Annotated in this window: 42 protein-coding genes and 1 tRNA gene; 30 read left to right on the forward strand and 13 right to left on the reverse strand. The window is 72.3% G+C overall.

The window, feature by feature from the left end:
• Positions 1–141: 141 nt before the first annotated feature.
• On the reverse strand, positions 142–846 hold the full coding sequence (locus tag ACFYMP_RS23865; RefSeq protein WP_388861207.1) for a DUF5324 family protein: 705 nt from the start codon (positions 844–846) through the stop codon (positions 142–144).
• Between the two features lie 372 nt (positions 847–1,218).
• Here ACFYMP_RS23865 and ACFYMP_RS23870 point away from each other — a divergent pair, with 372 nt between their 5' ends.
• Positions 1,219–1,746 carry a peptidylprolyl isomerase gene (locus ACFYMP_RS23870; RefSeq protein ID WP_388861210.1) on the forward strand — a complete coding sequence of 176 codons (528 nt, stop codon included), beginning with the start codon at positions 1,219–1,221 and terminating at the stop codon, positions 1,744–1,746.
• Positions 1,747–1,960: 214 nt separating this feature from the next.
• On the forward strand, positions 1,961–2,938 hold the full coding sequence (locus tag ACFYMP_RS23875) for a rhomboid family intramembrane serine protease (protein ID WP_388861213.1): 978 nt from the start codon (positions 1,961–1,963) through the stop codon (positions 2,936–2,938).
• A 470-nt stretch (positions 2,939–3,408) separates the two neighbouring features.
• On the opposite strand, the gene crgA is transcribed toward ACFYMP_RS23875, so the two are convergent.
• On the reverse strand, positions 3,409–3,666 hold the full coding sequence (gene crgA, locus ACFYMP_RS23880) for a cell division protein CrgA (protein ID WP_388861216.1): 258 nt from the start codon (positions 3,664–3,666) through the stop codon (positions 3,409–3,411).
• Between the two features lie 155 nt (positions 3,667–3,821).
• Between crgA and ACFYMP_RS23885 the strand changes: the two genes are divergently transcribed.
• From ACFYMP_RS23885 to ACFYMP_RS23905, 5 genes are all read left to right on the forward strand, one after another.
• Positions 3,822–4,604 carry a DUF881 domain-containing protein gene (locus tag ACFYMP_RS23885; protein ID WP_388861219.1) on the forward strand — a complete coding sequence of 261 codons (783 nt, stop codon included), beginning with the start codon at positions 3,822–3,824 and terminating at the stop codon, positions 4,602–4,604.
• A 179-nt stretch (positions 4,605–4,783) separates the two neighbouring features.
• Entirely contained in the window at positions 4,784–4,960 is a 177-nt protein-coding gene (locus ACFYMP_RS23890) for a hypothetical protein (RefSeq protein WP_363145290.1), read from the forward strand.
• The gene (locus ACFYMP_RS23895; protein WP_388861222.1) at positions 4,957–5,613 is read left to right on the forward strand and encodes an aminodeoxychorismate/anthranilate synthase component II; all 657 of its coding nucleotides are present in this window, start codon (positions 4,957–4,959) and stop codon (positions 5,611–5,613) included. Before ACFYMP_RS23890 ends, ACFYMP_RS23895 begins: the two co-directional genes overlap by 4 nt.
• On the forward strand, positions 5,544–6,614 hold the full coding sequence (locus ACFYMP_RS23900) for a class E sortase (protein WP_388861329.1): 1,071 nt from the start codon (positions 5,544–5,546) through the stop codon (positions 6,612–6,614). Before ACFYMP_RS23895 ends, ACFYMP_RS23900 begins: the two co-directional genes overlap by 70 nt.
• 30 nt (positions 6,615–6,644) lie before the next feature.
• A complete protein-coding gene (locus ACFYMP_RS23905; RefSeq protein WP_388861225.1) occupies positions 6,645–7,385 on the forward strand; it encodes a class E sortase in 741 nt (246 codons plus the stop codon).
• A gap of 185 nt (positions 7,386–7,570) precedes the next feature.
• Here the strand turns inward: ACFYMP_RS23905 and pknB are convergent, their stop codons facing one another.
• The 6 genes from pknB to ACFYMP_RS23935 all read right to left on the reverse strand — a co-directional run bounded on the left by pknB (position 7,571) and on the right by ACFYMP_RS23935 (position 15,751).
• Positions 7,571–9,544, reverse strand: a complete 1,974-nt coding sequence (gene pknB, locus ACFYMP_RS23910) for a Stk1 family PASTA domain-containing Ser/Thr kinase (RefSeq protein ID WP_388861227.1) — start codon at positions 9,542–9,544, stop codon at positions 7,571–7,573.
• A 271-nt stretch (positions 9,545–9,815) separates the two neighbouring features.
• Entirely contained in the window at positions 9,816–11,279 is a 1,464-nt protein-coding gene (locus ACFYMP_RS23915) for a peptidoglycan D,D-transpeptidase FtsI family protein (protein ID WP_388861229.1), read from the reverse strand.
• Positions 11,276–12,715, reverse strand: a complete 1,440-nt coding sequence (locus ACFYMP_RS23920) for an FtsW/RodA/SpoVE family cell cycle protein (RefSeq protein WP_388861232.1) — start codon at positions 12,713–12,715, stop codon at positions 11,276–11,278. Before ACFYMP_RS23920 ends, ACFYMP_RS23915 begins: the two co-directional genes overlap by 4 nt.
• A 26-nt stretch (positions 12,716–12,741) precedes the next feature.
• Positions 12,742–14,229 (reverse strand): PP2C family protein-serine/threonine phosphatase, encoded by a 1,488-nt coding sequence (locus tag ACFYMP_RS23925; protein ID WP_388861332.1) that lies wholly within the window; start codon positions 14,227–14,229, stop codon positions 12,742–12,744.
• A gap of 135 nt (positions 14,230–14,364) precedes the next feature.
• The gene (locus ACFYMP_RS23930) at positions 14,365–14,883 is read right to left on the reverse strand and encodes an FHA domain-containing protein (protein ID WP_388861235.1); all 519 of its coding nucleotides are present in this window, start codon (positions 14,881–14,883) and stop codon (positions 14,365–14,367) included.
• A 10-nt stretch (positions 14,884–14,893) separates the two neighbouring features.
• Positions 14,894–15,751 (reverse strand): FhaA domain-containing protein, encoded by an 858-nt coding sequence (locus ACFYMP_RS23935; RefSeq protein WP_388861238.1) that lies wholly within the window; start codon positions 15,749–15,751, stop codon positions 14,894–14,896.
• A gap of 472 nt (positions 15,752–16,223) precedes the next feature.
• Between ACFYMP_RS23935 and ACFYMP_RS23940 the strand changes: the two genes are divergently transcribed.
• Positions 16,224–16,307: transfer RNA gene (locus ACFYMP_RS23940), tRNA-Leu, on the forward strand.
• A gap of 489 nt (positions 16,308–16,796) precedes the next feature.
• Here ACFYMP_RS23940 and ACFYMP_RS23945 read toward each other — a convergent pair.
• On the reverse strand, positions 16,797–17,444 hold the full coding sequence (locus ACFYMP_RS23945) for an FMN-dependent NADH-azoreductase (RefSeq protein WP_388861241.1): 648 nt from the start codon (positions 17,442–17,444) through the stop codon (positions 16,797–16,799).
• 130 nt (positions 17,445–17,574) lie between these two features.
• Between ACFYMP_RS23945 and ACFYMP_RS23950 the strand changes: the two genes are divergently transcribed.
• The 8 genes from ACFYMP_RS23950 (at position 17,575) to ACFYMP_RS23985 (ending at position 25,418) form a co-directional block, all read left to right on the forward strand.
• Positions 17,575–18,030: a winged helix-turn-helix transcriptional regulator gene (locus ACFYMP_RS23950; RefSeq protein WP_388861244.1), complete on the forward strand. Its 456-nt coding sequence runs from the start codon at positions 17,575–17,577 to the stop codon at positions 18,028–18,030.
• A 480-nt stretch (positions 18,031–18,510) separates the two neighbouring features.
• Entirely contained in the window at positions 18,511–19,782 is a 1,272-nt protein-coding gene (locus ACFYMP_RS23955) for a DUF2252 domain-containing protein (RefSeq protein WP_388861246.1), read from the forward strand.
• A 217-nt stretch (positions 19,783–19,999) separates the two neighbouring features.
• On the forward strand, positions 20,000–20,965 hold the full coding sequence (locus ACFYMP_RS23960; protein ID WP_388861249.1) for a hypothetical protein: 966 nt from the start codon (positions 20,000–20,002) through the stop codon (positions 20,963–20,965).
• A 226-nt stretch (positions 20,966–21,191) separates the two neighbouring features.
• On the forward strand, positions 21,192–21,536 hold the full coding sequence (locus ACFYMP_RS23965) for a rhodanese-like domain-containing protein (protein ID WP_363145301.1): 345 nt from the start codon (positions 21,192–21,194) through the stop codon (positions 21,534–21,536).
• A 70-nt stretch (positions 21,537–21,606) separates the two neighbouring features.
• Positions 21,607–22,464, forward strand: coding sequence for a DUF5819 family protein (locus ACFYMP_RS23970; protein WP_388861252.1), 858 nt, complete (start codon positions 21,607–21,609; stop codon positions 22,462–22,464).
• Positions 22,461–23,798 (forward strand): HTTM domain-containing protein, encoded by a 1,338-nt coding sequence (locus ACFYMP_RS23975; RefSeq protein WP_388861255.1) that lies wholly within the window; start codon positions 22,461–22,463, stop codon positions 23,796–23,798. Before ACFYMP_RS23970 ends, ACFYMP_RS23975 begins: the two co-directional genes overlap by 4 nt.
• Positions 23,795–24,604 (forward strand): TrmH family RNA methyltransferase, encoded by an 810-nt coding sequence (locus tag ACFYMP_RS23980; protein WP_388861258.1) that lies wholly within the window; start codon positions 23,795–23,797, stop codon positions 24,602–24,604. Before ACFYMP_RS23975 ends, ACFYMP_RS23980 begins: the two co-directional genes overlap by 4 nt.
• 172 nt (positions 24,605–24,776) lie before the next feature.
• Positions 24,777–25,418, forward strand: a complete 642-nt coding sequence (locus ACFYMP_RS23985) for a TetR/AcrR family transcriptional regulator (protein ID WP_388861261.1) — start codon at positions 24,777–24,779, stop codon at positions 25,416–25,418.
• A 257-nt stretch (positions 25,419–25,675) separates the two neighbouring features.
• On the opposite strand, the gene ACFYMP_RS23990 is transcribed toward ACFYMP_RS23985, so the two are convergent.
• Positions 25,676–26,137 carry an Lrp/AsnC family transcriptional regulator gene (locus ACFYMP_RS23990; protein ID WP_388861335.1) on the reverse strand — a complete coding sequence of 154 codons (462 nt, stop codon included), beginning with the start codon at positions 26,135–26,137 and terminating at the stop codon, positions 25,676–25,678.
• Positions 26,138–26,862: 725 nt separating this feature from the next.
• On the opposite strand from ACFYMP_RS23990, the gene pdhA (ACFYMP_RS23995) reads away from it, so the two are divergent.
• The 9 genes from pdhA (ACFYMP_RS23995) (at position 26,863) to ACFYMP_RS24035 (ending at position 37,491) form a co-directional block, all read left to right on the forward strand.
• Positions 26,863–28,044 (forward strand): pyruvate dehydrogenase (acetyl-transferring) E1 component subunit alpha, encoded by a 1,182-nt coding sequence (gene pdhA, locus ACFYMP_RS23995; RefSeq protein WP_388861265.1) that lies wholly within the window; start codon positions 26,863–26,865, stop codon positions 28,042–28,044.
• The gene (locus ACFYMP_RS24000; RefSeq protein WP_388861268.1) at positions 28,041–29,075 is read left to right on the forward strand and encodes an alpha-ketoacid dehydrogenase subunit beta; all 1,035 of its coding nucleotides are present in this window, start codon (positions 28,041–28,043) and stop codon (positions 29,073–29,075) included. The genes pdhA (ACFYMP_RS23995) and ACFYMP_RS24000 overlap by 4 nt, the downstream gene beginning before the upstream one ends.
• Positions 29,075–30,592 carry a dihydrolipoamide acetyltransferase family protein gene (locus ACFYMP_RS24005; protein WP_388861271.1) on the forward strand — a complete coding sequence of 506 codons (1,518 nt, stop codon included), beginning with the start codon at positions 29,075–29,077 and terminating at the stop codon, positions 30,590–30,592. The genes ACFYMP_RS24000 and ACFYMP_RS24005 overlap by 1 nt, the downstream gene beginning before the upstream one ends.
• Positions 30,593–30,852: 260 nt before the next feature.
• Positions 30,853–31,764, forward strand: coding sequence for a DUF6457 domain-containing protein (locus ACFYMP_RS24010; RefSeq protein WP_388861274.1), 912 nt, complete (start codon positions 30,853–30,855; stop codon positions 31,762–31,764).
• A gap of 134 nt (positions 31,765–31,898) precedes the next feature.
• Entirely contained in the window at positions 31,899–33,560 is a 1,662-nt protein-coding gene (locus ACFYMP_RS24015; RefSeq protein ID WP_388861338.1) for a molybdopterin-binding protein, read from the forward strand.
• A gap of 142 nt (positions 33,561–33,702) precedes the next feature.
• Entirely contained in the window at positions 33,703–34,803 is a 1,101-nt protein-coding gene (locus tag ACFYMP_RS24020) for a potassium channel family protein (RefSeq protein WP_388861277.1), read from the forward strand.
• Positions 34,804–34,894: 91 nt separating this feature from the next.
• Positions 34,895–35,875: an NAD(P)H-quinone oxidoreductase gene (locus tag ACFYMP_RS24025; protein ID WP_388861280.1), complete on the forward strand. Its 981-nt coding sequence runs from the start codon at positions 34,895–34,897 to the stop codon at positions 35,873–35,875.
• 214 nt (positions 35,876–36,089) lie between these two features.
• Complete coding sequence (locus tag ACFYMP_RS24030) at positions 36,090–36,887, forward strand: hypothetical protein (RefSeq protein WP_388861283.1); 798 nt, start codon at positions 36,090–36,092, stop codon at positions 36,885–36,887.
• Between the two features lie 67 nt (positions 36,888–36,954).
• The gene (locus ACFYMP_RS24035; RefSeq protein WP_388861287.1) at positions 36,955–37,491 is read left to right on the forward strand and encodes a bacterial proteasome activator family protein; all 537 of its coding nucleotides are present in this window, start codon (positions 36,955–36,957) and stop codon (positions 37,489–37,491) included.
• Between the two features lie 134 nt (positions 37,492–37,625).
• On the opposite strand, the gene ACFYMP_RS24040 is transcribed toward ACFYMP_RS24035, so the two are convergent.
• Positions 37,626–39,257, reverse strand: a complete 1,632-nt coding sequence (locus ACFYMP_RS24040) for a protein kinase (protein ID WP_388861290.1) — start codon at positions 39,255–39,257, stop codon at positions 37,626–37,628.
• A gap of 449 nt (positions 39,258–39,706) precedes the next feature.
• Between ACFYMP_RS24040 and ACFYMP_RS24045 the strand changes: the two genes are divergently transcribed.
• The 4 genes from ACFYMP_RS24045 (at position 39,707) to ACFYMP_RS24060 (ending at position 45,888) form a co-directional block, all read left to right on the forward strand.
• A complete protein-coding gene (locus tag ACFYMP_RS24045) occupies positions 39,707–41,359 on the forward strand; it encodes a protein kinase (RefSeq protein WP_388861293.1) in 1,653 nt (550 codons plus the stop codon).
• Between the two features lie 751 nt (positions 41,360–42,110).
• Positions 42,111–43,406, forward strand: a complete 1,296-nt coding sequence (pdhA, locus tag ACFYMP_RS24050) for a pyruvate dehydrogenase (acetyl-transferring) E1 component subunit alpha (protein ID WP_388861296.1) — start codon at positions 42,111–42,113, stop codon at positions 43,404–43,406.
• 2 nt (positions 43,407–43,408) lie between these two features.
• Positions 43,409–44,389, forward strand: a complete 981-nt coding sequence (locus ACFYMP_RS24055; protein ID WP_388861341.1) for an alpha-ketoacid dehydrogenase subunit beta — start codon at positions 43,409–43,411, stop codon at positions 44,387–44,389.
• A gap of 17 nt (positions 44,390–44,406) precedes the next feature.
• A complete protein-coding gene (locus tag ACFYMP_RS24060) occupies positions 44,407–45,888 on the forward strand; it encodes a dihydrolipoamide acetyltransferase family protein (RefSeq protein WP_388861299.1) in 1,482 nt (493 codons plus the stop codon).
• Positions 45,889–46,074: 186 nt separating this feature from the next.
• On the opposite strand, the gene ACFYMP_RS24065 is transcribed toward ACFYMP_RS24060, so the two are convergent.
• Positions 46,075–47,004 (reverse strand): D-alanyl-D-alanine carboxypeptidase family protein, encoded by a 930-nt coding sequence (locus ACFYMP_RS24065; protein ID WP_388861302.1) that lies wholly within the window; start codon positions 47,002–47,004, stop codon positions 46,075–46,077.
• A 1,038-nt stretch (positions 47,005–48,042) separates the two neighbouring features.
• Here ACFYMP_RS24065 and ACFYMP_RS24070 point away from each other — a divergent pair.
• Positions 48,043–49,551 (forward strand): hypothetical protein, encoded by a 1,509-nt coding sequence (locus ACFYMP_RS24070; RefSeq protein WP_388861305.1) that lies wholly within the window; start codon positions 48,043–48,045, stop codon positions 49,549–49,551.
• 195 nt (positions 49,552–49,746) lie between these two features.
• Here the strand turns inward: ACFYMP_RS24070 and ACFYMP_RS24075 are convergent, their stop codons facing one another.
• Entirely contained in the window at positions 49,747–50,958 is a 1,212-nt protein-coding gene (locus ACFYMP_RS24075; protein ID WP_388861308.1) for an 8-amino-7-oxononanoate synthase, read from the reverse strand.
• Positions 50,959–51,112 lie beyond the last annotated feature (154 nt).

Here is a 51,112-nt window from a genome sequence, read left to right on the forward strand (position 1 = left end):
GCGGGGGGGGGGGGGCGGGGGGGGGGGGGGGGGGGGGGGGGGGGGGGCGGGGGGGGGGGGGGGGGGGGGGGGGGGGGGGCGCGGCGCCCCCCCCCCCCCCCCCCCACCGGCGTGTGCGTCGTGCCGAGGCCCAGGCGGGCCTCAGTTGGCCGTGCGGCCCTCGCCCTCCGACTCGGACTGCTTGGCCTCGACCTCGGGGTCGAGGCCGGTGACCTCGGCGGAACCGTCCACCGCGGTCAGGTTGGCGCCGGTCTCCGGAACCTCGGTCGGGGCCGGCGGCTCGACGAGCCAGTCCGGGTTGGCCTGCTTGTCCCACCACTTCCAGGCGGCGATGGCGCCACCGGAGAGGATGCTCAGGATCGCGAGACCCTTGACGAACTTCCCGGCCCGGCCCTTGCGCCGGTGCTTCTTCGCGAGCCGCTCGATCTCCTTGGGGGAGACCTGGCCGCGCAGCGCGGTCAGAGCGGCGGCACCGCGGGCGCTCGCCTCGTCACGGACGGGTCCGGCCGCGGACCTGACCTGCTCGATTCGCGGACGGGAGTACTCGGCGGCCTGCTTGGCCGCCTGACGGCCGTGCTTGGCCGCCTGACGCGCCGCCTCGTCGAGCTTCGGCGGGACATGCGTACGCGCCGACTCGATACGGGGTGCGAGATGGGCGTCGAACTGGAGCTTGGCCTGGTCCGCGGCTTGCGAGACCTTCGGTGCGAGCCGGGCGCGAGCCTCGCCCGCGTACTGCGTGGCGCGGCCCTTGGCAGAGTCGGCGTAGGGCGCCACCGCTTCCGCGGCGTGCAGCACGCTGTCCCTCGCCGAGCCCGTCGCGGCGCGCACGCTGTCGATGCGGGTCACGGGAATCCTCCTCCTCGGTGGCGTACGGTATTTCACCTTTCCACCCCTTCCGCGATCATGCCCGCTGGATCGCCGCGCGGCAGCTACGACGCGAGCATCCGGGTCACTTTGTAGGTATTCAGGATGATGTCGGAAGAGGGGTGGTTGTTGCGCTGGTGGCGGGCCGTGCACAAGGTCCGGCTCGCCGGGTGGGAGAACTTCTCCCGGGGACCATGCCACGACGGGTTCCCCCTCTGCGGGTGTTCAGCCATTACTCGTCCCAAACAGGTCCGTGGGAGGATCTGTGGAAAGACAGCAGCGCCGCTGAGAGCTTCCCGAAGCGCTTCGCCCGCTTCATCAGCACGCTTCACAGAAGACAACGGAAGGCAGATCGTGGCTGAGCAGCTTTACGCCACCCTGAAGACCAACCACGGCGACATCGAGGTGCGGCTGCTGCCGGACCACGCGCCGAAGACGGTCAAGAACTTCGTCGAACTCGCCAAGGGCGAGCGTGAGTGGACCGACCCGGCCACCGGCCAGAAGACGAACAAGCCGCTGTACGACGGCACCGTCTTCCACCGCGTCATCAGTGGCTTCATGATCCAGGGCGGCGACCCGCTGGGCAACGGCACCGGTGGCCCCGGCTACCAGTTCGGCGACGAGTTCCACCCGGACCTCTCGTTCAACAAGCCGTACCTGCTGGCGATGGCGAACGCGGGACCGGGCACCAACGGTTCGCAGTTCTTCATCACCGTCGGCGCCCCCGACTGGCTGAACAACAAGCACACCATCTTCGGCGAGGTCACCAGCGGAGCCAGCCAGAAGGTCGTGGACTCGATCGCGACGACGCAGACCAACCCGCGCACCGACCGTCCGGTCAAGGACGCGGTCATCGAGAGCGTCGTCGTCGAGCAGCGTTAGGGCCGAGCCCCCGACTCGCACCCGGACAGGACGGCGGCTCGCCACCGCCCGCCCCCGCGGCCTTCGCGGAAGGTTCCCGGAAGGACGCGGGAACGGCTCCGGTGCGTTCCGGCAAGGCTCCGGGAACAAAAGCGCCCCGCTCGTCCGTCAGGATGGGCGGGGCGTGTGCGTGGGTCGCGCGTCCTCGCGCACGGCTCAGGGAGGAAGAGGCCCGATGGATCCGTTGGACCCCAAGGACCAGGCGCCCGGTGCCCCGCAGGAGCCGGGCGGGGCGGCACAGACCTCGGGTCTCGCCCCCTGTTACCGGCACCCGGACCGCGAGACGGGTATCCGGTGTGTGCGCTGCAAGCGGCCCATCTGCCCCGAGTGCATGATCAGCGCCTCGGTGGGCTTCCAGTGCCCCGAGTGCGTACGGCAGGGCTCGGTCTCCTCCGGGCCTGCCTCCGGGAGCGGTGGGGGCGCGCGTCGCTGGGGCGGCGCCCGCGCGGACAACCGCCCGCGTACCGTCGCCGGCGGGGTCGTCGCCCGCGACCCCCGGCTCGTGACGAAGATCCTGCTGGGCCTGAACATCGCGGTCTTCGCGCTCGTACACCTCGTGTCGGACCCGAACCGCCTGCTCTCCGACCTGTTCATGATCGGCGCCTGGCCGGGCCCCGACAGCGGGATACACCCAGTGATGGGCGTCGCGGACGGCGAGTGGTACCGGCTGCTCACCGCGACGTTCCTGCACGAGGAGATCTGGCACATCGGGTTCAACATGCTGAGCCTGTGGGTGCTCGGCGGGCCTCTGGAGGCGGCTCTCGGCCGCGCCCGGTTCCTCGCCGTCTATCTGCTGTCCGGGCTCGGCGGCAGCGTCCTGACCTATCTGATCGCGAGCCCGACGGAAGCCTCGCTCGGCGCCTCAGGGGCGATCTTCGGGCTGTTCGGGGCGACGGGCGTCCTGGTGCGCCGGCTGCGGGCCGACTTCCGGCCGTTCGCCGCGATCCTCGCGATCAACCTGATCTTCACGTTCACGTGGAGCGGGATCGCGTGGCAGGCGCATGTGGGCGGGCTGGTCGTGGGGGCCGCCCTCGCCTGGGCCATCGTCTACGCGCCGCCGGAGCGACGCCGACTCGTGCAGTGGGGGAGTTGCGCGCTCGCCCTGGTGGTCCTGGTCGCCGCGGTCCTCGTCCGCACCGCGCTGCTCCTCTGAACGGCCTCTTCCCTGGGCCTCGGCTCTCGTGCGCGCGGCCCTCTAGCCCTGGGCCTCGGCTTTCGTGCGCGCGGCCTCTTCCCGGGCCTCCGTCCGCGCCCCGGCTTCAGTTGCCGGTGGGCGTACAGAAGGGGCACGGTGCTGCGGATATGCACAGGTGTTCGATCGGCGTCGACAGTTGTCCACAGAATGCCGGGGGCTCGTCGCCCTCAGTGCCCGGCCGGCCGGGGAACAGTGCGACCCCTGCCGCTGACCTGCTGATTTCGCAGGCGGACAGGGGTCGAACAAGGGTCCGTCTCCTGCGGTTGACGCCAGTCCTTCAGTCGCACCGGCGTCAACCGCGGATGAGTTATCCACAGATCGTCTGACCTTTTCCCCACTGTGGATAGCGCTGTGGATAACTCAGGGCAGGGCTTGCGTTCGGGCCGCACACGCCCCGGTCGCGGACACCGTACGCACCGCGGGTGAGGCTACTTCCAGCGCGTGGAGACGGCGAAGCCCGCGGCGATGAAGCCGAAGCCGACGACGATGTTCCAGTTGTCGAAGGAGTCCACCGGCAGACTGCCGTCCGTGACGTAGAAGACGACGATCCAGGCCAGACCGATCGCGAACATCGCGAGCATGAGCGGGGCCACCCAGCTGCTGTTGGTCAGCTTGATGTTCGCCGCCTGCTTCGCGGCCGGCGGCGGCGTGTAATCGGCCTTCTTGCGGATACGGGACTTCGGCACGAGGGGGCTCTCCTGTCGATGCGCTGTTCGGTGCACTGCCGGGCGGCGGTACACAGAACGGGGCGGGGCGCCGGACGACGCTCGGGTGGACCCCGGGGCCCTCCGGGCGTCCGTTAGCGTAGTGCTTCCGCGGCGCCGAAGGAGATCAGGGTACGTTGAGCAATTCTGCCGACTCCCCCACGAACGGTTCCAGCCCTGACCGGCACCGGTTTTCCTGGCGCCCCGTGCGACTGCTCACGCTCGCCGTCTTCGCCCTCGCCGGACTGATCTTCTTCACCAGCTTCAATACGGCCAAGGGGACGAATATCCGGACGGATGCCTCGATGCTGAAGCTGTCCGACCTGATCAAGGAGCGCAGCGACAAGAACGGCGAGGCCGAGCGGACCAACGGAGTCCTGCGCCGGAAGGTCGAGTCCTACGCCGCCCGCGACGACGGCCGCACCGACGCCGAGGACGCGCAGCTCAAGAGCCTCGAACGGCAGGCGGGCACCCAGAAGGTACGCGGCAGGGCGATCTCGGTGACCCTCACCGACGCGCCCCCCGGAGCCGGCCCCAAACTGCCCGGCTATCCCGAACCGCAGCCCAACGACCTCGTCATCCACCAGCAGGACCTCCAGGCCGTGGTCAACGCCCTGTGGAAGGGCGGCGCGAAGGGCATCGAGGTCATGGGCCAGCGGCTCATCTCCACCAGTGCCGTGCGCTGCGTCGGCAACACCCTGATCCTCCAGGGCCGCGTCTACTCCCCGCCCTACAAGGTCACCGCCGTGGGAGACCCCGACGACCTGCGCGACGCCCTGTCCGCCTCGCCGTCGATCCAGAACTACATGCTGTACGTCAACGCCTACGGACTCGGCTGGGACGTCGCCGACCAGGGCACGTACACGATGCCGGGTTACACCGGCACCGTCGACCTGCACTACGCGCGACCGGCCGGCTGAGCGCGCGCCCGCGGCGGGCGGTACCGCGCGGTGCCTCGCCGGGGCACGGCCCCGGGGCGCCGCTCCGGGTAAAGAACAGCCGTGCGCCGCCCCAAGGCTTTGCGCGGGCGCGCCACGAACGGCCCCTCGCCGCCTTTAGTCTGGAGCGGCACACTTCGGCAACGGCAAGTAGGGGCGGCATGTACGGGTGGATCTGGCGGCATCTGCCGGGGAACGTATGGATCAAGGCCCTGCTCTCCCTGGTCCTCGCCTGCGCGGTGGTCTACCTCCTCTTCCAGTACGTCTTTCCCTGGGCGGAGCCGCTGCTCCCGTTCAACGACGTGACCGTCGACCAGGGGATGGGAGCCGTCCGATGAACAGCGCCACCACCCCCGCGCGCATCCTGGTCGTGGACAACTACGACAGCTTCGTCTTCAACCTCGTCCAGTACCTCTACCAGCTCGGTGCCGAGTGCGAGGTGCTCAGGAACGACGAGGTGAGCCTCGCCGACGCGCGCCGTGAGCGTTTCGACGGGGTGCTGCTCTCCCCCGGCCCCGGCACCCCCGAGCGGGCCGGGGTCTGCGTGGACATGGTGCGGCACTGCGCCGGCTCGGGGCTCCCGGTCTTCGGGGTCTGCCTCGGGATGCAGTCGATGGTGGTGGCGTACGGCGGGGTCGTCGGCCGCGCCCCCGAGCTGCTGCACGGGAAGACCTCCGAGGTCCTGCACGAGGAGAAGGGCGTGTTCGCCGGCCTGCCCTCGCCGTTCACCGCGACGCGCTACCACTCGCTGGCCGCCGAGCCGGCCCGGGTCCCGGCCGCGCTGGAGGTCACCGCGCGCACCGGTGACGGGATCATCATGGGCGTCCGCCACCGTGATCTGCCGGTCGAGGGCGTCCAGTTCCACCCCGAGTCCGTGCTCACCGAGCACGGGCACCTCATGCTCGCCAACTGGCTCGCCGGCTGCGGGGACGACGGAGCGGTCGCGCGCTCCGCGGGGCTCGCGCCGGTGGTGGGCAAGGCCACGGCGTGACCACGCCGCGGTCCGGGCGTGACGCGGGCCGGGACACGCCGCCTCTCCGCCCCGCCGACGACGAGACGGTGGCCCTGCGGACCGTCGGCCTCCACCGCGCGGCCGGGGGCGCGGCGTCCGGCGCCGGGCCCCTCGTCCCCGGGCAGGGCCGTGCCGCCCGCCGCAAGGCGGCGCGGGGCCGCGGTGGCCGTCGAGGTAGCCGGGGCGGCTCGGGCGGGCGCAGAAGGGCCGCGGAACGCCCCGGCGGTCCGGATGACGGCGCCTCCTCCGCGCAGACGGCTCAGCCCCCGCTCAGCCGGGTCGAGGCGAGGCGGGCCGCGCGGGCCCGCAGGCCGAGCACCGGCGCGCGGGTCAGCGCGGTCCTCGGCGAGTTGTTCATCACGCTCGGCGTGGTGATGCTCCTGTTCGTCACCTACCAGCTGTGGTGGACGAACGTCCGGGCCCATCAGCAGGCCAGCGGCGCGACCCATCACCTCCAGGACGAATGGGCCGACGGGAAACGCAGCCCGGGGGCCTTCCGGCCGGGCGAGGGCTTCGCGATCATGACGCTGCCGACCCTCGACGTGGTCGTCCCGATCGCCGAGGGCATCGACAAGCACAGCGTCCTGGACAAGGGGATGGTCGGGCACTACGGGGAGGGCGGCCTGAAGACCGCCATGCCCGAGGACAAGCAGGGCAACTTCGCGGTCGCCGGGCACCGCAACACCCACGGGGAGCCCTTCCGGTACATCAACCGACTCAAACCGGGCGATCCGATCGTGGTCGAGACGCAGGACACCTACTACGTCTACCGGATGACCAGCATCCTTCCGCAGACCTCGCCCGCGAACACGGCGGTTCTGCGTCCGGTGCCGACCGGCTCGGGCTTCACGAAGCCGGGCCGCTACATCACGCTGACGACCTGCACCCCGGAATTCACCAGTACGTATCGAATGATCGTCTGGGGCAAGATGGTCGAGGAACGGCCGCGCAGCAAGGGAAAGCCGGATGCGCTGCTGTAGCGCACGGCGCGAAGGAACGGGGCACACACGGTGGTAGCGACCAGGGACCACGCAGAGGAGACCCAGGCTCCCCCGTCGGACGGCGGCCGTCCGCGCGGGCGCGGCAGAGTCGCCGGGTTCATGAGCCTCCTCGGGGAGCTGCTCATCACCGCCGGTCTCGTCCTCGGCCTGTTCGTCGTCTACTCGTTGTGGTGGACGAACGTGATCGCCGACCGGGAGGCCGGTAAACAGGGCGATCAGGTGCGGGACCACTGGGCCCAGGGGGCCTCGGGCCCCGGCGACCTCGACACCAAGGACGGCATCGGCTTCCTGCACGTCCCGGCCATGCACAACGGTGAGGTCCTGGTCAGGAAGGGCACGGAGACCAGCATCCTCAACGACGGGGTGGCCGGTTACTACACGGAGCCCGTCAAGTCGGCCCTTCCGCGGGACGACTCGGGGAACTTCACGCTCGCCGCGCACCGCGACGGGCACGGCGCCAAGTTCCACAACATCGACAAGCTCAAGGACGGCGACCCGATCGTCTTCGAGGACAAGGACCGCTGGTACGTCTACAAGGTCTTCGCGACCCTTCCCGAGACCTCGAAGTACAACGTCAAGGTCCTCGGCGCCGTCCCCACCGGCTCCGGCGTCAAGACCAAGGGGCGTTACATCACCCTGACGACCTGCACGCCGGTCTACACCTCGACGTACCGCTACGTGGTCTGGGGCAAGCTGGAGCGGATCGACAAGGTCGACAGCAAGCGCACCCCGCCGCCGGAGCTGCGCTGAGCGCTCAGGAGCAGCCGTGCGGGTGTCCCCATGTTTCACGTGAAACATGGGGACACCCGGCGTACGGGCATGTTTCACGTGAAACACACGGAGGGGCCCGGCCACCTGAAACGGTGGCCGGGCCCCTCCCCGTCGCTCTCCGCGCCGCTCGGACGAGTGCGGCGACCGGCTCTGTACCTCGCCGGTCAGCCGCCCATGAGCCCGCCCGGCAGCGTCTGCACGGTGACGGGGGTGTTCTTGTCCACCTCGCTGCCCGGCCGGGGGTCGGTGTTGATGACCCTGGCGTCCGGCTCTCCCGGCAGGCCCGGCTGGACGTTCACCTGGAGGCCGAGACCGCCGAGGATGCCCTGGACCTCCTGGAGCGTCTTGTTGCGGATGTCGTCCGGGATCTTGACCTTCTCGGGCTCTTCTTCCTCGGGCTTCTTCGCCGTCTTCAGGTACACCACCGAACCCGGGTCGGCCTGCGTGTTCGGCTGCGGGGTCTGCGAGAAGACCAGGCCCTCGTCGACCGTGTCGTTCTCCTCGGGGGCGCAGTTCGCCTTCAGCCCGGCCGTCTCCAGCAGGGCCGTGGCGTCGTCGCAGTTCTTGTTGCTGACGTCGGGAACGGTCGACATCTTCTTGGGCTTGGCGATCGTCAGCGTGATCGTCTTGCCGATGGCGAGGTCGGTGTCACCGGTGGGGTCCTGGTCGATGACATTGCCCTCCTTCTGCTCCGACTCGGCGGACTTCTGGTCCACCTCGAAGCCGAGCTTGGTGAGCTTGCTCTTGGCCTTGTCGAAGGACAGGCCCGTGACGTCCGGCACGGTCTCCTTCGGGGCTCCCGTCGACACCGTCAGCGTCACGACGTCGTTCTTCCGCACCTCGGAGTCGGCCGCCGGGTCCTGCGAGCACACGCGGTTCTTCGGCTGGTCCTTGCAGGTGTCCTTGACGGTCTTGATCTTGAGGTCGACGTTGGTGGCCATCTCACGTGCCCGGTCCACCGTCTGGCCCACGAAGTTCGGCGCCTGGAGGGAGCTGTCGTCGCCCTCGTCGTTGCCGCCGAACATATGCATGCCGAGCACGACGGCACCGGCCAGGACGAGGATGCCGGCGACCACGAGCAGGATCGTCGAGGTGTGGTTCTTCTTCTGCGGCTGCCGGCGCCGGCCGCGCGGCTCGTCGTACCCGCCGTCCTCCGGGTTGACCGGCGGAAGCATCGAGGTGGCCCCGCCGTTCTGCGCGCCCATCGCCGTCGTCGGCTGCTCCCCGCCGTAGCCGCCGCCGTACCCGCCCGGCGCACCCATACCGGCCATGCCCAGGGCGGCGGTCGCGCCGACCGGGCGGCCGTCGAGCAGCGCCTCGATGTCGGCCCGCATCTCGTCCGCCGACTGGTAGCGGTAGTCGGGGTCCTTGACGAGCGCCTTCAGGACGATGGCGTCCATGTCGGGCGTGATCTCGGGGTCGAAGACGCTCGGCGGCTGCGCCTCCTCCCGCACGTGCTGGTAGGCGACCGCGACCGGGGAGTCCCCCACGAAGGGCGGCCGAACCGTCAGCAGCTCGTAGAGCAGGCAGCCGGTCGAGTACAGGTCGGAACGGGCGTCGACGGTCTCGCCCTTGGCCTGCTCGGGGGACAGGTACTGCGCGGTGCCGATGACCGCGGCGGTCTGCGTCATCGTCATACCGGAGTCGCCCATGGCGCGGGCGATGCCGAAGTCCATGACCTTGACCTGGCCGTTGCGGGTCAACATGACGTTGGCCGGCTTGATGTCGCGGTGGACGATGCCCGCGCGGTGCGAGTACTCCAGGGCCTGGAGGATGCCGATGGTCATCTCCATCGACCGCTCGGGCAGCAGCTTGCGGCCGGAGTGCAGCAGTTCGCGCAGGGTCGAACCGTCCACGTACTCCATCACGATGTACGGGATGGAGACACCGTCGACGTAGTCCTCGCCGGTGTCGTAGACGGCGACGATCGCCGGGTGGTTGAGTGAGGCGGCGGACTGGGCCTCACGACGGAAGCGGGCCTGGAACGACGGGTCACGAGCCAGATCGACCCGGAGCGTCTTGACCGCGACCGTGCGGCCCAGGCGGGTGTCGTGGGCCAGGTAGACCTCGGCCATCCCACCGCGGCCGAGCACGTGCCCCAGCTCGTACCGGCCGCCGAGGCGACGCGGCTCTTCCATAGCTAATCCAGCCCTCTCCGTCGATCCCGACCGCACCCGTGTGTGGTCCGGCGGTGTGCTGTCCGGCATACCGTACCCGCCCCGCCGTGCGGGCCCCGGCCCAGATCGTCAAGCTGATATCGGACCGGTACCGCCACGTGCGCGGTTACCGGGCGCGGGTGACCGGGTTCACGCCCCGGGCGCCCGCTTTGTCCCGGCTTCCGTGCGCTTTGCGACGATACGTTCGGTCACCCGATGGATACCGTACGGTCACCATGCGCTCATCACCGGCTCACTTCTTGCCGAGCACGGCCTCCATGACGGACTTGGCGATCGGCGCGGCGAGACCGCCACCGGAGACGTCCTGGCGCGAGGTGGCCGCGTCGTCCTCCACCACGACGGCGACGGCGACCGGGGAGCCCTGGTCGGTCTTCGCGTAGCTCAGGAACCAGGCGTAGGGCTTCTCGCTGTTGTTCTCGCCGTGCTGCGCGGTACCGGTCTTACCGCCCACTGTGACGTTCGGAATGCGCGCCGCGGTTCCGGTGCCCTCCTTGACCACGGTCTCCATCATCGCCTGGAGCTTCTGCGCGTTCTCCTCGCTCAGCGGCCGGCTCAGCTCCTTCGGCTCGTGCTTCTCGATCGTGTCGAGGTTCGGCGCCTGGAGCTCGCGGACCATGTACGGCTCCATGAGCTTGCCGTCGTTGGCGACGGCCGAGGCGACCATGGCCATCTGGAGCGGGGTCGCCGCCGTGTTGAACTGGCCGATCGAGGACAGCGCGACCTGCGAGTCGTTCATGTCCTTCGAGAAGTTCGAGGCGTTCGAGCGGACCGGGACGAACTGCTGCTTGTTGAAGCCGAACTTCTCGGCCTCCTCCACCATCTTGTCGTTGCCGAGGTCGGCGCCGATCTTGCCGAAGACGGTGTTGCACGAGTAGCGCAGGGCGACCCGCAAGGTCGCGTTCTTGCAGGGGATGGACCCCTCGTTCGGCAGCGGCGTCCTGGTCCCCGGCATGATCCAGGGCAGCGGGGTGTCGGTGGGCGCGTCGATGTCGGTGTACTTGCCGCTCTCCAGCGCCGCCGCGGCCGTCACGATCTTGAACGTCGAACCGGGCGGGTAGGTCTCGCGCAGCGCGCGGTTCACGAGCGGCTTGTCCTTGTCCTTGTCGAGCTTGGAGAAGGTGTTGCCGTCCTTGGTGGTGATACCGGCGAAGGACGAGGGGTCGTAGGACGGCGTGGAGGCCAGTGCGAGGATCGCGCCCGTGGACGGGTCGATCGCGGCGACCGCGCCCTTGCCACGCGCCTTCAGCCCGTCGTACGCGGCCTTCTGCGCGTCCGCGTTGATCGTGGTGACGACGTTGCCGCCCTGCTTCTTCTTCCCGGTCAGCATGTCGAGCGTGCGGCGGAAGAAGAGCCGGTCGTCGTTGCCCGTGAGGATGTCGTCCTCCAGGCTCTCGATCTGGGTCGTGCCGATCAGCTGAGAGGCGTACCCGGTGACGGGGGCCCACATGGGCCCGTTCTTCCACGTCCGCTTGTACTTGAGGTCGGTGCCCTCGGTCGCGACGGAACCGGTGACCGGCTTCCCGTCGACGATGATGTCCCCGCGCGGCTGGGCGTAGCGGTCGATGGCGATACGCGGGTTGGCGTCGTCCTTCTGGAGCGAGTCGGCCTTCACGTACTGGAGCCAGTTGTCGCGGATGAGCAGGGCCATGACGAGGAGCCCGCAGAAAATGGCGATCCGGCGCAGCGGCTTGTTCACGGTCGGACCACCTGGGTCATCTCGGCGTCGGGGGAGGGCGCGGGCGCGGGTGCCGGGCGCCGGGCGGTGTCGCTGATCCGTAGGAGGATGCCGATGAGCGCCCAGTTCGCGATGACGGAGGAACCTCCGTACGCGAGGAAGGGCATCGTCATACCGGTCAGCGGAATGAGCCCCATGACGCCACCGGCGACGACGAAGACCTGGATCGCGAAGGCGCCGGAGAGCCCGGCCGCGAGCAGTTTGCCGAAGGGGTCGCGCGCGGCGAGCGCGGTGCGCAGCCCCCGCTCCACGATCAGTCCGTAGATCAGCAGGATCGCCATGATGCCCGCGAGGCCCAGTTCCTCGCCGAAGGTGGCGAGGACGAAGTCGGAGTTGGCGGCGAACTTGATCAGGTCCGAGTTGCCCTGGCCGAGGCCCGTGCCGAGGACGCCTCCGGAGCCGAAGGACCACAGCGCCTGCATGGCCTGCTCGGAGTGCCCGGGTACGCCCTGCCGGCTGAGCGCGAACTCGTGCATCGGGTTGAGCCAGGCCTGGACGCGGCCCTCGACGTGCGGTTCGAAGGAGGCGACGCCTACCGCGCCGACCGCGGACATCAGCAGGCCGAAGACGATCCAGCTGGTGCGCTCGGTCGCGACGTACAGCATCACGACGAACATGCCGAAGAACAGCAGCGAGGTACCGAGGTCGGTCTCGAAGACGAGGATCAGGATCGACACGACCCAGACCACGATGATCGGGCCGAGGTCACGGCCGCGCGGCAGGTACAGCCCCATGAAGCGGCGGCTGGCCAGCGCGAGCGCGTCCCGCTTCACCATCAGGTAGCCGGCGAAGAAGATCGCGATGACGATCTTCGCGAACTCACCGGGCTGGATGGAGAAGCTGCCGACGTGAATCCAGATCTTCGCGCCGAAGACGTTCATGCCGAGTCCCGGCACGAGCGGCAGCAGCAGGAGGACGAGGGAGCCGACCATCGAGATGTAGGTGTAGCGCTGCAGGACGCGGTGGTCCTTGAGCAGCATCAGGACGCCGACGAACAGCGCGATGCCGATCGCCGAGTACATCAGCTGGTTGGGCGCCGAGGGGCTGAAGGAGCCGAACTGGCGCTTGGCCAGGTCCTGGAGCCGCTCCGACTGGTCCAGCCGCCAGATGATGACGAGCCCGAGGCCGTTGAGCAGCGTCGCGAGCGGGAGCATCAGCGGGTCGGCGTACGCGGCGTACCGGCGGACCACGAGGTGCGCGACGCCCGCGAGCAGTCCGAGGCCGAGGCCGTAGCCGAGCAGCCCCGTGGGCATCTTGCCGTCGATCGCGAGCCCCACGTTCGCGTAGGCGAACACGGGGATGACGACGGCGAAGACCAGGAGGGCGAGTTCGGTGTTGCGGCGGCTCGGGGCGCCGATGGAACCGATCGTGGACGTGTGTGTGGTGCTACTGCTCATGGCGTGGAATGGCCCCCAACGGCTGCTTACTGCTTACCGCACAGCGGGACCAGCTTCTGCTCTTCCTCCGAGAGGCTGGGGCCGGGCGTAGGACTCGGTGTGGTCTTGGGCTTCGGGTTCGCGGTCTCGGAGGACTTGCCGGACGCGGCGGAGTTGCCGGCGTCCTTCTTGTCCTTCTCTGCGGCCGCGTCGTTCTTCTCCTGCGCGGCGCGACGCTGCTCGTCCTTCTTGCAGGCGTTGGCCTGAAGCTCCAGTTCGGCGATCTTCTTCTGGGCGGCGCCGCGGCTGTCCTCGGTGATCGTGTTCTCGACCTGCTTCTTCTGGTACGGCGGCAGGTACTTGAGTTCGATCTCGGGGTGGTTCTTCGACACCTTCGAGAGGTCGATCCAGCCGAGGTCCTGGCTGATGCCCCGGTACAGCGCGACGTGCTCGTCCTGGGTGCCGACGTAGTACTGGGTCTGGGTCCAGCGGTAGCCGCCGTACAGACCGCCGCCGATGATCGCGAGGGCGAGCACGGTCCACAGGGAGCGCCCGATCCACTTGCGGCCGGAGCGGGGCTTGTCGTAGCCCTCGGCCCACTCGTCGTACTCCCCCTCGGTGGCATACGCGGGGGACTCGCCGCTGCCGGGGGCGCCGAAGCCGCCCTGCGACGGGACCGGCCGGCCCAGGCCCGAGGCGCGCCCGGCCGGGGTCTGCATGGCGTTGTCGTCGTGCTGCTGGTGCTGGTTCTCGGCGACCGCGCCGACCACGACCGGGGTGTCGTTGAGCGCCCCGGCGAGAGTGTCGGAATTGTCGACGTCCAGGACGTCGGCGATGATCACCGTGATGTTGTCGGGGCCGCCGCCGCGCAGCGCGAGCTGGATCAGGTCCTGCACGGTCGCCTGCGGGCCCTGGTAGCTCGCGAGGGTCTCCTCCATCGTCTGGTGGCTGACGACACCGGAGAGACCGTCCGAGCAGATCAGGTAACGGTCGCCGGCCCGCACCTCGCGGATCGAGAGATCCGGTTCCACGTGGTCGCCGCTGCCCAGCGCGCGCATCAGGAGGGAGCGCTGCGGGTGGGTGGTGGCCTCCTCCTCGGTGATCCGGCCCTCGTCCACGAGCCGCTGCACCCAGGTGTGGTCCTGGGTGATCTGCGTCAGGACGCCGTCGCGCAGCAGGTAGGCGCGGGAGTCCCCGACGTGGACGAGGCCGAGGCGCTGCCCGGTCCACAGCAGGGCGGTGAGCGTCGTGCCCATGCCCTCCAGCTGCGGGTCCTCCTCGACCATGACGCGCAGCTGGTCGTTGGCGCGCTGCACGGCCGCGCCCAGCGAGGTGAGGATGTCGGAGCCGGGGATCTCGTCGTCCAGGTCCACGAGGGTCGAGATGACCTCGGAGCTGGCGACCTCACCGGCGGCGGCGCCGCCCATGCCGTCCGCGATGGCGAGCAGGCGGGGGCCCGCGTAGCCCGAGTCCTCGTTGCCCGGCCGGATCATGCCCTTGTGCGATCCGGCGGCGAAGCGCAGGGACAGGCTCATACGCACCTCGCCCGTCGGCTGTTCCGGGGACAACCGATCCTGTCGAGCCACACTGCCCACCCTCCGGTCGGGAGCACGGACTGGTCCGAGTAGAGGACCGCCGCGGCTCGCTCGCTCCGCTCGCTCATTGTCGTACTACTTCCGCAGCTCGATCACGGTCTTGCCGATGCGGATCGGCGCGCCCAGGGGCACCGGGGTCGGTGCGGTGAGCCGGGTCCGGTCCAAGTACGTGCCGTTGGTGGAACCGAGGTCCTCGACGATCCACTGACCGTCGTGGTCCGGGTAGATCCTGGCATGCCTGCTGGAGGCGTAGTCGTCGTCCAGCACGATCGTGGAGTCGTGCGCCCTGCCGAGGCTGATGGTCTGGCCCTGGAGGGCGACCGTGGTCCCCGTCAGGGTGCCCTCGGAGACGATCAGTTTGGTGGGGGAGCCCCGCCGCTGGCGGCCCGCCTGCTGACGCTGCGGGGGCGGGGCGGCGGCGGCCCGGGGCTGCTGGGCCCGGGTGTCGCCCCGCTGGGACCTGCGCTGCGATCCGCGCTGCGTGACACGTGTGCCGAACAGGTCGCTGCGGATGACCTGGACGGCCACGATGACGAACAGCCACAGAACAGCCAGGAAACCCAGCCGCATGACCGTCAGGGTCAGCTCTGACATTGCCCCCGCTTCACCCTTCGGCTTGCCGATAAACGATGGTCGTGTTGCCCACGACGATCCGCGAGCCGTCGCGGAGCGTAGCGCGGGTGGTGTGCTGCCCGTCCACCACGATGCCGTTGGTGGACCCGAGATCCTGGATCGTCGAGGGCGTTCCGGTCCGGATCTCGCAGTGCCGGCGGGAGACGCCGGGATCGTCGATCCGCACGTCGGCTTCGGTGCTGCGGCCCAGCACCAGCGTCGGGCGGGTGATCTGGTGCCGATTGTTGTTGATCTCCACCCAGTGCCTGGTCCGGCCACCGGCCACCGGACCGGGGCGCCCGGCCGGCGCCGCGTGCGGGTGACCGGGCGGCGCCGCGTGCGGGTGACCGGGCGGCGGCCCCGCGGGCATCGGCGGCGCGGAGACGGGCTGCGGGGGGTAGCCGTAGCCGCCGGGGGCGGCGTGCGGCGCGGGGCCGCCCTGCGGGGCCTGGGGGCCCTGCGGGCCCTGGGAGGTACTGGAGGCCAGGGTGCGGCTGCGGACCCGGTAGAGACCGGTGTCCAGATCGTCGGCCTTCTCCAGGTGGACCTTGATGGTCCCCATAAAGGTGTAGCGCTGCTGCTTGGCGTAGTCGCGGACCATGCCGGCCAGCTCGTCGCTGAGCTGGCCGGAGTAGGGACTCAGCCGCTCGAAGTCCGGGGTGCTCAGCTCGACGATGAAGTCGTTGGGGACCACGGTGCGGTCCCTGTTCCAGATCGTGGCGTTGTTGTCGCACTCGCGCTGTAGGGCGCCGGCGATCTCGACGGGCTGCACCTCGGACTTGAAGACCTTGGCGAAGGTGCCGTTGACCAGACCTTCGAGGCGCTGCTCGAACCGTTTCATGACTCCCATGAGGCACCTCCTTCTCCGCTGCCGTCCTGATACTGCTTACTGATCGTATCCACGCGCCGGGAAAACGGGTGGTTCCCCCTGGCCGCCCGAGCGACGAGTGTCGCCTCTCACAAGACGTCCCCGCGCGATGCCCGGCCGAAGCCCGAATCCGTTGCCGCGCCCCCGGGTTGAGGGATCACGTGCTCCGGAGAAGGGGCCCCTGGAACTGGGATCGTAAGGCCGCTCAGAGCCCAGTGTCCCCCACCTGCGCGAGGACACACTCCCGCCGGTGCGCACGGGGGGCCGCGAACCGGCCGGGAGCGCCCCGGGAGCTGCCGGGTGCCAGGTCGGGGGTGGCGGAGGGGGCTGGTCCCGGCTCCGGGTGCCCCGTCGAATGCGAGGTGAATCCACCCGGCGCACCGTGCTAATCTTCAGATGTCGAAAGGCGCTCCCACCGCACAGCGGAGGGGGTCAACCCGGAGACAACACCCATGCGCGGGTGGCGGAATAGGCAGACGCGCTGGATTCAGGTTCCAGTGCCCGAAAGGGCGTGGGGGTTCAACTCCCCCCTCGCGCACAGCGGGACATCGCAAGCGGTGTCCGAACGCATCGCGAAAGCGGGCTCATCGATCATGATGGGCCCGCTTTTTCGTGTCCCGTTGTCGTTGCCGTTGCCGTTGCCGTCGTCCGCCCGCGCCGCAGGTCCGGGGTGCCGCCGTGGGCTGCCTTGTCCCGCCCTCGTCGCGCGCCTTGTCGCGTGCGGGTCGCGCGGTGGCCGTGCTTCGCCCGCCCTCTTGCCTTCGGGCCGCCGCACCCGTGCCCGCCGTCCGCCGTCTGTCTTCGGGGCCTTCGCCGCCGTTCGTGATCTTGGTGTGAGGAAGGTCTCACAGGTCCCACGCGTGTCCCGTCCCGTTTGTCCGTACGGCGAAGGCCCGCGCGACCGGATCGCGCGGGCCTTCGCCGTACGGGTGCTGCGGTGGCTCAGGAGCCGCCGAGTCCGGAGCCTGGTGCTCAGGTGCTCAGGTGCTCAGGTGCTCAGGTGCTCGGGTGCTACGGAGCGCGGCGCTCAGGCGCTCAGGCGGGCGGCCAGGGCGCGGGCCTTGGTGTCGGCGTCCTCGTGGGCCTTGACGCGGCTGGCCTCGGCGAGCGGGCGGAGGGAGGCCATCTCCTCCTTGACCGGGGCCAGGGTCAGCTCGGGAACGATGAAGTCGACCTCGGCGCCGAGCAGCCCGGTGAGCACCGACTCCAGGTAGTTCTGCACGAACTCGAAGCTCTCGCGCGGGGTGCCGGGCGCGTAGGAGCCGCCGCGGCTGGCGACGACGGTGATCGGCAGGCCCTTGACGGTGGACTCGTCCCCGCCGGTACGGCCGATGACGATCACCTGATCGAGCCACGCCTTGAGCGTCGAGGGGATCGTGAAGTTGTACATCGGGGCGCCCAGGAGCACCGCGTCCGCGGCCTCCAGTTCGGCGACCAGCTCCTCGCGCGCCGCGACGGCGGCGTTCTGCGCCTCGGTGCGCTCGGCCGGGGCCGTGAAGTCGGCGGAGATGGCGTTCCAGTCCAGGTGCGGGGCGGGGTTGGTGGCGAGGTCGCGGTAGACGACCGTGCCCTCGGGGTGGGCCTCCTGCCAGCTCTTGACGAAGGCGGCGGTGACCTCGCGGGACGCGGAGCCCTGCGGGAAGAGCGAGGAGTCGATGTGCAGAAGCGTGGCCATGGGGATCTCCAGAAGGGGAGGTGACACCGGCTGGGCGGCGACGGCGTCGGGGTGGTTCCGTACGTAACTATTGATAACACAGCTACTTACTTTTTTTCACCTACGAGTTCTCGGGCAGTAGCCTGGAGGCATGGTCGGTATCGGGGAGTACTCGGACGAGGGCGTCGGCGGGGCGGGCACACAGCCCTGCGGCCAGGTGGACCGCAGCATCACGCTGGTGTTCGGTCTGCTCGGCAAGCGCTGGTCCGGGCCGATCGTCTCCGTGCTCCTTCAACAGCCCGTGCACTTCTCGGAACTGCGGCGGGCCATCCCCGGTATCAGTGAGCGCATGCTCTCCGACCGGCTCAGTGAGCTGACCTCGGCGGGTCTGGTCGTACGGGAAGTGGACGAGGGGCCGCCGCTGCGAGTCGTCTACCGGCCCACGGAGGCGGGTGCCGCTCTCGGTCCCGCCCTTGAGGAACTGGCCCAGTGGGCCGAGACGCATCTGGTGGACGACGAGGGCCGGAATCCGTGTACTGAGGCGGCTGCCGCGACCAGGGCCGTGGCGGAGGGCCGGGGGCGCGCCGAGGGGGACGCGGTCTGCTGAGAGGTTGACCTCGCCCGGGTCGGCCGCCTTGTCCTCGGGTGCTTGGAGGGGGATCGTCCCTGCGCTCTCGCTCCTTCTCCCGTGCCCCATGTTTCACGTGAAACATGGGGCACGGCCGGTCTCCGTGGCGGCCCGGGGGCGTAGGGTGCGGCCGTTCGGAGCGAGGGGGCGTGCAACGTGACTGAGGTAACGGATTCGGCGGTCGGCCGTCCGGTCGGCGGTACGGCGGTGCCGGGCACCGGAGGGGGCGTCGGGACGGCTCCCGGCGCGGGCGTGGTCGCCGGTGCCGTTCTGGGTGCGGGTGCGGGTGCGGGTGCGGGTGCGGGTGCCGATGGCCGTGCCGGTGTTGGGCCCGGCCCGCGCATACCGGAGGTGGCCGGGTTCGCTTCCCGGCACGCCGGGCGGGGTGCCGGTGGCTCCCCCAGGGCGTACGGGAAAGGGCTTCGCGGCGCGGTGCCGCGCGGCTCGCACGATCTGCTCGTGATCGACGTGGGGCGGCCCGACGCCGTGACGGCGATGGAGGAGTCCAACCGGGGACGGCTGCCCGAACTGACGCCGATACGCGCGGGGCGGATGGCCGCGAGCCCCTTCGCCTTCCTGCGGGGCGCCGCCGGACTCATGGCGTACGACCTGGCGCGTACCCCGGTCACCGGTGTCGGCGCGCAGATATGCGGGGACGCGCACGCCGGGAACTTCGGTCTGTACGGGGACGCGCGCGGCGGGCTGGTCATCGACCTCAACGACTTCGACGAGACCGTGCGCGGGCCCTGGGAGTGGGACGTGAAGCGGCTCGCGGCCTCGCTCGTCCTGGCCGGCCGGGAGGCCGGGGCCGGCGAGGAGGACTGCGCGCGGGCGGCGCGGGACGCGGTGGGCTCCTACCGGCGCACGATGCGGATGCTCGCGAGGCTTCCGGTGCTCGACGCGTGGCACGCGATCGCCGACGAACGGCTCGTCTCGCACGCCGACGCGAAGGACGTCGTCGGCACCCTGCGCAAGGTCTCCGACAAGGCGCGGCGCAACACGAGTGCGCGGTTCGCCGCGAAGTCGACCGAGGCGGCGGCCGGGGGCGGGCGTCGTTTCGTGGACGCCCTGCCGGTACTGCGCCGGGTGCCGGACGCGGAGGCCGCCGCCGTCGCGCTCGCCCTCGGCGCCTACCTGGAGACCCTTCCCGAGGACCGGCTGCCGCTTCTGGCCCGGCACGCCCTGCACGACGTCGCCTTCCGGGTCGTCGGGACGGGCAGTGTCGGGACCCGCTCGTACGTCGCGCTGCTGCTCGACCACCGGGGCGAGCCCCTCGTGCTCCAGGTCAAGGAGGCGCGGCGCTCCGCGCTCGCTCCGCACCTCGCGGGCGTGGGTTTCGCCCCGGCCCCGGTGGCCCACGAGGGGCGGCGCGTCGTGCTCGGGCAGAAGCGGATGCAGGTGGTGAGCGACACGCTGCTCGGCTGGACGACGCTGGACGGCCGGCCCTTCCAGGTACGGCAGTTCCGCAACCGCAAGGGCAGCGTGGACCCCGTCGCACTGGCTCCAAAGCAGCTCGACGACTACGGGCGGATGACGGGGGCGCTGCTCGCGCGGGCCCACGCGCACAGCGCCGATCCCCGGGTGATCGCCGGGTACTGCGGGAAGAACGAGCGGTTCGAGGAGGCCGTGGGCCGGTTCGCCGTCGCCTACGCGGACCGGACCGAGGAGGACCACGCCCACCTCGTCGAGGCCGTCCGGCTCGGGAAGGTCGCGGCGGAGACCGGGGTGTAGGGCGGCCCGTGGCCGGTAGCGGGGAAGGGAGACCTGTGGCCCGTGGCCGGTCGGGTGGGAGGGGACCCGTGGGTGGCCTCCCGGTCGGTTCTGGGGCGAGGGGGACCCGTGGGTGGCCCCCCGGCCGGTCCTGGGGCGAGGGCGGCCGGGGGCGTCACGGGCCGGGCTCCGGCTCTCGTCCTCCCGGCCAGGCCGGGGCGTGCCCTACGCTGGTCGGGTGACCATCCCGGAAGCCGATCCCACGCATTCCGCTCCTTCAGGTGACACGCCCGCCACGGCCTCGGGCGAGGCGCGGCCGGAGGACCGTCTCGAACGGGCGGTCCGCGTCGCCGAGCAGGCCCTCATCGAGTACGAGATCGCGGTCGAGACCTTCCGCGTGGAGGTCGAGAACTTCTCCCGGCTCCACCACCAGCGGCTCGGGCCCATGTACTCGCGGCTCGACGAACTCGACGCGCTCATCGCGGAGGCGCGGGCCGAGCGCTCCGGCGAGGCCGAGGACCGCAGGCGGGCCGAGGAGGCGCGGGCCCAGGTCCTGGCGATGCCCGGGGTCGAGGAGCTGTTCCACGGGTGGATGGGCTCCGAGGGGCTGTGGCCGGAGGCCGCCGCGATGCTCACGGACCAGCCGGTGCGGCCGCCGGAGCGGGTACGGCCGAGCGAGGAGGCCCGCGCGCTGTACCGGGAACTCGTCCGCAAGGCGCACCCCGATCTGGTCCAGGACGAGAAGGAGCGCGCCCGGCGCGACGACTTCATCAGCCGGGTCACGACGGCCTACGCACGCGGTGACGAGGCGGGACTGCGCGAGCTGTCCGCCGAGTGGGAGGCGGGCCCCGCCCCCGCACAGGACCGTTTCGGGCGCAGCGAGGAGCTGTACGCACGGCTGGAGTGGCTGGCCCAGCGCAAGGAGATGCTGAGCGCGGTCGCCCGGGAGCTGGAGGAGGGGGCGATCGGGTCCATGCTCAAGCTGGCCCCCGACGACCCGGACCGGCTGCTGGACGAGGTGGCCGAGCAACTGCTCGCGCAGGTCGCGGAGCGCGAGAGGGAACTCGCCTCGCTCGTGTCCGCCGCCTCCGCCGCCCCCGCCACGTCTGCTCCGGCGGACGCGGAGGACGGTGGGGCGGGCGGTCCGCAGGCGGAGGCGCACGGTGGCCCGCAGGGCGACGCGGGCGCGGGCGGCGGGGTCTAAGGGCTGTCCGCCGCGTGACGCCGTGCTCGACCTCTCGCGGTGCCGGCCCCGGACCCGAGTACGTCGCGTACGCGGCCCTGGGGGCGGTGTCCCGGCAGCACGCGCGTCTGACGCCGCGTGGCCGCCCTGCGGGCGACGACGGGAAGGGGCGGACAGGCCTCGCGTCCACCGGGCCGGGCGCCGCGTGGTCGGGGCCGGTGGGTGGCCTTCGGGTAGCGTCTCACCCATGCATTTCGGATCTTTGCCCAGTGTCGGTGTCGGTGAGCTGTCGGACGACGACTTCCTGCTGGACGTCCGCGAGGACGACGAATGGCAGGCAGGTCACGCCGAGGGGGCGCTGCACATTCCGATGAGCGACTTCGTCGCCCGCTACGGCGAGCTGACGGAGGCGGCCCCGCAGGACGCCAAGGTCAACGTCATCTGTCGCTCCGGCGGCCGTTCCGCTCAGGTCACGATGTACCTCGCCCAGCAGGGCCTCGACGCCGTCAACGTCGAGGGCGGCATGCAGGCGTGGGAGGCGGCGGGCAAGCCGGTGGTGGACGACAAGGGCGGCGCCGGTTTCGTCATGTGAGCCGGTGCGGTCTCCCCAGGGAGCCGTTCCCGCCGCTCGTCCGGGCCCGGGGCCGTAAGGTGACAGCCCGGTGACCGACGAGTTCAGCGCGGAGCGCGGGAGCGGGATGAACGCGTACGAGGGTGACGGCGGTGCGGCGCGCGAGGCCGGGCCCGGGGCCTCCCCCGCGTACGCGCCGCCCCCGTCGCCGGAGTCCGGCGCGCGGCAGGCGTCCGGCACGGAGGGGCCCGTCGGCCCCGGCGGTCTGGCCGCGCTGGCGCTTCCGTACCGCGTGGTGGGCGCGCTGGCCCTCGCGACGGCCGCCGTGCTCGCCCTCGTCCATCTCGGCATGGTCTTCCTGCACGTGGCGCCGCCCAACACCGTGAGCAAACAGCACGCGAAGACCATCGGGGCGTGGATATACCCCGAGTTCGAGCAGAACTGGAAGCTGTTCGCCCCCAACCCCTTGCAGCAGAACGTCTCGGTGCAGGCGCGGGCCGAGGGGCGGCGTCCGGACGGGAGTTCCTTCCGGACGGGCTGGTACGACCTGTCCGCGCGGGACGGGGCGGCTATCGAGGGAAATCCCGTGCCGAGCCACACCCAGCAGAACGAACTGCGCAGGGCCTGGGACTTCTACGCCTCCTCGCACGACGTGAGGGAGCGGCCGAACGGGCTGCGCGGTGAGCTGTCCGCCCGCTACCTGCTGCGCCTGGGGGTCCTGCGGCTGGAGCGTGCCGGGGCCGGCGGGCGGGACGCCGTGGTGGAGCGGGTGCGACTGCGTGCCCGTACGACGCCGGTACCGCTCCCGAAGTGGGGCACCGACACCTCCGTCGTGCGGCCCGCCGTCCGTGAACTGCCCTGGTGGGACGTGTCGGTGGCGGACCGGCCGGGAGGGGGCCCCGCCCCGTCCCCGCTGCCCTCCTACCCGGCTCCGGGGACTCCGCGATGAGCGGGCGCGAGGGCGGCGGCGGCCGGTACGAGGGACAGGCGCGGGTTCCGGCGGGGCCGGGCGCGGGGGCGCGGGCGGCTGCCGGGCGGCGGGTCCGGGCGTGGCGGGCCGGACTGGGGCGGGCCCTCGGTCAGGTGACCGGCCGCGCGCTGGGGCCGTACCAGAGCGCCGTCGTCCGCATCGGTTTCTCCGCGACCTGGCTCGCGTTCCTGCTGCGCGAACTCCCGCACCGCGACGAGCTGTACGGGCCGGACAGCCCGTGGGGGCCGGACCTCGCCGGGCGGCTCCTGGCGAGCAACCACGCCTTCACGGTCCTGCCGTGGTTCGGCGGGCGGCTGTGGTTCGAGCTGGTCTACGCGCTCGCGGCGCTGTCCGCGGCCCTGCTACTGCTCGGGTGGCGCACGCGTACGGCCTCGGTGCTGTTCATGATCGGCGTGCTCTCCCTCCAGAACCGCTCCGTGTTCATGGGGGACGGCGGGGACAACGTCGTCCATCTCATGGCGGTCTATCTGGTGTTCACGCGGTGCGGTCAGGTCTGGTCGCTCGACGCGCGGCGCCGGGCGCGCGGCGGACGGGACCGGGCGGGTCCGCCGCTGTGGGCCGTGCTCGGTCTCGTGCTCGCGCTCGCCTGCCTGGGCGGCCGCCTGACGGGCGGCTGGTCCCTCGCCCTGTGGGGGCTGTGGTCGGCGCTGGGCGTGTGGTGGCTGCTGGAGCGTCGCGCCGCCCGTCCCGCGGCCGGTTTCCACGTACGGCAACTGCGGGCGCTGGCGGATGTCGTGGGCAACGCCGTGCACAACGCGGGGCTGCTCGTCGTCATGGGCGAGGCGTGTCTCATCTACGCGACCGCCGGCTGGTACAAGATCCAGGGCAGCCGCTGGCAGGACGGTACGGCCGTGCACTACCCGCTGCGGCTGGAGTACTTCTCGCCGTGGCCCGCCCTCTCCGAGGCGCTCGCCGCGCACGGCACGCTGGTCGCACTGCTCACGTACGGCACCGTCCTCGTCCAGGTGGCCTTTCCGTTCGCCCTGTTCAACCGGCGCGTCAAGAACGTGCTGCTGGCCGGGATGATGGCGGAGCACGTCGGTATCGCGGTGATCCTCGGGCTGCCCTTCTTCTCGCTCGCGATGATCGCCGCCGACGCGGTGTTCCTGCCGACCGGTTTCCTGCGGGGCGCCGGCGGCCTCGTGGGGGGCGTTCTCGGCCGTCTCACCGCCCGCCGGCGCGGCGTCCCGGGGGCGGGGGCCGGTGCGGCGGGGGCCGTGGCGCTCCCCGGACCGCGGGCGGCGGAGCCGGGCGAGGGGGCCGGCCGCTCCCCCGTAGGCTTCCGGCCATGAACGCGCGCCCCGCCCCGTCCGCCGCCCCCTCGCCCGTCCTCACCCGGTGGCACGAGTCGCGGGAGGCCGGGGGCACGGTGCTGCTCGACGGGTTCCACGCGCTCAAGCACGCGCTGCGTTTCGGCGCCGCGGTCCCGGTGGCCGTGGCCGCCGACCGGGACGCGGCGCTCGCCCTCGCCGGGGAACTCGCCCCGGACCTGGCCGGGGTCCTCGGGCCGCTGCTGGTGGAGGTGGGCGAGCGGGAGTACCGCTCGCTGGTGGCGCGGCCGCATCCCACCGGCGTGGCCGCGCTCGCCGTCCGGCCGCGGCGCGCCGCGCAGCTCGCGGCGCTGCGCGCGCGGCCCCGCAGCAGTCCGCTGGTCCTGCTCGACGAGCCCCGCAACCTCGGCAACGCGGGCGCCGTCATCCGGCTCGCGGCCGGCTTCGGTGCCGGTGGCGTGATCACGACCGGGGACCTCGACCCGTGGCATCCCACCGTCGTACGCGGGGGCGCCGGTCTGCACTTCGCCACCGTCGTCGAGCGCATGGACCTCGTGGACCTCCCCGACGGCCCGTTGTACGCGCTGGACCCCGAGGGCGAGGACATCAGGGGGCTGGTCCTGCCCGACGACGCGCTCCTCGCCTTCGGCTCCGAACGGCACGGCATCTCGGCCGCCGTACGGGAGCGGGCGGACCGCCTGGTCTCGCTGCCGATGCGTCCGCAGGTCTCCAGCTACAACCTCGCCACCAGCGTGGGCATGGCGCTGTTCCACTGGTCCACGACCACGTCGACGCCGGTGAGCGCTCCGGGGGAGAATCGGGGGTAGGTGCCCCGGGTGCGGCTGTGCTCGCCGGTGGGCAAGGCGGGCCTCCGGAGTTAGAGTTACCGAACGATCGGTCGGTACGAGGGAGTCCGCCGAAACCCCTGGTTGACACGGGGCGCGCCCCGGGCCGGTTCCCGGCCGGCGTTCCCCGCCCCTGGAGAACGGTGGTCTGCCCATGGCGTCTGCGGCCAAGCGTGACGCGTACACCCCCGAGTCGCTGCTGTCGGTGGCGGTCGGGGTCTTCAACGAGCGCGGATACGACGGCACCTCGATGGAGCACCTGTCGAAGGCCGCGGGCATCTCGAAGTCCTCGATCTACCACCACGTCGCGGGCAAGGAGGAGTTGCTGCGCCGGGCCGTGAGCCGGGCGCTGGACGGCCTCTTCGGTGTCCTGGACGAGAAGGGCGCCGCGCACGGGGCGGCCATCGACCGGATGGAGCACGTGGTGCGCGGCACCGTGCGGGTCCTGGTCGCGGAGCTGCCGTACGTGACGCTGCTGCTGCGGGTGCGCGGGAACACCGACACGGAGCGCTGGGCGATGGAACGCCGCAGGGAGTTCGACCACCGTGTCGCCGACCTGTTCCAGGAGGCCGTCGCCGAGGGCGACCTGCGCGGCGACGTGGAGCCGCGGCTCGCGACCCGGCTGCTCTACGGGATGATCAACTCCCTCGTGGAGTGGTACCGGCTGGACGGCGGGGACGGGACCGGCGGTACGGCCGCCGGCCCCGGGGACGCCTCGGGGGAGAGTACGAGCGCGACCGAGCTGGCCGACGCGGTGGTGCGGCTGGCCTTCGACGGGCTGCGCGTCAAGGGCTGACGCGCGAGGGCGCGGGTGGTGGCTGACGCGCGAGGGCGCGGGTGGTCCGGAGCCGGCGGCGGGGGGCCGCGTGGCAGGGAGGTGAGGTCCGGAATGTCCGCGTGGCCCGCCCTGACCGGTCCGGTTTCGCGGGCGGGGTGCGGCCCGCCCGGACGGGCTCAGCCGGTGGTGGGCGCCGTCCGGCCTTCGGGCCGGCTCAATGGCCCCCTGGCCAGGCTCAGTGGCCCTTAGCCGGGCTCACTGGCCCCGGGCCCGGCTCAGTCGTGGGCGCCCGGGTCGAGGTCGTCCTCCTCGAAGACCAGCAGGGTCCGGGTGGACAGGATCTCCGGGATGGACTGGAGGCGGAGGAGGACCAGTTCGCGCAGGGCCCGGTTGTCCGGGGAGTGCACGAGCAGCAGTACGTCGAAATCACCGCTGACGAGGGCGATGTGCGCGACCCCCGGCAGGGATCTGAGCTGTTGGCGCACGGTGCGCCAGGAGTTCTGCACGATGCGCAGGGTCAGGTACGCGGAGGCGCCCTGACCGGCGCGTTCATGGTTCACCCGGGCTCCGAAGCCACGGATCACCCCGTCCTCGATCAGCCGGTTGACGCGCGCGTAGGCGTTGGCCCGCGAGACGTGGACCTCCTCCGCCACCGACCGTATCGAGGCCCGGCCGTCCGCCTGGAGGATGCGCAGGATGTCGCGGTCCACGGAGTCGAGCGGACGGGGCTCGGGCAGCGACTCGGGGTCCGGGCCGGAACGGGAGGGGGTGGTGGAGCCGGTGGGACCAGTGGGACCGGTGGGACGTGCTGGGACCGTGGGGCCTCCGGGGCCTCCGGGGCCTCCGATGCCGGGACGCTGGGCACTGTGAGGTCCCTGCTCCCCTTGCTGCCCTCCTGCGCGCTGTCCCCCCTGGGAACTGCGCGCAACAGGCGACCCCTGGGACCCCTGGGACCTCTGGGGCACCTGAGGGTCCTGGGAACCTTGGGACCCATGGGACCCCTGAGGGCCCTGAGTGCCCTGGAACTCGTGCGTCCCCCGGGGCCCGCGCGCCGGGCCCGACGGCGTCGCTCCGCCGGGAGCCGCCCCCGTGTGGTCGTGTCCGCCGCGCGCGACCGGTTCCTGGCGCGGGAGGGGGGTCCGGCGTGCGGGGCGCGGCGGTTCGGCGGCCGCCCCCGGGACTGCTCCGCTACCCCGGGCGGCGGCCGGTCGGGCCACCGGCACGGAGCCGGGACCAGCGCCTTCGCCGGACCGGGGTTCCGGCCTCCCGGCCATTCGTTCAGCAGCCACCTGCCGCCACCTCTCCCCTTTGGACGCCCGGTAGACATTGCAGGCCGCCCCGAGCCGTTTGTCCACAGGCTCAGGGCGCCTGTAGCCAAATTTCGTCCGCACTCGCACCATCAAGAGGTGAGGCACGTCACCTTCGGCGTGCTCTCGCGCCGTTCCACGAGGAGGTGCCGGACATGACGGTCGTCGAGGATCAGGGGCATGAGGGGGCGCACCGCACCCTCCCGCCGCCCGACTGGCGGACACGGGTGGAGCCGGGCCCGCTGCTGCCCGAGTCCGAGCCGTACCGCGTCCTCGGCACGAAGGCCGTCGAGCGGGTGGACCCGGCGCTGCTGCGGCGGCTGTACGCGGAGCTGGTGCGCGGGCGCCGCTTCAACACGCAGGCCACCGCCCTCACCCGGCAGGGCCGGCTCGCGGTCTATCCGTCCACCACCGGCCAGGAGGCCGCCGAGATCGCCGCGGCGCTCGTGCTGGAGGAGCGGGACTGGCTCTTCCCGAGCTACCGCGACACGCTCGCCGTGATCGCCCGGGGCGTCGATCCGCTGGAGGCCCTGACGCTGCTGCGCGGCGACCGGCACACCGGCTACGACCCGCTCGCGACCCGCGTCGCCCCGCTGTCGACCCCGCTCGCCACCCATCTGCCGCACGCCGTGGGCCTCGCGCACGCGGCGCGGCTGCGCGGGGACGACGTCGTGGCGCTCGCGATGTGCGGGGACGGCGGAACCAGCGAGGGCGACTTCCACGAGGCGCTCAACTTCGCCGCCGTGTGGCAGGCGCCCGTCGTCTTCCTCGTGCAGAACAACGGCTACGCGATCTCCGTACCGCTCGCCAAGCAGTCCGCCGCCCCCTCGCTGGCGCACAAGGCGGTCGGGTACGGGCTGCCGGGCCGGCTGATCGACGGGAACGACGTGGTCGCGATGCACGAGGTGCTGAGCGAGGCGATGGACCGGGCCAGGGCGGGGGGCGGACCGACCCTCGTCGAGGCGGTCACCTACCGGATGGAGGCGCACACCAACGCGGACGACGCGACGCGCTACCGCGCCGCCGAGGAGGTCGAGGCGTGGCGCGCGCACGATCCGGTCAAGATCATGGAGCGCGAACTGCTGGAGCGCGGGGTGATCGACGAGGCGGCCGTCGCCGTGGCGGGGGAACGGGCCGAGGAGTTCGCGGCCGGCCTGCGGGCCGCCCTGAACGAGGACGCGCCGCTGCACCCGGAGCGGCTGTTCGACCACGTCTTCGCCGAGCGCACCCCGCAGCTGGCCGAGCAGGCCGAGCTGCTGCGCGCGGAGATGGAGGCGGAGGCCGAGGCGGTCGCGGGGAACGCGGGCACGGCTACGGGAGCGGGGAACGAACGATGAGTACGGCGACGGCGGCCCCGGCCGCCGCGAACACGGGCGGCGCGAGGCCCGCGACGATGGCGCAGGCCCTGACCCGGGCTCTGCGCGACGCGATGGCGGAGGACCCCGCGGTGCACGTCCTCGGTGAGGACGTGGGCACCCTCGGCGGGGTCTTCCGCATCACCGACGGCCTCGCCGCGGAGTTCGGCGACGACCGCTGCACGGACACGCCGCTGGCCGAGGCCGGGATTCTGGGCGCGGCCGTGGGCATGGCGATGTACGGACTGCGGCCGGTGGTGGAGATGCAGTTCGACGCCTTCGCCTATCCGTCCTTCGAGCAGGTCGTCAGCCATGTGGCGAAGATGCGCAACCGCACCGGCGGCAGGCTGGCGCTGCCGCTGACCATCCGCGTCCCCTTCGGGGGCGGGATCGGCGGCGTGGAGCACCACAGCGACTCCTCCGAGATCTACTACATGGCGACCCCCGGCCTGCACGTCGTGACGCCCGCGACCGTGGAGGACGCCTACGGCCTGCTGCGCGCCTCGATCGCCTCGGACGACCCGGTCGTCTTCATGGAGCCCAAGCGGCTGTACTGGTCGAAGGCGGCGTGGTCGCCCGAGGCGCCGGGAGCCGTCGAGCCGATCGGCCGGGCCGTCGTCCGGCGCGGTGGGCGCAGCGCGACACTCCTGACGTACGGCCCCTCGCTCCCGGTGTGCCTGGAGGCCGCCGAGGCGGCCGTCGCGGAGGGCTGGGACCTGGAGGTCGTGGACCTGCGCAGCCTCGTGCCCTTCGACGACGAGACGGTGGCCGCGTCGGTGCGGCGCACCGGCCGCGCGGTCGTCGTGCACGAGTCGCAGGGCTTCGCCGGTCCCGGCGGGGAGATCGCGGCCCGGGTCACCGAGCGCTGTTTCCACCATCTGGAGGCGCCCGTCCTGCGGGTGGCCGGTTTCGACGTCCCGTACCCGCCGCCGATGATCGAGCGGCATCACCTGCCGGGTGTGGACCGCGTGCTGGACGCGGTGGCACGGCTTCAGTGGGAGGCTGAGCGCTGATGACGCGGGTCCTGGAGTTCGCCCTGCCCGACCTCGGTGAGGGGCTCACCGAGGCGCTCATCGTGCGCTGGCTCGTGGAGGTCGGTGACGTCGTCGAGATCGATCAGCCCGTCGTCGAGGTGGAGACCGCGAAGGCGATGGTCGAGGTGCCCTGCCCGCACGGCGGGGTCGTGGCCTCGCGCTACGGCGAGGAGGGCACGGACCTGCCGGTGGGCGCGCCGCTGATCGCCGTCGCGGTCGAGGGCGCCGCTGCCGGGGACGCCGCTGCCGCCGACGGCTCCGCAGCCGGTTCCGGCGACGGTGCGGCCGGGGACGGCGGTTCGGGTGACGGCGGCTCCGGGAGCGGCGGCTCCGGGAACGTGCTGGTCGGTTACGGCACGGCGGGGGCCGTGAGCGCCCGTCGCCGCCGGGTGCGTGGCGCCTCCCCCGCCCTCGCGGCGCATGCGCCGGCCGTTGACGGCGCGGCGGTGAACGGGTCCGCCGCGGCCGCCCCGCCTCCCGTCGCCGTCCTCGCCCCGCGCCCCTCCTCCGCCGTCGACGGTTCGGCGGCCGGTGGGGCTTCGGGCGCCGACGGGAGGGCGGCCGAAGGACCCGTGCCCGTCATCTCCCCGCTCGTACGGAAGCTGGCCAGGGACCACGGTGTGGACCTGCGCGCTGTTCGCGGCTCGGGCCCCGCTGGGCTGGTCCTGCGCTCCGACGTCGAGTCCTTCGTACGGGACGGTGCGGCGGACGGCGCCGGGGCGGGGGCCGCGCGGACCGCCGACGGGGCCGCCGCGAGCGCGGCGACCGGGACCGCGCCGGCCGTGCGCTCCGCCGCTCCACCCGGCGCGGAGGTCCGCGTGCCCCTGCGCGGAATACGCGCGGTCGCGGCCGACAAGCTCTCGCGCAGCCGCAGCGAGATCCCGGACGCCACGTGCTGGGTCGACGCGGACGCCACGGAACTGCTGCGGGCCCGCACGGCCATGAACGCGGCGGGCGGGCCGAAGATCTCGCTGCTCGCCCTCTTCGCCCGGATCACGACGGCCGCGCTCGCCCGCTTCCCGGAACTGAACTCCCGCGTCGACACCGAGGCCAGGGAGATCGTGCGCCTCCCCGGTGTGCACTTGGGCTTCGCGGCGCAGACCGACCGGGGGCTGGTCGTCCCCGTCGTCCGGGACGCCCACGCGCGGGGCGCCGAGTCCTTCTCCGCCGAGTTCGCCCGGCTGACGGAACTGGCGCGGGCCGGCCGGCTGGGCCCCGCGGAGCTGACCGGTGGCACCTTCACGCTCAACAACTACGGCGTGTTCGGCGTGGACGGTTCGACCCCGATCATCAACCACCCCGAGGCCGCGATGCTCGGCGTCGGCCGCATCACGCCCAAACCGTGGGTGTACGAGGGTGAGCTGGCGGTGCGGCAGCTCGTGCAGCTCTCCCTGACCTTCGACCACCGGGTGTGTGACGGCGGGGTGGCGGGTGGATTCCTGCGCTACGTCGCGGACTGTGTGGAACAGCCGGCGGTGCTGCTGCGCTCGCTCTGAGACGGCGGGCAGCGGTACGGGCGGTACGGGCGGTACGACAGGGCGGGACACCTCCGGCATACCGGGGGAGTTCCGCCCTGTTCCGTGCGCGCGGGGTGCCATCGATCTTCGCTGTGGCCATACTTCAGGGCGCGCCCCTCGGGACAGGAGCGCGCGGCGGGATTCCGGGCGCACGGGTTACGGGCACCGCGGGACCGGGGGCACGAGCGCCCGCGGGGCCCGGGGCGCGTCCCGGGCCGGGCACATCTGAGGAGGCGGGCGTGGTCGAGGTGAGGCGCGGGTACGACGCCGTCGTCCTGGCGGGCGGAGCGGCCAGGCGCCTGGGCGGGACGGACAAGCCGGCCGTCACGGTCGGTGGCCGGGCCCTGATCGACCGGGTGCTGGCCGCGTGCGCGTCGGCGGAGACCACGGTCGTCGTGTCCGGGCCCCGGACCTGTGCCCGGCCCGTCGTGCGGGCCCGCGAGAATCCCCCGGGCGGGGGTCCCGTCGCCGCGCTCGACGCCGGTCTGCGGCACACCGCGCGGGACCTCGTCCTGGTGCTCTCCGCCGACCTTCCCTTCCTCGACCGGCCCACCGTCGAGCGGCTCGTGGCCGCGCTCGACACCGCGCTGGGACCGGCCGTCGGGCCGGTGGAGCGTACGGGGGCCGGTGGCGGGCCGAGGCGGGATGGCGGACAGGTGGACGGGGCGCTGCTCGTCGACGCGTCGGGCCGTGACCAGACCCTGGTCGCGGTCTACCGCGCCTCCTCGCTGCGGGGCGCGCTCGACCGGCTGCGCGCGGAGCACGGCACGTTGCACGGGCTGCCGCTGCGGTCTCTCGTCTCGGACTTCGCACTGGTCCGTGTGCGCGACGAGGGCAACGCCTCTTTCGACTGCGACACCTGGGAGGACGTCGCTGTCGCCCGGGACACGATCAGGGAGCATGGGCACGTGTTGGATGAATGGATTTCCGCAGTCAAGGCCGAACTCGGCATCGATCTGGACGTCGATCTGCACGCCGTCCTCGACCTGGCCCGGGACGCGGCGCACGGCGTGGACCGGCCCGCCGCCCCTCTGACGACCTTCCTCGTCGGGTACGCGGCCGGACGGGCGCAGGGCGGTCCGCAGGAGGTCGCCGCGCTCGCGCGTCAGGCCGCCGAACTGGCGAACCGGTGGGCGGCTGAGGCGCAGTGAACCGGGGGAGCGGCGAGGAACCGGGTCCCGGCGCCTTCGACGACAAGCCCTTCGACGCCGTGCCCCTCGGTCAGGCGCTCTTCGGTCAGGCGCTCTTCGATCACGCGGCTTTCGATCAGGAGGACCCGGATCACATGGTCTCCGGGGGGCCCGCAGGAGACCGCGACGGCGAAACGCCCCTCCAGGAGGCGCCCTCCCACGAGGTGCCCGCCGACGAGGCGCCCGCCCACGAGGTGCCTTTCGACGAGACGCCTTTCGACGAGGCGCTGGCTCTCGTGCGCGCGGAGACGCCCGGGGAACCGGTCGCTCCGGACCCCGGGCCTCCCGCCACCCGTGAGCGTCGGCAACGGCAGGAAGGCGCCGAGTACCGGGGCGGGCGGCGGCCGAGGCCGGAGGAGAGCACTTCAGTCGGACCGGCGGACAGACCGGCGGACGGGCCCGTCGGCCCGCGTCGGGGAGCCGGTTCTCCCGCCCCGGGCCCGGGGCACGAGCGCGCCGTCCCACGTCCCGCTCCCTCTCCGCGGGTGTCCCCGTCGTCCGGCGACTGTGGGACCGCCCCCGGCACGCGCACCTCCGCGTCCCCGCACCGGCCCGCTGTCCTCTCCTGGGAGGAGGCCGGGGCGGCGGCGCTGCGGGCCGGGCGTGAGGTCGTGGCCCGGACGGCGGAGGTGCGTCCCGCTCCCCGCACGGCCCTCGACGCGGCCCTCGGTCTCGCGCTCGCGGAGCCGCTGAAGGCGCTCACCGACCTGCCCTCCTTCGACACCTCGGCCATGGACGGCTGGGCCGTCGCGGGCCCCGGCCCCTGGCTGCTCGCCGAGGGCGGGGTACTCGCCGGTCAGCACCAGCGCGACGCGGTCGAGGACGGTAGCGCCGTCCCGATCGCGACGGGCGCGCCGGTCCCCTCCGGTACCACCGCCGTCGTACGCACCGAGCACGGCGAGGTCGACCCCTCGGGACGGCTGCATCCGCTGCGCGCCGTGCTCCAGGGGCAGGACATCCGCCCGCGGGGACAGGAGTGCCGTGCCCACGACCGGCTGCTCGACGCGGGCACGCTCATCACCCCCGTCGTGCTGGGGCTGGCCGCGGCCGCCGGCTACGACTCGGTGCGCGCCGTCCCCCGCCCCACAGTGGAGGTACTGGTCCTCGGCGACGAGCTGTTGACCAGCGGACTGCCCGAACAGGGGCGAATCCGGGACGCGCTCGGCCCGATGCTCCCGTCCTGGCTGCGCGCGCTCGGCGCCGAGGTCCGGGCGGTACGGCGGCTCGGGGACGACGAGGAGGGTCTGCTGAAGGCCGTCGCGGGCAGCGAGGCGGACCTCGTCCTCACGACGGGCGGCACGGCCGGGGGGCCCGTGGACCACGTCCACCCGGTACTCGACCGGATCGGCGCCCGGCTGCTGGTCGACGGGGTCGCGGTCCGGCCCGGTCACCCCATGCTCCTGGCCGCGACCGCGCCGGGACAGCACCTCGTGGGCCTGCCGGGGAACCCGCTGGCCGCCGTGTCGGGGCTCCTGACCCTGGCCGCTCCCCTGCTGCGGGTCCTCGCGGGCCGCGCCGTGGGGCAGCCGTACGCCGTACCCGCCGCCGAGGGGGTCCAGGGACACCCGCGCGATACCCGGCTGCTGCCGGTGCGGCTGCGCTTCGGGAGGGCCGAGGTGCTGCGCTTCAACGGGCCCGCGATGCTCCGGGGCATCGCGAGGGCCGAGGCCCTGGCGGTCGTACCGCCGGGCGGGGTCCGCGAGGGGGAGCAGCTCGACCTTCTCGAACTGCCCTGGGGCGCGGGATGTTTCACGTGAAACGATGCCCTTTGTTTCACGTGAAACATGGACCGGCCGTCGCTGGACAAGCGGCCGACAGTGAGGGGAAGGCCCACCGTGTCGCGGCGGGTCACGGACGAGCAGGGTGCGTGGGGCTCTCGGCCCACGCGGGAGGTTTCACGTGAAACTGCCCGGACAGGACGCCATCGCGCGTCAGGCCGGCGAGAAGCTGGTGGCCACGCGGGTCAAACTGCCGCGGCGGATGGTCGAGCGGCCCTTCCGGCAGGTCGCGAAGCGCATCACCATGGCGCTCGCCGTCCTGGTGGGGACCGCCTTGCTCGTGTACCTGGGACGCGACGGCTACGGCGACAACTCCGACCATCAGGTCGATCTGCTCGACGCCTTCTACTACGCGACCGTGACCCTCTCCACTACGGGTTACGGCGATATCGTGCCGGTCAGCGACACGGCCCGGCTCATCAATATCCTCGTCGTCACGCCCCTGCGCGTGCTGTTCCTGATCATCCTGGTCGGCACCACCCTGGAGGTCCTCACCGAGAGGACCCGGGAGGAGTGGCGCCTGCACCGCTGGAGGAGTGCGTTGAGAGACCACACCGTCGTCGTCGGCTTCGGCACGAAGGGCCGTTCGGCGATCAAGACCGTGCTGGCCACGGGCTCGGTCACCCCGCAACAGGTGGTGGTCGTCGACCCCAACGAGAAGGTGATCGAACTCGCCACCTCGGAGGGTTTCGCGGGCGTGGTCGGTGACGCGACCCGCAGCGACGTACTGGCCCGGGGGGAGGTGGCCAAGGCCCGGCAGATCATCATCGCGACGCAACGCGACGACACCGCGGTCCTCGTCGCGCTCACCGCCCGCCAGCTCAACCGGACCGCCCACATCGTGGCGGCGGTCCGCGAGGAGGAGAACGCGCCGTTGCTGCGCCAGTCCGGGGCCGACGCCGTGATCACGAGTGCGAGCGCGGCCGGGCGGCTGCTCGGCCTCTCGGTGCTGAGCCCGAGCGCCGGCATGGTCCTGGAAGACCTCATCCAGCAGGGCACCGGACTCGATCTGGTCGAGCGCCCGGTCATAAAGTCCGAGGTGGGGCGCGGACCTCGGGACACCGACGACCTCGTCATCAGCGTGATCCGCGGGCACCGGGTACTGGGGTACGACGATCCGGCCGTCGGCACCTTGCAGCTGACCGACCGTCTCATCACCATCGTCCGCGCCGGTCCCGACCCCCACATGGCGCCGGACACGCGACCGCTGCCCAGCGCCTGAACCGTCCACGGGCCGGTGGTTGAACCGTGCGGGGCGGCGCCCGGTCCGCGCCTTCTCTCGCTCCGAGGCTCACGCGAGTAGCCTCGCGAGCATGTATGCGATCACGATTCCCGAACCCGGTGGTCCCGAGGCTTTCGTAGGGGCCGAGGTGCCCGATCCGGTCGCGGCGGCGGGTGAGGCCCTGGTCCAGGTCGTGGCGGCCGGGGTCAACCGCGCCGACGTCATGCAGCGCCAGGGCTACTACGACCCGCCGCCCGGCGCGCCCGTGTACCCCGGCCTGGAGGTCTCGGGCCGAGTCCTCGCGCTCGGCGAGGGCGTGTCGGGCTGGGCGGTCGGTGACGAGGTGTGCGCTCTGCTCGCGGGCGGCGGCTACGCCGAGAAGGTCGCGGTGCCGGTGGGGCAGTTGCTGCCCGTGCCGAAGGGGGTCGACCTCGTCGACGCGGCCTCGCTGCCGGAGGTCACGGCGACGGTGTGGTCGAACGTCTTCATGGTCGCGGGGCTGCGCCCCGGGGAGACCCTTCTGGTGCACGGCGGTTCGAGCGGGATCGGCACCATGGCGATCCAGCTCGGCAAGGCGGTCGGCGCGCGCGTCGCGGTGACCGCGGGGACCCCCGAGAAGCTGGAGAGCTGCCGCGAACTGGGCGCCGACATCCTGATCAACTACCGCGAACAGGATTTCGTGGAGGAACTGCGCGAGGCCACCGGCGGCCACGGCGCCGACGTCATCCTCGACAACATGGGCGCCAAGTACCTGGAGCGCAATATCGACGCGCTGGCGATCAACGGACGGCTCGTCGTCATCGGGCTCCAGGGCGGCGTCAAGGCGGAGATCAACCTCAACACGCTGCTCCAGAAGCGGCTCGCGGTGGCCGCGACCTCCCTGCGCTCCCGGCCGGTCGAGGAGAAGGCGGCCATCGTGGCCGGTGTCCGGGAGCACGTCTGGCCGCTCATCGAGTCGGGCACCGTGCGCACCGTCGTGCACCGTCGTCTGCCGCTCAGCGAGGTGTCCGCCGCGCACGTGATCCTGGACGAGAGCAGCCACATCGGGAAGGTGCTGCTGGTCACCTCCTGAGGGACGCCGGTCACGGAACGGGCCTGCGCCACGTGGGCGGCCGCGTACGGCGTCGGGGGCCGCCCCTCCGGTCTCGCGGGTGAGCGCCGCGGGTGTCACGGGGGGTCGCGCCGGGCCGAGTCGTGGCTGAGGTGCCGTGCCTCCCGGCATGTGTGACGCTGGTCGCACTGTCCCGGCCGGGCGCAGAAGGCCGGGGAACGGAGGGGGAGCCGGGATGACGTCAGGGTTTCGGCTGCCGGGGGCCGCCGGTGCGGTGGTGACCGCGCTGCTGGTGGTTCTGCTCCTGATCTGGCTGCCGACGGGCTACGCCCAAGCCGGCGAGCCCGCGCTCCCCGCGACCGGCGCGCCGCCGTCCCCTCGCGTAACGGAGGCGGCGTCCCTCTCGCCCTACGACGGCTCCGGGCCGCCCCGGCCGGTCACCGGCGCCGCCACCCCGGACCCCCCGCCCCGGGACGGGGACGGCTTCGGCTTCGGCGGTGCCCAGGGACTCGGGGGCCTGCTCCCGTGGCTCCCCCTGCGCCTGCCCGACGTGGTCGGCTCCCGGCCGGGCGACGAGACCCGACCGGATGACACAGCCCAGTCCGGGAACCAGGGGCGCTCCGGACGGCCGAGACCTCCGTCGGCCCTGCCTGCCGCTCCCGCGACCTCCACCCCGGCATCCCCGGCGTCGCGCGCCCCGCGCACCGCTGCCCCGGACGCCTCCACCGGGGAGCGCCACCGCCGTACGCGCGGAGAGACCTCGGAGGCCGGAGTGGGGGCGGTGCCCTCCTTGGGGGCGGCGTTCTCCGTACCGCTGCCGCCCCCCGTTCCTCCTCCCGCCGTGGACCGCTCCCCCGGCGGCGCCGGGGCGAGCGCCGCTGCCACACCGGCCCCCGAAGCGGGCGGGGCGCACCGCGCGGTCGCCTCGCGCGGTGGGGTGGCCTCCGGGCCGACGGCTCTGGGCGGCGGCCTGATCTGCGTCGGCCTGGGACTGGCCACGGCCTTTCTGGGACTGCGACTGCGCCGGGCCTGAGCCCTCCGGACGCCCACTGACGGGGGCACCATCCAGGCGGGGGCGCACGGTGGGAGACAATGGAGGCATGGAGATCCCGAGGAACGAACGGTCGCAGGAGCACCCGCAGGTCCTGGTCGTCGGACAGGACGGAATGGCGCTCGGCGGCGGTGGAGCGGACGACTCCACCGAGATCCCGGTGACCGAGATGGTCGCGCAGCCCGCGAAGGTCATGCGCATCGGCAGCATGATCAAGCAGCTGCTGGAGGAAGTACGGGCGGCCCCTCTCGACGAGGCGAGCCGGGCTCGGCTGCGCGAGATCCACGCCAGCTCCGTGAAGGAGCTGGAGGACGGGCTGGCCCCGGAACTGGTGGACGAGCTGGAACGGATCTCGCTGCCGTTCACCGACGACGTCACGCCGAGCGACGCGGAGCTGCGGATCGCGCAGGCCCAGCTGGTGGGCTGGCTGGAGGGGCTGTTCCACGGCATCCAGACCACGCTGTTCGCCCAGCAGATGGCGGCCCGCGCCCAGCTGGAGCAGATGCGCCGCGCGCTGCCGCCCGGCGCGGGCGGCGCCGAGGAGGGCGACGTGTCCGGTGGCCGCACGGGCGGCCCCTACCTGTAACCCGACCGGTCCGTACCGCGTACGGCTGAGGCCCGCTTCCCTACGCAGGGAGGCGGGCCTCAGCCGTCGGGCGGACGCCGGTCAGTCGTCGGCCGGCCGTGAACCGGGGCGCCCCGCGCGTTTCCGGGCGCCGGTCACTCGGGGTTCCCGGTGGAGACGCTGAGCGTCATCTTCCCGCGGTCCTTCTCGTCCACGTTCGTGCGCGCCGCCGGCCACTGGTCGATGACGGAGCCCTCGCCGAAGGTGTTGTCGGGCACGAACTTCACCGTGAACTCCCAGCCGGCGGCCCGCAGACAGTCCTTGACCGAGTTCACGTACTTGTACTGGAAGTTGGGGACCTCGATCTTGTCCGGGTCGTTGTACGACTCGGTCGGGTCCGTGCACTTCTTGGGGTCGATCGTCTTCGTCTTGTCCGGTCCCCGGTAGCCCGCCTGGTGCGAGGCCGACTCCTTGGCCCGCGGCCGGTCGTCGCCCGTGTCCTTCCCGCGCTGCGCCAGGACCGCGATCGCGGCCACGACGGCCAGTACCGCCACGACGGCCGAGGCGACGACGAGCCCCCGCCCCCGCTTGCCGCCGCCCGTCCGGCCGGCCGGGTGCCGGCTCCCGTACGGGGTGGCCGGCTGCTGGTACGGCGGGGGCGTCGCGTAGCCCTGCTGCGGATAGCCGTAACCGGCCTGGACCGGGGGCTGAGCGGTCTGCGGGGCGGGGTGCGGCGTGCCGTAGGCGGAGTGCGGCGCCGGGTGCGGGAGCTGGTACGGGCTCTGCGCCGCGTACGGCCCCTGCGGCGGCTGCGCGCTCTGGTCGACGGGCGGGAAGACCGCGGCGCCCACCCCCGTGCCGCTCTGCGAGGGGGCGGAGCGCACGACGCTCGGGGCGGCCCCGGACAGCGAGCGCGCCACCCGGTCGCACTCCTCGCGCATCGACTCGGCGGTGGGGAACCGTTCGTTGGGGTTCTTGCGCAGGGCCCGTGCCACGAGCGCGTCGACGGCCGGGGGCAGCGACTGGTTGAGCGAGGAGGGCGCGACGGGCTCCTCCTGGACGTGCGCGTACGCGATGGCCAGCGGCGAGTCGGCGTCGAAGGGCAGCCGGCCGGTCAGCAGCTGGAAGAGCATGATCCCGACGGAGTAGATGTCGCTGCGCGCGTCGACGCCCCGGCCCAGTGCCTGCTCGGGGGAGAGGTACTGCGGGGTGCCCACGACCATGCCGGTCTGGGTCATCGAGGTGACCCCGGACTGGATGGCGCGGGCGATGCCGAAGTCCATGACCTTGACGACGCCGCGCTTGGTCAGCATGACGTTGCCCGGCTTGATGTCCCGGTGCACGAGGCCCATCTCGTGGCTGATCTCCAGGGCCGCGAGCACATCACCGGTGATCTTGAGGGCCTTGTCCGTGGGCATCGCCCCGAACCGCGCCACGTCCTGCTCGAAGACCGAGCCGAGGGGGAGGCCCTCGACGAACTCCATGACGATGTACGGGGTGGTGGTCCCGTCGAGATCGTCCTCGCCGGTGTCGAAGACGGAGACGATGTTGGTGTGCGTGAGCTTCGCCACGGCCTGCGCCTCACGCCGGAAGCGCTCCCGGAAGGCGGGCTCGCGGCCCAGCTCGGTGTGCAGGGTCTTGATCGCGACCTGCCGGTCGAGCACCGAGTCGTAGGCGAGATGCACCGAGGCCATCCCGCCCTCACCGAGCAGGTCACGCAACTGGTACCGGCCCTTGGCCACGGAATGTCCCGCGTACCGGCCGTGCGCGCCGCCGTCCTGGCTCATGGTCCCCCGCCGTTCCCCCCGCACTCCGTACGGTGTGCGCACTCGTGCCGCCGCCTGCTGTCCCGCCGCAACGCCGTGCCGTCGTTCGCCGGTGATCCGGTGCCTCCGTGGCGTCCGGGCGACGAACTCGCTTCGTCCGTGCCCGTGTTCCCGGTGCACTGGTCCGGGTGATCGCGTGCGATGATCCGTGACCGGTCCCCGCCAAGTCTGCCGCAGGGCACCGACACGTCAAGCCAGGTGCCCGACTCGTGACCGTACGCGCAAGAAGCTTCGCGAAAGCGTGACAGTGGGCACACGGGAGCCCGGCGGGGATTTGCGTACCGATGTCCCCGGCGGGTTTGATGGCCGGTCCTTCCCGGACCGTCGTGTCGTGCAGAGGCTGTAGCGTGGCGACGGAGGACCGTGACAACCACCGCGCGGACCGCGGACAGAAACGACGGCGAGGACCGATGGCACAGACGCAGCGCGCTCAGGGCCCGTCCGACCCCGAGGCGACTGGCGGCGGCATGTCAGACGCGCCGGAGTTGTGGGGCGACGGCGGACTGGTCGGTGACGGCCGTTACCGGCTCACACACCGCCTGGGACGCGGTGGCATGGCGGAGGTCTTCGCGGCCGAGGACGTACGGCTCGGCCGTACCGTCGCCGTCAAACTGCTGCGCTCCGATCTCGCCGAGGACCCGACCTCCAAGGCCCGCTTCACCCGCGAGGCCCAGTCCGTCGCGGGCCTCAACCACCATGCCGTCGTGGCGGTCTACGACTCCGGTGAGGACGTCGTCGGACGCAACGTCGTCCCCTACATGGTGATGGAGCTGGTCGAGGGCCGCACCATCCGTGAGCTGCTGCTGAGCGCCGAAGCGCCGGGCCCCGACCAGGCATTGATCATCGTCGCCGGGGTGCTGGAGGCGCTGGCCTACTCGCATCAGCACGGCATCGTGCACCGTGACATCAAGCCCGCCAACGTGATCATCACGAACTCGGGCGCGGTCAAGGTCATGGACTTCGGCATCGCCCGCGCGTTGCACGGCGCGCAGTCCACGATGACCCAGACCGGCATGGTCATGGGCACCCCGCAGTACCTCTCCCCCGAGCAGGCGCTCGGCAAGGCCGTCGACCACCGCAGCGATCTCTACGCGACCGGTTGCCTGCTCTACGAACTTCTCGCGCTGCGGCCCCCGTTCACCGGGGAGACCCCGCTCTCCGTGGTCTACCAGCACGTCCAGGACCCGCCGGTGCCGCCCTCCCGGATGGCCGACGTGTGCCCGCCGGAGCTGGACGGGCTCGTGCTGCGGGCGCTGGCCAAGGACCCGGACGACCGGTTCCAGAGTGCCGAGGAGATGCGCGGCCTCGTCCAGTACGCCCTCCAGATGCTGCACGAGCAGGGCGGCTTCACGGGCGGGATGTGGAACACCGGGCAGATCGACGTCGCGTCCGCCGAGGCCCAGCCGGTGAACGGCTCCGCCACGATGGCCTTCGGCAGCGGCACCGCGCAGATCCCGCAGCAGACGATGCTGCGCCCGCCGGGTGACGACGGCGGCTTCGAGGGCGGCCCGGGATCGCGCGGCCCCGGCCGGGGGCGTGGCCGCATGTGGCTTGTCGCGGCTCTCGCCGTGGTCGCGGTCGTGGCCGGAGTGGCCTTCGCCCTGAAGCTCGGAGGGGACGACGACAAGGGCGGCACCCCCAAGGAGAGCCCGACGCCCTCGGTCAGCCACTCCCAGACGCACAAGAAGGAGAAGAAGTCCAAGGAGCCCTCCGAGGGCACCGAGGACACCAGCACGGACGTGGCCCCGGGTGACGGCTCCGGTGGGAACGGCGGCGGCCATTCCGGCTGGCGGTCCAATCAGCCCCCCGGTACGGGTCAGCAGTCGAAGCCGACGCCGAGCACCTCCGAGGAAGCCCCCGAGGAACCCGACCCGACGGAGTCGCAGGGCGGCACCGGTGACAACGGGGGCAACGGCGGCGATCAGCAGTCCCCGCCGCCCAGCCAGCCCACGGAGCCGTCTCAGCCGACGGATCCCGGCGGTGACGTCGGCGGCGCGGGAGAGGACCCCGGTGGGGCTCTCACCAACGGCGGAGTGCAGGGCGGGGACGGGCAGCCCCAGTGAGGTGATGTTTCACGTGAAACATCACCCTTCGGGCCTATCGGTGGTCCGGGGAATGTTTCACGTGAAACACCGCGGGCCGCAGGAGAAGACGTTTCACGTGAAACGTCTCGGGCTGCCCGAGGCGGGCGACCGCCCAGTACGAGGGCCTACGCGTACTCGCCGCCTCGCCCCTCGCGCCCCGGCCCGTCCGGTGCCGGCGTGACCCTCGTCGGAGATCCGCGCGAGGGGCCGGCGTCCGCGTGCCAGGGAGGCCGCCGGTGAGGGCTACCTGAACGTGCTGGGCGCCGCGCCCGCCCGCCCGACGGCCCGACTGCCGACCGGTGGGCACGCCCCCGTGCCCGGTTCGCCCCCGTGCCCGGATCGCCCCGCTTCGGGTGGTCCGGGCGTTCGCGCGGAGTGCCGGCCACGGACTCTTCCCGTGCCCGGGGTGGGCGGGATAACGTGCCGGTGTTCCGGCCCCCTGCGAGGCTGTGACCTGTAGGTGTTCCCGAATCGGCGTCCGCTCTCCCTCGTTTTACTTGGAAATCCAAGCAAAATTGCAGGTCAGAGGGGTTATGCGGATCTGTGGACCACTGGGTAACGTGCATCGTGCAGGGGCTCACCGGGGCACTTGTCACGCCTGTTCCCGGCCGAGCCGCACCCACCCCGTGCGCGGGAGGGAGCAGGCGAGCCTTCTCTTCCTGTCTCTCAGGGGCAGAGGGATGACCAGCTTCCGGAAGATCCCGGAGGCCGGACCGACGGAGGAACACACGTGACTGCCAAGAAGGCGCCGGTGAAAGCCGCCGCCGCGCCGGCGAAGACCGACGCGAAGGCCCCCGCCCGCCGCTCCACCGGCGCGAGGACGGCGGCCGCCACGAACGCGAAGGCGAGCACCTCCCGCACCCGCAAGAGCGTCTCGGCGCAGAGCGGCCGGGCGAAGAGCGGGGCGGCCGTGGCGCCGGAGCCCGCCGTGGACCCGGACCAGCCGATCCAGCTGCTCACCCCCGAGGGCGAGCGGATCGCGAACCCCGAGTACGACCGGTTCGTCGAGGGCATCACGTCCGAGGAGCTGCGCGGGCTGTACCGCGACATGGTCCTGACCCGCCGTTTCGACTCGGAGGCGACCTCGCTCCAGCGCCAGGGCGAGCTGGGGCTGTGGCCCTCGCTGCTGGGCCAGGAGGCCGCGCAGATCGGTTCCGGGCGCGCGCTGCGCGAGGACGACTACGTCTTCCCGACCTACCGCGAACACGGTGTCGCCTGGTGCCGCGGGGTCGACCCGACCCTGCTGCTGGGCATGTTCCGCGGCGTGAACAACGGCGGCTGGGACCCCAACAGCAACAACTTCCACCTGTACACGATCGTGATCGGCTCGCAGGCGCTGCACGCGACCGGGTACGCGATGGGGGTCGGCCTGGACGGCGCCGACTCGGCGGTCGTGGCCTACTTCGGGGACGGCGCCTCCAGCCAGGGCGACGTGGCGGAGGCGTTCACCTTCTCGGCGGTCTACAACGCGCCGACCCTCTTCTTCTGCCAGAACAACCAGTGGGCGATCTCCGAGCCCACCGAGCGCCAGACCCGCGTACCGCTGTACCAGCGCGCCCGCGGCTACGGCTTCCCCGGTGTCCGGGTGGACGGCAACGACGTGCTCGCGGTCCTCGCGGTCACCCGTGCCGCCCTGGAGCACATCCGCTCGGGCCAGGGCCCGATGCTGGTCGAGGCGTTCACGTACCGCATGGGCGCCCACACCACCTCCGACGACCCGACGAGGTACCGCGCCGACGACGAGCGGGTCTCCTGGGAGGCGAAGGACCCGATCGAGCGGCTGCGCACCCATCTGCTCGCCGGGGGCCACGCGGACGAGGGCTTCTTCTCCGACCTGGAGGAGGAGAGCGAGGCGATGGGGCGCCGGGTACGCGAGGCGATCCGCGCGATGCCCGACCCGGACCGGCTGGCGATCTTCGAGAACGCCTATGCGGACGGGCACGCCCTCGTGGACGAGGAGCGCGCGCAGTTCCAGGCGTACCAGGCGTCGTTCGCGGATGTTCCCGCCGGTGGAGAGGGCAAGTGACCATGGCAGTCGAGAAGCTGGCGCTGGCCAAGGCGATCAACGAGTCGCTGCGCACGGCGATGGAGGCGGACCCCAAGGTCCTCGTCATGGGCGAGGACGTGGGCAAGCTCGGCGGTGTCTTCCGGGTCACCGACGGGCTCCAGAAGGACTTCGGTGAGAGGCGGGTCATCGACACCCCGCTCGCCGAGTCGGGCATCGTCGGCACCGCGATCGGGCTGGCGCTGCGCGGCTACCGGCCGGTCGTGGAGATCCAGTTCGACGGGTTCGTCTTCCCGGCGTACGACCAGATCGTGACGCAGCTCGCGAAGATGCACGCGCGCGCCCTGGGCAAGATCAAGCTGCCCGTCGTCATCCGTATCCCCTACGGCGGCGGCATCGGCGCGGTCGAGCACCACAGTGAGTCCCCGGAGACGCTGTTCGCGCACGTCGCGGGCCTGAAGGTGGTCTCGCCCTCGAACGCCTCGGACGCGTACTGGATGATGCAGCAGGCCATCCAGAGCGACGACCCGGTGATCTTCTTCGAGCCGAAGCGGCGTTACTGGGACCGGTCGGAGGTCGACCGGGAGGCCATCCCGGCGCCGCTGCACGGGGCGCGGGTCGTACGCGAGGGCCGGGACGTGTCGCTCGTCGCGTACGGGCCGATGGTCAAGGTGTGCCTGGAGGCGGCGAAGGCGGCCGAGGAGGAGGGCACCTCGATCGAGGTCGTGGACCTGCGTTCGATGTCACCCGTCGACTTCGACACCGTGCAGAGTTCGGCGGAGAAGACGGGCCGGCTGATCGTCGTGCACGAGGCGCCGGTGTTCCTCGGTACGGGCGCGGAGATCGCCGCGCGGATCACCGAGCGGTCCTTCTACCACCTGGAGGCCCCGGTCCTGCGGGTCGGCGGCTACCACGCGCCGTACCCGCCGGCGCGGCTGGAGGACGAGTACCTGCCGGGCCTGGACCGGGTGCTCGACGCCGTCGACCGCTCGCTGGCGTACTGAGAGACGGGAGAGGGGTCGTGACGACGATGACGCAGCAGTCGACTCGCTTCCGCGAGTTCAAGATGCCCGATGTGGGCGAGGGCCTGACCGAGGCCGAGATCCTCAAGTGGTACGTCCAGCCGGGCGACACGGTCGAGGACGGACAGGTCGTGTGCGAGGTGGAGACGGCGAAGGCGGCCGTCGAGCTGCCCATCCCCTTCGACGGGGTGGTGCGTGAGCTGCGCTTCCCCGAGAACACGACGGTGGACGTGGGCCAGGTGATCATCACGGTGGACACCGGGGGCGGGGACGCGGACGAGGAGCCGGAGCCCGCCGGGGAACCGCGGGCCGACGCCGTTCCGCTGCCGGGCAACGAGGACGGGGAGGACGCGCCGAAGGTCCGGACGCCGGTCCTCGTCGGCTACGGGGTCGCCGAGTCCTCGACGAAGCGCAGGCCGCGCAAGGGCGCGGCTCCGGCCGGGACGGTGAACGGCACGCAGGCCGTCGCGGTCAGCGTCACCCCGACGGAAGCGGAGCCGCAGGCCGCACCGGAGCCGCAGGCCGGGGCGGCGGCGGACGGGGGGCGTCCGCTGGCGAAGCCGCCGGTGCGCAAGCTCGCGAAGGACCTCGGCGTGGATCTCGCGCGGGTCGTGGCGAGCGGTCCGGACGGCGTCATCACGCGGGCGGACGTGCACGCGGCGGCGGCCCCGGCCCCGTCCGCACCGGAGTCCGCGCCGCGGGCCGGGACCGCGCCGGAGGCCCCGGAGCCGTACGAGACGCCGCGGCCGCCGGCGGAGGCGTCCGCCCCGGTGGCCGGCGCTCGGGAGACCCGGGTCCCGGTCAAGGGGGTGCGGAAGGCGACCGCCCAGGCCATGGTCGGTTCGGCGTTCACCGCCCCGCACGTCACCGAGTTCGTGACGGTGGACGTGACGCGCACGCTGAAGCTCGTCGAGGAGCTGAAGTCCGACAAGGACATGGCCGGTCTGCGGGTCAATCCGCTGCTCCTGATCGCGAAGGCGCTGCTGGTCGCGATCAGGCGCAACCCGGAGGTCAACGCGGCCTGGGACGAGGCGAACCAGGAGATCGTGCGCAAGCACTACGTGAACCTGGGTATCGCGGCGGCCACCCCGCGCGGTCTGCTGGTGCCGAACATCAAGGACGCCGACGCGATGACGCTGCCGCAGCTGTCGGCGGCGCTGGGCGAGCTGGTGTCCACGGCGCGCGAGGGGCGTACGTCTCCGGCGGCGATGCAGGGCGGCACGGTGACGATCACCAACGTCGGTGTCTTCGGCGTCGACACCGGTACGCCGATCCTCAACCCGGGGGAGTCCGCGATCCTCGCGGTCGGCGCGATCAAGCCGCAGCCGTGGGTGCACAAGGGCAAGGTGAAGCCGCGTCAGGTGACGACGCTCGCCCTGTCCTTCGACCACCGGCTGGTCGACGGTGAGCTGGGCTCGAAGGTGCTCGCGGACGTCGCCGCGATCCTGGAGCGGCCGAAGCGGCTGATCACCTGGGGCTGAGGCCGCCGGCTGCCGAAGGGGCGCCCTCGCCTGACCTGAGGGGACATCACAGGAGGCCGGTCACCGCGTGCGCGGTGACCGGCCTCCTGTGCCCCTCCCCGGGTCCGGGGGCGACGGCGCTTCCGGCTAGCCCCAATGGGCCGGTCAGGTGCCCGGCGGGTCCGTCCGGCCCGTCCCCTCGGCCGGTCAGTCGCGCTGCGCGGCCTTCGGGAGCGTCCGCAGCTGCATGCTCTTCGCGCTGGTCGACTTGAACGCGTAGTCCATGATCTTCGCGGCGTCCTCGTACCGCTTGGCGTCGTTGAGGATCACCCCGGCGACGGTCTTGCCGTTACGGGTCGCGGCGAACACGAGGCAGGGCCCGGCGGCGGTGCCCGTACCGGTCTTGACGCCGATGGCGCCCTTGTAGGAGCCGAGCAGCTTGTTGGTGTTGTACCAGGTGTACGTGCGCGCCTTTCCGTTCGAGGCGGTCGCCTTCTGCTTGCTCGTCGTCGTCTTCACGACCGTCTTGAAGGTGCTGTTCTTCAGCGCGTGCTGAGCGAGCAGCGAGGCGTCGCGCGGCGTCGTGTAGTTGTTGCCCTTCGAGGAGATCCCGTCGAAGGAGTCGTACTTGCTGTTCTTCATGCCGAGCGACTTGGCCTTCGCGTTCATCTTCGAGATGAACGACTTGGTGCGGGCCGAGACGGTCGAGCCGGTGCCGAAGGTGTCGGCGAGCGCGTAGGCCGCGTCGCAGCCCGAGGGCAGCATCGTCGCGTACAGCAGCTGGCGCACGGTGAGCTTGTCGCCGGTGCGCAGATCGGCGGTGCTCGCGCCCTCCTTGACGACGTAGTCGCGGTACGTCTGCTTGACGGTGACCTTCTTGTCGAGGTTCAGCCCCTTCGTGTCCAGGACGACGGCCACCGTCATCATCTTCGTCGTGCTGGCCATCTGGCGCTTCGTGTCGGCCGCCTTGCTGTACAGCGACTTGCCGGACTTGGTGTCCAGCAGGTACGCGCCCTTCGCGCTGACCGAGGGCGCGGTCGCCGCCTGCGCGGAACCGGCGAGCGGCGAGGCCACGAGGACGGCGCCGGTGGTGAGGGCGACGGCCGCGGTACGGCGGGATCTGATACCGAGATTCACAGAACGCTCCGAAATGGGCGGAAAGATGCGGGAGGGCGGCCGGTTACCGGAACGGTACGGCTGCCCTTGACTGAGACTCCTGAGCCGTTTGCGGAGTTGCACGGTAGACGCGGCGAGTTGTCGCCGGTGTCCTGACGTTCACTCGGACCGCCTTCCCGGAGCGCGGGGATCCACGTCCCCCCGGTGTGAGGACGGGGTGGGGATTCGGAGGAGGCGACCGAACGGGACGGACGGGCGAGCGGGTTGAGACCAGACGAGCCGTCGGGACACGTGCCGGGCGCTGCCCCGCGGGCCAGGACGCCGCCGGGCTCTCGCAGCGAGGCCCCGCCGTCCCCACCCGCCCGCCGTCGCGGCGTCTGCCTGCCGTCCCGGAGCCCCGTCGCGGTGCGTGTCACTTGATGACAAGACGTCGCTTGGGGGACGCGGAACGACGGGTGACGAGGTGCCGCCATGGTGACGGAGGTGAAGCGGGGCGCGGGGGGCGAGTGAGCGGCGGCCGTCCACCGCGAGAGGCGGCTGGGGCTGCCGGCCGTGGCGCGGGGCGCGGACCCCTCGTCGGTCGCGGTGGACGGGTGGACGACGGCCGTGTTCTCGGCGAAGGCCGAGGGGGGTGACGAGCGTGTTCCCGGGCAAGGAGCGCCGCGAGCGCAGACAGCGGTTCAAGGCGCTCGCCGCGCACTACGACGGCATCGTTCCCGGGCTGCGCGGGGCGCACTACGTACGACGGCATCGTTCCCGGGCCGCGCGGGGCGCCGCGCGACTCGTACCTGCCGGGCCGCGCGGCTGGGGGCAGCTGGGGGCGGCTGGGGGCGGCCGGGGGCAGCGCACACCGGCCCGGCCCCGCACGGGAGGCCGCGCGCCCTCCGCAGGCTTCACGACCGGGTCCGGCTCAGGACCGCGCGTCTTCCGTAGGCGTCGCGACCAGCCCGGCTCAGGACCGCGCGCCTTCCCGCACCGTGGTCCCCGGCCAGGGGCACCCCGCACGGCCTTCACCTGGCGGTCTCTCGTTCCCCACAGCCCTTTGGCAGACTCCTGATCATGGCCATACGTCCTTTCACGCGCCGATGGGCCGCCGCAGCGGGGGCCGCCGCCCTGGTGTGGGGCTCCGGGTCCCTGCCCGCACACGCCGAGAGTGCCCGGAGCGCCGAGGACGCCCAGGTCCGGCTCGCACTGGACGCGCCCCGGATGTACGCCCTGTACAACGCCGACGAGGGCGCCGACGCGCTGGACGACGGGCTGCTCGTCCGGGTCTCCCGCAAGGGCGCCGCGCCCGCGCGGAACGTACGGCTCACGGTCGACGCGCGCTCGCTGACCGGGCTGGTCGGCAGGATCAGCGGCCGGCACTGCCACGGCGGCGACACCCCCGGCGTCTTCACGTGCACCTACGGCTCCGAGCTGAAGTGGAACACGAAGAAGAACCCGTTCGCGGTGCGCGGCAAGGACGGGGTGCGGCCCGGGGAGTCCGGCACCGTCCGCTACACGCTCACCGCCGACAACGCCCCCACCGTGCACGGCAGTACGCGGGTGCGGATCGCCGGGCCCGGCGTCGTGCAGAGCGAACGGCTCAAGGTGAGCGACGTGCGGCCCGGCAGCTCCTTCCGGTTCACCCCGGCCTTCGCCAACCCCACGGGGCTCCGCTCCGACAAGGGGTTCGCGCTCGTCCTGCGCGGGTACGGCGACGCGCCCGCCCTGGCCCGTGAGCACAGCAACTGCTTCTACGCGAAGAAGGACCCGGCCGCCGCCTGGTGCGAGTTCCCCGGGCGGATCGAGCCGCACACCGGGTACCGCACCTCCGTTCCGCTGACCGCGAAGGCGGACCGGGACATGGCCTCCCAGAACCTCTCGTACGAGATCAGCTACCAGGAGCGCACCAGCTGGACGGCGTTCGAGCAGGAGGGCGTCGAGTTCACCGAACGCGGCCACGGCGCGCCGCTGACCCTGGAGCACACGGACGAGGACAAGCTCCCCGCACCGCACGACGCCCGCACCGAGGTCCGCGTGCGCACCACCTCGCACGTCGACTACGCCGCCGTCGGCGGGACCGTGCGCGGAAAGGCGGGGGACACCGTCGAGCTGCCGCTCGGGGTGCTGGACAAGGGGCCCGGCCAAATTCCGGGGGACGGCAGGGAGGGCCGCTACGAGGTGACGGTGCCCGAGGGGACGACCGTCACCTCCATCCCGTACGAGATCGACGGCGACCGCGTCGACTGGGGCTGCGACCGGCCCAAGAAGTCCGGCGGTGACGAGCGGACGTTCGTCTGCCACCTGGGCGGCGCCCAGTTCGGGCCCCTCGCCCCCGGTGAACGCGCCCTCAACACCTTCCGTATCCGTATCGACCGGGCCGTACCGGGCGCCCGGGGTTCGGTGCGGGCCTTCGGGGCGTACGACCGCACCCCCGGCAACGACAAGGCCCCCCTCGCCGTGGAGGTGGAGGGGGCGCCCCGGGACGGCGGAGTCTCCTGGGCGCTGCCCACGGGGGTGGCGGCGGTGGTGGTGCTGGCCGGGCTCGCGGGCTACGTCCTGGTGCGAAGGCGCCGCCGCGCCTGATCGCCGTGCGAGGCCGACTCGTGGATGCGTCTGATCGCCGTGCGGGGCCGACTTGCCCCCGCGCCTGATCGTCGTACGGGGCAACTTGTCCCCGCGTCTGATCGTCGTGTGGGTGGTCCCCTCGTCGTCGCGCGCGTCGCGCGGGTGCGGGAGGGGCCGACCTCTCGGCAGGGCCGGCGGCCGGAGCGCCGAGGACTACAGGGCCGGAGAGGCGGCCCCGCTCCCCCGAGGGCCCGGCTCCTCCGGTTCGCCCCCGTTGCCGCCGCAGCCGGGCGGCGCGGTCCGCAGGACGGTCCGTACCGCCGTGTCGATCTGCCGCGGTGTGAGGTCGGCCCGCGCCGTCAGCCGCAGCCGGGAGACGCCGTCCGGCACCGACGGGGGCCGGAAGCAGCCGACCGCGAGGCCGGCGCCGCGGCAGTCGGCCGCCCAGCGCACCGCCTCCCCGGCGGAGGGCGCCCGGACGGAGACCACGGCCGCGTCCGGCCGTACGGCGGTCAGGCCGGCCGCCGTCAGCCGCTCGTACAGGGCGGTGGCGACCGTGCGGGAGCGGCCCGCGCGTTCCGGTTCCCGGCGCAGCAGCCGCAGGCTCGCGAGGGCGGCGCCCACGGCGGCGGGCGCGAGGCCGGTGTCGAAGATGAAGGTGCGGGCGGTGTTGACCAAGTGGTCGACGACCCGGGCCGGTCCGAGGACCGCCCCGCCCTGGCTGCCCAGGGCCTTGGAGAGGGTGAGGGTCGCGACGATCCCGTCCCCGCCCGCGAGACCGGCGGCGGCGAGCGCTCCCCGTCCTCCGTCGCCGAGCACGCCCAGGCCGTGGGCGTCGTCGACGAGCAGGGCGGCGCCCTCGGCCCGGCAGACGCGGGCCAGCCGGGACAGCGGAGCGGCGTCGCCGTCGACGGAGAACACCGAGTCGGTGACGGCCAGGGCGCGCCCCCGGTGGGCGTGCAGGGCCTCGCGTACGGCCTCGGGATCGGCGTGCGGGACGACGACGGTCCCGGCCCGCGAGAGCCGGCAACCGTCGACGACGGACGCGTGGTTGCCGGCGTCCGACACGATCAGGGAGCCGCGCGCGGTGAGGGCGGTGAGGGCGGCGAGGTTGGCCGCGTAACCGGAGGAGAGGACGAGGGCCGCCTCGAAGCCGCAGAAGTCGGCGAGTTCGCGTTCGAGTGCGGCGTGCAGCGCCGTGGAACCGGTGACCAGGCGCGAACCGGTCGCCCCCGCGCCCCAGGTCCGGGACGCCTCGACGGCGGCGGCGACGACTTCGGGGTGCCGGGTGAGGCCGAGGTAGTCGTTGCCGGCCAGGTCCAGCGGCTCCGGTCCGGCGGAACGCGGGCGCAGGGTACGGGTCAGTCCGGCGTCCGCGCGGCGGCGCGCCTCCTCGTCGATCCAGTCGAACGGGGCGAAGGCCATCAGCGGTCCTTTTGTAGGCAGCCCACAGACCCTAAGGGCTGTCCCGTAACCCCTCCCTAAGGGCTGTCCCGTAATCCCTGGCGGGCGCGCGACGACAGCTGCGGCACCTCGCCGCGTTGCCGAAACGCCCGAATCGCTCCGCGATGAGGGCGCT

It is taken from the genome of Streptomyces sp. NPDC007088, assembly GCF_042869355.1.
GTDB lineage: Bacteria > Actinomycetota > Actinomycetes > Streptomycetales > Streptomycetaceae > Streptomyces.

Excerpts from the sequence above, each read along its gene's own strand:
- ACFYMP_RS23875 (WP_388861213.1), top strand. The coding sequence starts at position 1,961 with ATGGATCCGTTGGACCCCAAGGACCAGGCGCCCGGTGCCCCGCAGGAG.
- ACFYMP_RS23890 (WP_363145290.1), top strand. The coding sequence starts at position 4,784 with ATGTACGGGTGGATCTGGCGGCATCTGCCGGGGAACGTATGGATCAAG.
- ACFYMP_RS23895 (WP_388861222.1), top strand. The coding sequence starts at position 4,957 with ATGAACAGCGCCACCACCCCCGCGCGCATCCTGGTCGTGGACAACTAC.
- pknB (WP_388861227.1), bottom strand. The coding sequence starts at position 9,544 with ATGGAAGAGCCGCGTCGCCTCGGCGGCCGGTACGAGCTGGGGCACGTG.
- ACFYMP_RS23920 (WP_388861232.1), bottom strand. The coding sequence starts at position 12,715 with ATGAGCAGTAGCACCACACACACGTCCACGATCGGTTCCATCGGCGCC.
- ACFYMP_RS23925 (WP_388861332.1), bottom strand. The coding sequence starts at position 14,229 with ATGAGCCTGTCCCTGCGCTTCGCCGCCGGATCGCACAAGGGCATGATC.
- ACFYMP_RS23930 (WP_388861235.1), bottom strand. The coding sequence starts at position 14,883 with ATGTCAGAGCTGACCCTGACGGTCATGCGGCTGGGTTTCCTGGCTGTT.
- ACFYMP_RS23935 (WP_388861238.1), bottom strand. The coding sequence starts at position 15,751 with ATGGGAGTCATGAAACGGTTCGAGCAGCGCCTCGAAGGTCTGGTCAAC.
- ACFYMP_RS23945 (WP_388861241.1), bottom strand. The coding sequence starts at position 17,444 with ATGGCCACGCTTCTGCACATCGACTCCTCGCTCTTCCCGCAGGGCTCC.
- ACFYMP_RS23950 (WP_388861244.1), top strand. The coding sequence starts at position 17,575 with ATGGTCGGTATCGGGGAGTACTCGGACGAGGGCGTCGGCGGGGCGGGC.
- ACFYMP_RS23965 (WP_363145301.1), top strand. The coding sequence starts at position 21,192 with ATGCATTTCGGATCTTTGCCCAGTGTCGGTGTCGGTGAGCTGTCGGAC.
- ACFYMP_RS23975 (WP_388861255.1), top strand. The coding sequence starts at position 22,461 with ATGAGCGGGCGCGAGGGCGGCGGCGGCCGGTACGAGGGACAGGCGCGG.
- ACFYMP_RS23980 (WP_388861258.1), top strand. The coding sequence starts at position 23,795 with ATGAACGCGCGCCCCGCCCCGTCCGCCGCCCCCTCGCCCGTCCTCACC.
- ACFYMP_RS23985 (WP_388861261.1), top strand. The coding sequence starts at position 24,777 with ATGGCGTCTGCGGCCAAGCGTGACGCGTACACCCCCGAGTCGCTGCTG.
- pdhA (WP_388861265.1), top strand. The coding sequence starts at position 26,863 with ATGACGGTCGTCGAGGATCAGGGGCATGAGGGGGCGCACCGCACCCTC.
- ACFYMP_RS24000 (WP_388861268.1), top strand. The coding sequence starts at position 28,041 with ATGAGTACGGCGACGGCGGCCCCGGCCGCCGCGAACACGGGCGGCGCG.
- ACFYMP_RS24005 (WP_388861271.1), top strand. The coding sequence starts at position 29,075 with ATGACGCGGGTCCTGGAGTTCGCCCTGCCCGACCTCGGTGAGGGGCTC.
- ACFYMP_RS24015 (WP_388861338.1), top strand. The coding sequence starts at position 31,899 with ATGGTCTCCGGGGGGCCCGCAGGAGACCGCGACGGCGAAACGCCCCTC.
- ACFYMP_RS24025 (WP_388861280.1), top strand. The coding sequence starts at position 34,895 with ATGTATGCGATCACGATTCCCGAACCCGGTGGTCCCGAGGCTTTCGTA.
- ACFYMP_RS24030 (WP_388861283.1), top strand. The coding sequence starts at position 36,090 with ATGACGTCAGGGTTTCGGCTGCCGGGGGCCGCCGGTGCGGTGGTGACC.
- ACFYMP_RS24035 (WP_388861287.1), top strand. The coding sequence starts at position 36,955 with ATGGAGATCCCGAGGAACGAACGGTCGCAGGAGCACCCGCAGGTCCTG.
- ACFYMP_RS24040 (WP_388861290.1), bottom strand. The coding sequence starts at position 39,257 with ATGAGCCAGGACGGCGGCGCGCACGGCCGGTACGCGGGACATTCCGTG.
- ACFYMP_RS24045 (WP_388861293.1), top strand. The coding sequence starts at position 39,707 with ATGGCACAGACGCAGCGCGCTCAGGGCCCGTCCGACCCCGAGGCGACT.
- ACFYMP_RS24055 (WP_388861341.1), top strand. The coding sequence starts at position 43,409 with ATGGCAGTCGAGAAGCTGGCGCTGGCCAAGGCGATCAACGAGTCGCTG.
- ACFYMP_RS24070 (WP_388861305.1), top strand. The coding sequence starts at position 48,043 with ATGGCCATACGTCCTTTCACGCGCCGATGGGCCGCCGCAGCGGGGGCC.
- ACFYMP_RS24075 (WP_388861308.1), bottom strand. The coding sequence starts at position 50,958 with ATGGCCTTCGCCCCGTTCGACTGGATCGACGAGGAGGCGCGCCGCCGC.